This is a genomic window from Cupriavidus sp. 05L310 (genome assembly GCF_056398185.1).
In genome coordinates this window covers 1-56,709 of sequence record NZ_JBFTOX010000031.1, presented here as the reverse complement: position 1 = coordinate 56,709, position 56,709 = coordinate 1, and the positions used below count along the sequence as shown (strand labels likewise).

Below are 56,709 nucleotides of genomic sequence, written 5' to 3'. Positions count from 1 at the left end.
GCTCCGGAAGTACCGGGACCGGACCTACTAGCCAGCCGACTCATGATCCTCTTCGCCGAAAAAAGCGAGTTCAACCAGCACATCCTGTTCTGGTGGTTGCTCGCGCCCCTGGTCGCGCTGCTGATCCTGCCGGGCGTCATGGCGCCCGAGTCATTCCAGGTCGAACCAGCGGAGGTGCGCTTCCTGTCGAATTGGGGCGGCCAGCATCGGGAGGTGACAGCCAGGGCCGACGACAAGTTCGAGCGCTGGTTTGTCGCCCCGGGTTGGGTAAAGCGCAGCGTGTCCCTCACGCAACCGCAACGAATGGGCGGCCCGGGGCTTTCCGCCGGCGCGACCGGCTGGCTTCGGGACTGGGTGACTGGCTTCTGGATGCTGGTGTACCGCGTGCTCTGGCGCGTGCTTGCGCTCGGCCCGCTCTACCTCACGGCGGCCATTGGTTTTGCCTTGCCCGCATTTGTGGACGGCATTGGTTCACGGCTCAAGAAGCGCTATGACTTTGGCCAGCACAACCCCATCTTCTTCTACTCGAGCATGCATTTCGTCCTTCTCGCGATTGGGCTCGCCATGTTCGTGCCCATCACGCCGCTGACCCTGACGCCGATGGTGCTGGGCGGCTTCTTCCTGGCGACGGCCGCGGCTGTCTGGGTCATGGCTGCCAACCTGCAGACGGGCGCCTAACTCTCGAATCCGGCAAGTTTCTGTGCGCGTTTCGCCGGAAAATTCCGCTGCCGGCGCGGGATCATGGTTGCCATGATCCAAGCCAACATCATCGCCGACGCGATCGCCCGCAGCCTGAAGCCGCTCCTGCCACTACTGGCGGACGAGGCGGTCAGCGAAATCATGGTCAACCCGGGTGGGGCCGTCTTTGTCGAGCGTGCCGGCAAGGTTGTCGATACCGGCATCAGGCTGGCCGAGCACGAGATCCACATCGCCATTCAGGCCATCGCGAAACAGGTTCGCAAGGATGCGGTCGCTTCCTCGGCCGATGCCATCGTGGATGCGACGCTCGACGGCATGCGCTTTGCCGGCGCGATTGCACCGACGGCGCCCGACGGCTCGACCTTCTCCATTCGCAAGCACCTGCCCCCGGACAAGCGTCCGACGCTGGAGCAGCTGGTCGCCCGCGAGATGCTGACCAAGGCGCAGGCCGACAAGGTGATCGAGCTCTTCATTCGGCAAGGCAAGAACCTGCTGGTCGCTGGCGGCACCTCCTCGGGCAAGACCACGCTCGCCAATGCCTTCCTCGGCAAGGTGCCGCCGCACGAGCGCGTCATCACGATTGAAGACGCCCGCGAACTCAACATCACGGTCCCGAATCATGTGGCCTGGGTAGCCAATCACCAGGCCGGGCTGACAGCCCGCCTACTGGTCAAGCTGGCGATGCGCTTCCGGCCAGACCGCCTGATCCTGGGCGAGACGCGCGGCGACGACACCTATGACCTGATCCGCGCGATGAACAGTGGCCATGACGGCACGCTCACGACGGTGCACGCGAATGGCGCCGAGGAAGCCCTCGATGCCATCGAAATTCTATTTCAGCAGTCTTTGCCGCCGGGGGCGCAGTTCGACGCCAGGACGACGCGGCGCTACCTCGCAAAGACGATCCATCTGGTGGTGTACGCAAAGAAGCATGCCCGGATGCTAACCAACCACGAAGTCGGCATCGAGCGCCGCGTGGAACAAATCTGTCTTGTCAAAGGAGTGGATGAACATGGTCAATACGTACTTGAAGAAGTTTAGGCTCAAGCCGCACCAGATCGTCGTGCTGACGGTCCTGGCGGTCTTCTCCGCCTCCGCGGCTGCACAGTCCGCCTCCGGCGGCATGCAGGCCTTCTGCTTCCTGATCAACTATTTCAAGCAGATCGTAGGCGCGATCGCGGTGCTGGCGATTTTCCTGTGGGTGATCGGCTACTTCAACAAGCAGGCACACCTCTCGGAATTGGGCCAGTACATCTTCCTGGGCTGCGTGATCGCCGTCGCCGCCTACACGCTCGTAGCCGCCACCGGGCTGATCCCGCCGGCCTGCTCGATCTGATGCGCGAGTCCGTCACCTACCTCGCCTTGCAGAAGCCCATGCTCTCGGGCGGCATCGGCCTGAAGGCCATGGCCATGATCTGGCCGGGCGTGGGGCTGGCGTGCTTTCTCGCGACCACGCCGCTGCCGTTGGCAGCGGGGATCGTGATGCACGCCGTGCTGCGCTGGGCGTACCGGAAGGATCCGCAGGTGATCGACATCTATCTCAAGTATGCCGAGACGGCAGACCATTACCAGCCGCACGTACGGGACCGCTTCAAGGGGGCGCAGCGGCCGGTGGGCTATGGGCGAGGGGTGCGATGCTAGAGATTATGTACAAGAAGGACGAGGTCGAGCACCCTCAGCAGGAGATCCTGCCGTGGCTCGACTTTGTGACGCCGGAATTGCTGCTGTGCAAGGACGGCTCCCTGCTGGCGGCCTACGCCTATCAAGGGCCGGACCCGGACAACCTCGATGACGACCTCGTCGACCAGGCCGTCACGCAACTCCAGCGCGCTTTCGGCCAGTTCGACTCTAGATTGACTGGCTGGTGGATCGTCGACAAGCGCAAGGACTATACGTATCCGGAAGGCGACTTCGACAACACCACGGCAGCCCAGCTCGATCGGCTGATCGGCAACACCTTCCGGTCGGGCATTTCCTACCGCTTCCGGCATTGGTTCTTCCTGCTCTACACCGGCCACCAGGGCGTGGAGGGCTATCTGGATAGCGTCACGCGGCTGATGAACGAGGAGGGCAGGAGCCTTCCCGTCGCGCTGTTGCGTGGCGCGCTCGGGTCCGTCTCGGCCAGCACCGAAGTGCTGCGGGACCGGGACCGGCTGCAGCAGGCGGTAGGGGAGTTCGAGGGCTTGCTGGGCATGTTCGACACGACCATTCCCACGATGCGATTCGAGCGGCTGGAGCGCCGCGAGTTCTCCAACGCCCTGTTTCATCTCGCCAACCCGGCGACACGCCTGGCACCGCCCGCGAAGCCACAGGGTGTGCTGCTCGACGGCTGGATCGCAAACGGCTACATCACGACCGGCAAGCAGGTCATGGCCTTCCAGAGCGAAGGGGACGTGCGGTACTGCGGCGTCATCGGGGTGAAGGAATGGCCTTCCCCCACGTCGCCGTTGCTGCTCGAAGCGCTGATTGGGTCGGATGTCGAAATGACGATCTGCCACATCATCCGCTTTCTCGGCAAGGAACAGGCGAAGACCGAGCTGAAGGGGGCGGTGAACTACTACCGGATGACGCTGTTCTCGCCGTTCAACTATGTGGCACAGAAGATGGCGGACGCGACGCCCGAGCCGGATAGTGGCAAGCAGGACCTGCACGACGAATGCAAGGAGGCCATGCGCCGTCTGTCGTCCGAGGGGCTGGGTTTCGCGTACCACAATCTCTCCATCGCAGTCTATGCCGATTCGGAACATGACTTGACAATCGCTTGCCAGCTGGTCCACGGCCGTCTGGCGGATGTCGAGTTCGAATCCGTACGCGAGCGGCAGAACCTGGGACCGTCCTGGGAAGCGATGCTCCCGGGGCAGTGGGCGAGGCAATCCCGCTACCATCTGGTCAGCCTGGAGAACGTGGCCGACGCGTCGCCCATCTTCACGATGGATGAGGGCTATCGCGAGCACCCCTATTTCTCCGAAGTCCTGCGCAGGCCCGTCTCGGCGCTTGCGCAGTTCATCGACGGCTATGGCGGGCGATACCACTTTATCCCGCACGTCGGGCAGGTGGGCCATGCCGTATTGATCGCGCCCACCGGCGGCGGCAAAACCACCTTTGTGTCTCTCTGCCTCAGCCAGTTCCGGCGGTATTACGATCCGGAGATTGGGCAGTCCAACGTCTACATCTTCGACCGGGACAACTCCTGCCGCATCACCACCGAATTGCACGGTGGGCAGCACATCGACATGAAGCACGGCCAGATGCGGTTGAACCCGCTGGCGGTGTTGCGGGACGGCTCGCCCGATGGGCAGCTGTGGGCCCGGGAATGGGTCATCCAGCGGATCATGGAGGGCGGCTATCGTTGCACCGCCGAGGATCGCGATGCCATCGACAGCGCCATCCAGAAGCTGGCCATGTCGACACAGGACATTCGCCTGTCCACCCTCGCCATTCAGCTTCCGCGGCATCTGGGCACCGAGCTGGGCGAATGGCTGGAGGGGCGGCCGTATGGCATGTTCGACTCTTCCACCGACGACTACTCGCTGTCGAGCTGGACCTGCACCGAGATGAAGGATCTGCTGGCGGTGGATCGGCTGGCGCGCGCGTTCATCGATTATGCCTTCCGGAAGATCCATGAGTCGCTCGATGGCCGACCGACCTTCATCTATCTGGAAGAGGCGTCGTTCCTGGTCAATCACCCCGCGTTCGCCCCCCGCCTGGATGACTGGCTCAAGACCTTCCGCAAGAAGAATGCCTTCCTGTGGCTGACGATCCAGTCGCCGACCTCGATTACCTCCTCGGAGATCTCGGCCACGATGACGGACAACATCCTGACGAAGATCCTGCTCGCCAACAAGAGTGCGGAGGCGCATCGCGAGGCCTATATCAAGTACTTTGGCCTGACGAACGAGAACGTCGATATCGTCAAGACACTGATGCCGCAGCGCGAGTACCTGATTCTGAGCAACGGCTTTGCGCGTGTCATCCGTACCGCCCTGGATTCGAAATCGCTCGCATTCCTGCGATCCGAGGGGCACCTGCAACGCCGCTTTGATGAGCACAAGCGAAGCGGCAAGCCCAACTGGAAAGCCAACTACCTCGTGGAGACCGCCGCATCATGAATCTACTCCGTCCCGTTTACCTGACCCTGATCGCGTCCCTGATTGCCGGCACTGAAGCCCATGCCGGCGGCGGCGGGATCGTCTTCGATCCGACCAACTGGATCCAAACCTCCGTGACGGCGGCGTCCACTGTGAAGCAGGAGGCAATCGCGGTAGCCAACGCGGCGCGAACGGTGCAGATGGTGATCAACTCCGGCAAGATGATCCAGCTTCGCGAACTGGGGATCAGCGACCTGGCGCAGGCAGAACAGATGGTCGCGCAGATCGGACGCCTGAATGGTGCCGACGATGCCCTGCTGCAGGCCCTGGGCAAGAAGACCGATTTCATCGGCGATGTGACGGCCCTGTATGGGGCGTCGCAAACCAACAATTTCGGGAGTTTTGTGAATGGGATCACGCAGCGAGCGGCGTTGGGCAATGCGAACGCCGCGAACCTGATCAACAAGCATGAGGCGCTCAACCAGGGTATCCAGATTGCGCAGCAGAAGCGCCTAAAGATCGCCAACGAGATCGGCAACGTGCCCGGGGCCACCCAGGCGATCCAGGTGGCGACCGCCGCGCTGGACACGCTCATCGAGCAGAACCAGCTGCAGTCAGCCGCTGTCTCGGCGCAACTGGCGAGTGCTGCCAAGAAGGAGGCGGCGGATACAGCGCAATCGCAGACTGCCGACCGTAACGCAATCGACTACGCCACAGGTATCAGCCAACGGCTTCAGCAGCTTGGCATCAAATAGGGCACGGCTCTCACCAATGACTCCGCTCAGCGTCATCCTCCTGCGGCTGTTCGCCGCGCTCACCCTACTGTTGGCCGGTACGCTTCCTGCGTTCGGCCAGGCCAGCGCAGATATCGGCAGCGAGACCGGCCCTTACATTGGCTATCCGATAAAAGCAGGCAAGGCGAAGCCCGATGCATCCTCCGGAGTATGTGACTCCGCCCCAGACTACTTCGCCGGGATGGAAAAGATCGGCGAAAAGTTGCAGGTCCTTGAGGGCTTTGAGAGCAGTTTGTTGACGAAGGCGAAAGGCACCGCAGCCAAACTCATGGTGCCCGCCAAAGTAGTTGGCGGGACGCTTGCACTGATTTCCCTGCTATGGGGCCTGATCGTCGCGCTGGGTACCGAGAAAGGCACCCCCATTACAGTCGTGATCGATGTCGTGTTGCCCGCATCGGTCGTCGCGCTCTTCCTTGGCTACTACGATCAGTTTGTCGACGCCCTGGTGGGTGTCAGTAAGCTAATCTCGTCCGCAGCTTCGTCCCCCTGGGTGGCGGTGTTGAAGCTTGTGGGATCGATGCTGAATACACTCATGGGTGGCCTCACAAATGTGGTAGCGGCCTTCTATTGCGCCAAGTTTGGCTTCGCCACGCTTGGGGTAGTTTTTGGGAGTGTTGTGGCCATTGCTCTGTTGTTGATGGCGACCTACGTCATGATCAGGGCGATTGTAGACATCGTTGCGGTGATCTTCCTGGGGCCGTTCCTTGCTGCGGTGGGTGCGGCAGTCGGCCCCATCTTCATCGCCTTCGGTGCTTCCAGTTGGACGCGGCCTTGGATCAGCAGCTGGGTGGGTTTCCTGATTCAGGCGCTCCTTCTGAACTTCTTTGCCGCCCTTGTGCTTGAGTTGTTGGCGGCGCCATTTGACGGACTTAGCACGACGATGCACTTCGCGGCGGTCGCAGGGAACGGGGGCCTCACAGTGGCGCTGGACGCGCTCGCGATATTGGGTATGTCGCTGATCGCGTCACGGATCTTCGGGCAAATCCCGCAGATTGTCTCGACGCTGTTCCCAGGCAATCTCGGTGTGGTGACTGGGGATGGTCGCAAGAGCACGGCTAAGGCTGCCGGCGAGGCAGGAGGCGTCCTGAAGGATGTGGCGATGAAGATCCCAGGCGTAAAGACCGCAGCCGCGGGCGCTACGATGCTCACGAACAAGTTGCTCGGGCGCAGTGGCGGAGGATCGGGGTCCAGAGGACCCTCGGCAAAGGGAGGGCAAGGACAGGCCCGGCCATTCAAGACCGTGAACAGCACCAGTGGCCAGCGCGCTGCGAGCAGGATGGCTGCCCGAAGGGGCAAGTCCTAGCGCGCATACGCTGCGTGTCCAGGCACACCACGGCCCGCTTCGGCGGGCCTCTTCTTTGGTCGCGCGCCACATGCCCTATCGAATTCCGAATCAGAGCGAATTCGCATCAGCATTCGAAGCGGAAAAAGTTCCCACTGGTCCAAGAATGGGCCTCATGAACCTATTCCGCAAATCCGTGAACGCGGGGTCCGCGAGCAAGGCCCCGCCTGATTTCACACCCGGTCCCCCCGAAGAGGCCGCGCGCCGTGTCCACTATGAGATGGGCGCCGGCTCGCGCATTGAGCGCAACCGTTGGTTCCTGGTCGCGTGCATCGAGGCGGTGGCGCTAGTCGCAAACGGCGCAGCATCGATTCGCCTGTTTCCGCTCAAGACGGTGGAGCCCGTCGTGATCCACCAGTCTGACTCCGGGCGCCGGGTGATCGACACCAACCAATCGGGCGCCTGGGTGCCGGACCAGCCCGCGCTGTCATACGCGCTGAACCTATGGGTCGAACAGGTGTTTGCCATCAACGGGGCGACGGTCGAGGCGAACCTGGCGCGCGCCGCCTCGAAGACGATCGGCACGGCGAGCGACCAGCTGCGTGACCTGCGTCGCAAGGAGAACCCGCTCGTGCTGCTGCGGGACAACCCGCGGCTGGTGCGCGAGTACGAGAACCTCTCGATCAACTTCCTGGGCAGCGACGCTGCCTTGATCCGGTTTCGCACCACCACGCGCCGGGCGCCCGGCGCCGCGCCCGAATCGCGCAGCTATGCCATGACGATCAACTTCAACGTGGTCAAGCCGACTACGCGCGAAGAGATCCTCAAAGATCCCGCCGGCGTCTACATCACCGGCTTCAACCTCAATGATGAAGCGACGAAATGAAGCGACGACTCCTGACCATTTTTCTCGGCGCCGCCATCTGTGTCCCGGCGGCGCACGCCAAGCCCCAGCCTGCTGCGTCGGCCGACGAGAAGGTGTCGGCCGCCGCGCTGCCGATCGAGGTGCCGGACGAAAGTCGCATCGTCATGTTTACCTACAGTCCCGACGCAATCTTCCGGGTGCTGACGACGCCCGGAATGATCACGCACCTGGAACTGGAGGCAGGCGAGGGCGTGGTCGAGATGCCGGCCATCGGGGATTCGATTCAGTGGCGCGTGAGTGGCGGGCCCCGCAATCTGTACATCAAGCCGCTGCGACCGAATCTGGTGACGACGCTCACGGTGGTGACCGACAAGCGCACCTACCAGCTCGAGTTGCGCTCGGGCGAACCGGGCGCGAAGCGCTTCCAGAAGGTGACCTTCCACTACCCGGAGGTGGAGGCTGCTCTGACGCTCAAGGAGCGGGACAAGGTTGAGACCGTGGCAAATGATAAGGCGCGGCTCAAATCGCAGGAGCTGGGTGGCGTGCCAGATCCGACGGCCTATGAGTTCGGCTATGAGATGGAGGGCGACGCCCCTTTCAAGCCAACCACGGTGTTCAACGACGGCCGGCAAACCTTCCTCCGGCTGCCCAGCGTTCAGGACCAGCCTGGCGTCTTCCTCTATGAAGACGACAAGCCGTCGCTGGTGAATTACGTGGTGAAGGGCGACTACGTGGTGGTCGATCGCGTCGCCAACAAGCTGCTGCTGAAGCTCGGCAAGCGTGAAGTGCGGGTGATCCGCAAGACCGCGCGGTGGAGCTGGGGCAACTGATGGCGCCGGATCTCAAAGACCCTTTCGCCGAGGATGCGCGTAAGGCGGCGCCGCGGCCCGTCGCGAGTAGCGAGCCTTCGCCGTCGCTGACCAAGGGCAAGGCACGCCGCAATCTGCATATCCTCGGACTGATTCTCCTCGCAGCGGCTGTGGTGACGTGGATGTTCTGGCCACAGTCCCCGAGCAGCGTGGCGGCGCCAGCGCCCGTGTCGAAAGCCGATTTGCCGGAACCGGAACTGGCCGGCAAGCGCCTGTTGCGCGATCTGCAAGAAGACGCGAGCGCAAGCACGCCGGCAGCGGAGGGGAGGAGCACGCCCGCGCCGATGCCGACGCCGATGGGGAACGGAAGCGCGGCCTCGCGCGCGCTCGCTACGCCGGACCCAGCCGTCGGCGCTGGTGGCCCCAGCCGCGAGGAAGAGATCTGGGCCGCGCCCATCGCGACCGGGGCCACGGTGACCCTGAAGAAGACCAGTGCCACGGACTCATCTGCCGGGGGGCAATTGGTGCAGACAGCGGCGGCACCGGGGCCGGCCAGCGCGGAGGCCCTCGCCGAGCGCCAACTCGGGCTGCTGTCGCAACTTGGCCAACAGCAGCCGGCAGCGAGCGTTCGGTCTGGCGATAGCGCGTTCCTGAAGCAAGCCGCGAACGACGCGCCGAACCTGACCAATCGGCAGCAGCCGGCCTATGGGCAGGCCGCGGTCTATGAGGGGACCGTGGTTCGGAGCGTGCTGATCACGGGCGTGAATAGCGACATGCCCGGCAAGGTCACCGCTCGCGTGACGTCGACCGTCTACGACTCGGTCACGCAGCGCGTTCCGCTGATTCCTGCTGGCTCGACGCTGGTGGGTGTCTATCGGAACGAAGTCCAGGTCGGGCAGACCCGCGTGCTTCTGGCGATGCAACGGCTGATCCTGCCCAACGGCACGTGGATCCCACTGTCCGGCGCGTCCGCCACTGACATGCAAGGGATGTCCGGCCTGGATGCTGACGTCAACAACCACTTCCTCAAGATCTTCGGCAGCTCGCTGGTGGTTGGTGCGGCTTCGTTGCTGGCGTCCAAGTCCTCGCAGAACGTCACGGTGAATGTCGGCGCCGGCGGCACGCAACTGGGTGGCTCCGTCTTCGCGCAGTCGCTGTCCGAGACGGTGCGAACCATGCTCCAGCGCAACCTGAATATCCAGCCAACGCTCACCGGCGATGCCGGTTCCGAGTTCCTGTTTGTGGTGTCACGGGACACCCTCATGTCGCCATGGAGCGCAGAAAAGTGATCAAGACAGCCATTGCCTCCCTCTTCCTGGCCGGCGCGGCGACCTGCGCGCTGGCGCAAGGCGCCGAGTCGCCCGTGCGCATCGTCTTCAACGACGGGGTCAACACGTACATCCAGGCCCATCCGGGTGTTGCCCTGACCGTCCCTGACGCGGTGCGTCGGCAGGATGCGTTGCTGGTGCGCGGCATGCCGGTGGAGATCATCGCGTATGCAAACGGCCGCCGCTACGAGATCCGTCGCACGGGCAACTCGAGCCAGGCCTATGTCGTGGATCTGGTTACGCCGCGCGAGATTGCCGCGACACAAGCCCCGCTCCCAGCCGCGGTCCCAGCCGCGGTTCCCGTCGCGGCGCCCACGCCCGCTCCCACAGCCGCCCCAGCGCCAGTGCAGGCAAAGGCGGATCGCACCGCTCCTACCGCAGCGCCAGTGACAACCGCAGCGGCTGCGGATGACGCGCGGCTCGCCGTCCCCGGCTCCTCCGACGACGAGATCCGGGCGGTGATCGCGGAGGCGAAGGCCAAGGGTTGGACATCGATCAGTGCGGCAGGCGACCCCGAGTTCATCATGCGCGTGCATTCCCTTTGGAACGAGGTGTCGCCGGCGTCGCCGGTGGCATCGAAGTGAAGCAGCGTGGATGGGTGGCGTGCCACCCGGCCCGCGTCGAGCAGGTATCAATTTCTTCAACGGAGAGGTCGAGATGGCCATCAAACAAACGTGCGCGACCCTGCTGCTGGGCCTGATGGTCTCGAGTTCAGCCGGCGCAGCCAACTTCATCGTCCGCGAAAGCGGGCGCGTCCCCCAGGGCACAGCACAACCGGACCTGATCGCAGAGCGGATCGCTCAGCGCGAGGCATCCGTACCCGTTTCTGCGTCGGTGCCAGCACCGGCCCAATCGGGGTGGCAAGTGACTCCCGCTGATCAGAACGTGCGCATGCTGTTGACCCGCTGGGCCAGCGCGGCTGGCTGGTCGCTGGTCTGGAGCGCCGAGCGGGACATACCGCTGGTCGGCAGCGATCAGTTCCCGGGCGACTTCAAGTCCGCCGTCCGGGAGGTCCTGCGTGCCACAGACATGAGCGATGCCGCAGTGCAGCCGTGCTTCCACACCAACGCCGTGGTGCGCGTCATCCCGGCCACAGCCCTGTGTGATCGCGCCGAGTAAGCCGCGCCGCAAGGGACAGCCTGCCCACCAAGGATTGAAACCAATGAATATCACCTTCAAACTCGCCGCGTGCGCGGCTGCCGCCACCGCCCTGGCCGGCTGCGTTTCCCCGGAATTGACTCAGCGCGCGATGGGCGAGTATCAGAACGCCGCCAACAAGGCCGATACCAAGCGGGCCGAGATCAACCGCGCGATCGATGCCAATCGTGCTTACGTCGAGCAGGCACAAGAGGTCAACCGTCCTTACCTGGTCGGCAAATCGGTGCCGCTGGCCCGGGACGTCCGTCTGCCGCGCGCGTTGCAACGCGGCTTCAAGACGGCCGTGTTGTTCCCCACCGGCAGGGTGTCTCTCGCCGAGGCGGCGCAGCGCATCGGCCTGGTCACGGGTATCACCGTCAGCATCACGCCGGACGTCTACCTGGCGGCGCTGTCGCTCATGCCCAAGAGCGGCACGATGGATACGGGCGCGGCCAAGGTCGGTACGCTGGGCGCCCAGCCGATCCCGCCGGTGCCGTTGCCGTCGCCCACGGGCCTACCGCCGACGGCAGGCAGTGGCTTGCCGCCGGCACCGCTGCCGCTGCCCACACCGGGTGGCGGCGCAGGGATCGTTCAGCCCGACTCGCCTACCGACCTGGACTTCCCGCGGATGGAAGCGCCGTTGGCGCAGATCCTCGACAACATCGCGAGCCGGCTGCAGATCCAATGGAAGTACGACGATCAGGCCAATGCGATCAAGTTCTACCGCCTGGTCACCAAGAGCTGGAACCTGCCCGTTTCCCCGGCCACGAACTCCTATTCGACGGCGTTGTCGGGGCCGACCTACCAGAGCAACAACAGCAATGCGCTGACGACACAGCAGGCCGCCAACGCGGTGCGCAGCGAGGCGAGCGGCCTGAACGAGCTGACGTCCATCAAGGAAGCGGCCGACAGCGTGCTGACCCGGGTGGGCACGATCAATGCCAACCAGGCCACCGGCACCATCACGATCACCGATACGCAGGATGCGGTGGAGCGTGCTGACGCGATCATCAAGGAACAGATCAAGATTCTGTCCCGTATGGTCCTGTTGCGCGTCCAGACGGTGCAGATCACCACCACCGACACCGGGGAGAGCGGGGTGGACTGGAATGCCTTGCTGACCAAGGCCCTGGCGCACATCCCTGCCTTCAGCCTGTCGGCGGTCTCGCCGGCTTCGCTGGTGAGCAGCAATGCCGGCACGCTGGGGCTGAACATCATGTCGGGCGCGGGCAGCGGCACGCAGGCGATCATCCGCGCGCTGGCCGAGATCGGCCGGGTCCAGACCTCCACCGAGCTGCCGCTGTCGACGCGCAACCGCCACGCGATCAGCTACAACGTGCGCAACACGTTCTCCTACGTGAGCAACACCACGCCGGGGGTGGCCTCCATCTCTGGCGGAGGCTCCACCCCCGGTATCCAGACCGCGCAGGACTCCACCGGCCTGAAACTGGTGCTGTTCCCCAACGCCACCAACAAGGACAGCGTGATGCTGACCTTGTCGCTGGACCAGTCCGTGCTGCAGAGCCTGCAGACGTTCGTGTCTGGCAGCGGCAGCAGCGCCCAATCCGTGCAGTTGCCCAATGTGAACGGGGAGGGTTCGACGCAGGAGGTGCCGATCAAGAATGGGCAGACCCTCATCCTGACGGGCTTCGACCGCGTCAACTCGCAGTACGACCGCCGCACAATGGGCGACGGCGCGCCATTGGCCCTTGGCGGCTCGCTTACGCAGAGCCGCACCCGGACCACCACCATCGTGCTGGTGTCGGCGGTGATCCGCGACGCCGATATCTGAGCGCGGGGGCATCGTGATACTCACCATTGATGGGAAGTCGGTGGCCTTTGGCCTGCAGTGGCAAGTGCTGCTGCGGCAAGGCAGTGAAGAGGCGGTCGCGCGCAAGGCCGGCGCCACGATGCTGTGGGCGGACCGTGCCGGGCAATACGTTGGCCTGCTGCCCGCGAAGACCAAGCGCCCCGCGAAGCGGGCGACGGTCTACGCCGGCGCGCAGCTGATCCTGCGCGCGACGGGGGTGCAGAATCTGATGTACGTGTCGGAGATTCCCGGTCAGGACGGCTATGTTGCCGTGGGGATTCATCACCGGCGGCCACGCCAGGGCTTCGATCACGCCTTTCTGCGTGCCGCGGAGGTCAAGGCGCTGATCGATGAGTTCACCAAGATCTGTGGCAGCGAGCCATTCAGCCTGATCGGCGATGCACGCTTGGATGGCATCGAGACGCTGAGCCTGCTGGAACTGGCGCTGCTCGCGGATCCCAGCGCTGCCATGCGCCGGCCGAAACTGCGCGTCACGCCAATCCAGGGTGTCGCCTTGCTCGTCCTGCTCGGTGGCATCGGCGTCGGCTGGCAAACCTACAGCAAGTGGCGGGCAACGCAGCTCGCGGAAGAGGCGGTGCGGAAGACGCAGACCCCGGCGGAACAATATGCCCAAGCGCTCAGCGTGGTCAGCGCCTCGCCGCTGTTCCTCGCCACGGGTATCAATGACTACCTGGATTGGGTGAGGGGACTGCCGGTGTCGGTCGGCGGCTGGGGCGTGAAGTCGGTCGATTGCGAACCCAAGGACACCCCGCGCTTGGGCTGTGTGGTCCGGCTCGAACGCAACTTCTCCCAGGCGTCGAATGAGAGCTTCCTGGCAGCGGCCCCAGCCGAGTGGGCGAAGTCCGCAGCATTCGACCCAGACCAGCGCACGGTGCGGGTTTCGATCACGGCGCCCCTGGCTAGCACCAAGACGGTTGGGGACGTGCTCAAGCTCGCCCGATCGCGGGCCGAACTGACACAGGACTTTATCCCGACACTGCAAAAGATGGCCGTGCTGGGCACGGAACCGAAGATGGGCAACATCAAGCCCTTCCGGCTTCCTGATGGCGTTCCCGAAGATGCAGTGCCAGGTCTGTACCGGGAGGCGACGTGGACCGTGCAGTTGCCACTTCGCACTGCCGCGGTGCTGAAGACCTTCCCCGAGTATGCCTACCTCACCGCGCTGTCCCTCAACCTGGAGCGCAATGGCAAGGCTGGCACTGCCGAATCGTTCGCGACCGTCAAAGTGGCGGGCGCGGTTCTCACCAAGTAAGAAAAGGACCTGACCGTGAAGACGACCCAAATTATCACCGCGCTTGCCGCGGCCATGCTCTGCCAGGCGGCGACTGCCCAAACCGACGTCCCGACGGTGGGGGAAATTGAACGTCTGGAGAACAAGCTCACGATCAAGCGGCTCAACGACGAATTGCTCAAGCCAGGCGCGGGCGTGGCCGGCATCGCCACCCCGGGTGTGGCGGTGGCAGCGCCGGCAGGCGGCCCAGGTGTTCTCGCAGCGCCTGCGGTGGAAGCGAAGCCGTATGTGGCGGCTATCTACGGCGTGAGCAACGCGGACGGCACTATGGATTATCACGGACGCCTCAACTGGAACGGCCGCATCTATCCGATCCGCACCGGCGCGCGTGTTGCCGGTTACCAGGTACGGCGCCTGACGGCAGAAGGTGCGGTCCTCGCCCCAGTCGGGCAGCGCGGCAAGGGCGGACACACCGTCTGGGCTCCCACGATGTGATTCCAAAGGACCGACCGTGCTCAATCGATTGTTTGGGAGGAAGACGCCACAGGCGCCGCTCTCCGTTAGCCTGGCGCCGGCGACGCCGGCCGCTAGTCATGGCCGCCGCGCCAGCGCGGCGGCCGGCGGCTACCAGACGGCCCCGAAGCCGGTCGAACACATTGACGACCTGCCGCCGTTCACCAAGAAGCTGTACGAGGAGATCAACCTTCAGGCCTCATTCCGGCATTACATCTGCCCCGTTGAGACGGAGGCCAACCGCTTCGCGCTGATCCTGACCGAGAACATGATCAACTCGGACATCGCCAACGAGCTGATCAAGGCCCTTTCCTTCAAACGCGAGGCCGCAGAGCCGATCTACTACATCGCGTCGACCGTGGTGATGGTGGAGCTATGCCGCGATGGGGTGATGGAGAACAAGCCGAAGACGAAAGCGCTGGCCAGCGGACTGAATTCGCGCAACAGAAACTCCGCACTCTGGTCACAGTTTGAGAACATCGTCGGGTTCGCGGTCGAAACCAACGCCTCCGACTTGCACTTCGAGATTGAACGGCTGCAGGAGCGGTCCAAGGTGGGCTTCCGGGTCGACGGCAAGCTGATCCGCCCGCGGGAATTCGAGATCAAGACTGGCGACCTGCTGGATACGTCGGCGTATCTCTACAACATCCATAGCCGTTCTGGTTCGGAGAACGCCTTCAACGAGAACAAGCCGCAGGCCTGCCAGATCCGGGCGGATGTTGCCGACCACCGCCTGCTGTTTCGTTGGGCCTCCAACCAGTCCGCGAAGGGCACCAAGATCGTCATGCGGATGCTGACCCAGGACGAGGCCCAGTCGATTCGCACGCTCGAGGAGCTCGGCTACCTGCCCGACCAGATCGCGGCCTGGAAGCGTACCATCGGCCGCCTCGGCGGCGGTACGATCACCGCCGGTGTGGTCGGGTCGGGTAAGTCGACCACCGCCCAGACCATCATGACGATGTTGCCGTCGACCATGGCGAAGTACACCGTGGAGGATCCGGTCGAGTACATCATCCCGGACACCACCCAGTTCTCCGTGTCCCGGTCGATGAACGATACTGGCAACGACCCGTTTCTGGCGGTGAAGCGCCAGCTCAAGCGGATGGACCCGGATGCGGTCCTGATCGGTGAAATCCGGGACCATGAAAGCGCGGGACTCTTCCGAGATATCGCTGAATCCGGTCACCGCGCCTTCTCGACGGTGCACGCACCGAGCGCCATCGACACCATCACCATGCGCCTCACGTCCGATGAATTGGGCATCCCGCGCGACGTGATCGCGACACCTGGCTTCATGAACCTGCTGGTGTACCAGGCGCTGTTGCCGATCAACTGTCCCAAGTGCAAGGTTGACCATGTGCAGGCCAAGTGGATCAGCGAGGCGTATCTTGCCCGCATCGAGCGCGTGTTTGGTATCGACCGGAAGGTCCTGCGGTTCGCCAATCCAGAGGGCTGCCCGCATTGCCGCCGGGCCGGGCTGCCGGAATTGCATGGTGTCAAGGGCAGAACGGTCGTCGCCGAGATGATCGAGCTGGATCAGACCATGCTCAAGATGTTCCGGGAGCGGCAGAACCTGGAGCTGAAGGCCTACGTGCGCTCGCTCAACCGGTCCCGATTCTATGAGGAGGCCAGCACGGGCAAGACGGTGCTGGAAGTCTCGATGTTCAAGGTCTCCCGCGGCGAGATCGATCCGCGCGAGGTCGAATATAAGTTCGGCACCTTCGAGCAGTACGAAATGCAGCTCGCCTCCGAGACGGGCCTGCGCCGCGTGGCCTAGGCAGTTCCATCACGCACTAGAGACATCCAATGCCATTTTTTCGTAAGTCGTCATCGGACCCGGTTGCCAAGGTGCACTCGGTGGGCTTTACCACCAAGCACGAGTTCAGCAGCGAGCGCGGTGAATTCTACGTCGACCTCGCGCAGAGCATGCGCGCCATGCGTGGGGTGCCGATCACACAGTTCCTGGAGAACTATGCGAAGCGGTACCAGAAGCGTGCGATCGGCAAGATGGCCCAGTATTGGCTGATCCGTTTCGCGGAGACGGGCACCTTTACCGAATCGATTCGTGGCACTGTGCCCGACGAGGACCTGACGCTGCTGGCCGTGTCGGAGAATGCCGGCGACCTGGCTTCCGGCCTGCAGTCGTTGGGGGAAAACATCGTCGCGATGGCCAAGACCAAGCAGGAAATGATCATGACCATGGCCTCTGGCCTCGTCCTGATCGTGCTGCTGCACGTCTTCCTCGCCATTCAGGCATTCATGGTCATGCCGCAGCTCGAGAAGGCCATGACGGCGAATGCCGACCCGGCATCCATCGGCCTGCTGCCCAGCTTCCTGTTCGGCGCGGCGACGCTGATCCGCACCTGGTGGCCACTGGAGATCGCTGTCGTGTCCGCCGTCCTTGTCTGGATCTTCTGGTCGTTGCCGCGGTACACCGGGCCCGGCCGCGCGTGGCTGGACAATCATTTCTTGCCCTATGAGATGTACCGGGACTTCCAGGGCGCGGCCTTCTTTGTGGCGCTGGGCTCGGTCACCAAGCTGATCGGCTCGCAGATCATCCAGATCGCGGACGCGCTGCAGCGCATCCGGCAAAACTCGGTGAGTTGGCTGGCATGGCACATAGACCAGATCATGCGGAATATGGAGGAAGAGCCGACTTCCAAGGGCGCGCTGTTCAACACGGGCATTGTCAATGAGCGCAACTATTACCGCGTGGTGGATATCGCGGAATACGCGGAGCTGTCGACGATGCTCAACGAGGTCGGCGCGCTCATCATGACGACGGCCCCAGTCGAGATGCAGAAGAAGGCCGGCAAGTCCCGGTTCGCACTGATGCTCACGTGCGTGGTGCTGATGTTCGGACTCTATGGCTCGACGCTGTTCATGATCAACGACTTCAAGAACCAAGCGCAGATCAAGAGCCTGAAGCGCTAGGCAGACGCTTGGCTGGGAATCACGTCGGGGTGCCGCAAGGCACCCCGATTTGCTTTTGCGCGGGCACGCCGAATCAGGACGATTTTGCTAGCGCATTCGAGCCGAGATTGCGGGCACCGACAGGGAAACTGTGTCTCGAAGGCGGCGCATCGCGGCCTTACACCCAGGACCATTTCCGCTCAAGGAGCTACCTCGTATGCAAGCCTCAACGCTATCCCGCCGTCGCGCCGTTCATCGCGCAGAACTGCAGCGCCTTCGCGCCGCCGGTGCTTCCAAACTGACCCTGATGCGCGCGCAGGCCGGTTACAGCATGGTCGAAGTCGGCCTGGTACTGGTCATTGTCGCGCTCGCCCTGGTCGGTGTGATCCTGTATTTCTCCAGCAACAGCTCCGCCAGCCAAGCGACATCGCTGTCCGGCGACCTCACCAGTCTCATCGGCAAGGTCAAGCAAGGGTATCAGGGCAACTACGCCAACGTCACCAATGCGGCGCTCACATCAGGCGGCTTTTTCCGTGGCCTGGGTAGCATCAACGCGAGTGGTGCTACCCCAACGCTTGCGCTGGGTGGCGGCACGCTTACGGTGACCACGGGCACCGTCAATACGGCCGGCGACTCGGTGCAATATGCGCTGACGCAGATCCCCGATAGCGCCTGCCTGCCGCTGGTGTCCGCGCTGGCCAGCAGCGTCGCGTTCCTGTCGATCGCACCGAATGGCGGTACCGCTTCGGTCGTGAAGGCGGTCGGTGGCGTCGTCGACCCGTCGAAGATTGCCTGCTCGAACGACAAGAACACGCTGGTCATCAAGGCGCTGTAACCACCTGAGTCCGGCGCGCAATACTAGCGTCGGGCCGTCTGCAGTCTCCGGTGGCGCGGCCGTGAGCCGCGCCACAGTTCCACCAACGCGACATCCATCTTGCGATCATCCATGCCAAAGCTCCGAATCCATAGGGCCGCTCGCCGGCAGCGCCGCGATGGCGGCTTCCTGATGATCGAGATGGGGCTGTACCTCATTATCGCGGCCATGATCATTGCGACGGTGAAGCTGCCGGAGATGATCCGCGAGATCGAAGACAACCAAGCAATCGGTGCAGGCCAATATGCCACCACCATACGCACCGCCGTCAATCGCTACGTGGTGGGCAACAAGACTCAGGTCGTAGCCGGCGCGGTACCCGGGTTCGCGAATGCGCTCGCGCCAACAGTGCAGGAACTGATCGCCACGCAGTATTTGCCAACTGGCTTTGGCCTCCGGACGCCGCTCGGCCAGACCCTCAAGGTTCAGCTTGCCCTACAGGCATGCCCTGGAGCGAACTGCGAGGTGATGGGGCTTGCCTACTCGGCGCAGGCACTGAACGACGAGGCAGGGCGGCCGCGGATTCCGCTCCTGGCCGTGGCGAGCTCGACGATCGGCTCCGACGGCTATATCTCGTTCCCGGCGGCGCCGGCAGTGTTGACCGGGGCAGGGGGCAGCAGCACCGCGAATCCGGTCGCCGGCACACCAGCCGGGATCCTAGGCATTCGGGTCGGGTTCGGCAGCTACGGCTACGCGAATATCGCGTCAGACCTGATCGGGCCTTGCGTGAGCATCACGAGCTTTGACGGCCAGATTAAGGTTAAGTGCAACGGCAGTGTCACGGTCACGGACGGCACCAACACGTCGACGTTGAACGCGGCTGGGTTTTCCAATCCGACCGGGACCGTTCAATCGAAGGACGTGGCGACAACGGGGGAGAATTATCTTCGCGGCACGGCAACGGCCAACACCGCTTGCACCGTGCCAGGATCAACACGGACCAATGCCAACGGCACCGGCCTGGTGGTGTGCGGCAATGGCATCTGGCAGCCAGTCGGCACGGCCGTCGCCAATATCATCGCCGGCATGGCCTGCGGGACCAACGGGCAGATAGCAACCAGCGGCAGCAACGTTGGCTTCATCTGCCGAGGGGGGCAGTATCAGCTACTGACGACGGCATTCGGGGCGATGACGGTCACCCGCAAGATCGAGAACGTCACGGACGGCATGATCTTCGCCAAGGACAACTGCCCGGGTGGCACCCCGTGGGCGCTGTATACCGGGAAGCTACTACTCGTGAATGGGACGGGCCATGTTATGCCGACGATCGAGGGCAGCTACTATGCTGCGGTGGACAACGGGAACACGTGGTACGCGCAGGCTTCTGGAAGGTCCGCTAGCGGCTGGTATAGCGGCAATGACGTCGCTAACATGGGCGGACAACTGGTCGGTATCCTCACGACGGGGTGCGCCTATTGAGCGAGGGATGCTGATCGAGAAAAAGCCCCGCTGGCGGGGCTTTTTTTCAATCGGCTATGGGATGCTGTATCGAATAATCGAGATCTGCCCATCTGCAGCCTCAAAGACCTCGATAGCAGTGTTAACAAGGTCGTCGCAACCCCCCAGTTCCGTCAAGACGACACCAAACAAATCTCGCTGTCGGATCAGGTCCATCGGAAACTCAGAATTGAGGCAAACAAGTCCCGCGTGGATCTCCGCGCGCGCATGGATGCCGCTCGGTGGCCCGCCGGTAGGTCCTCGGAAATCCCGCGCATTGTGAGTCACCAATGTGTAGTCCTCGGCCAGAACGTGGCGCATCAGATCATGATCCTTGAGGCCCAGCCAGCCCCGGTTCCGCACGCAAGTGGTCTCAGGATGCCCAGCAGATAGCGCCATCGAAACCAGGTCCGGAGAGAGACATTCGTCTATGAGGAACTTAAAGCCCATTATCGTGAGCTTCCTGGACGTACGATCTTAGTGCTCTGAACTTTCCACGTTGGATTGGCATCTGCGAGTTTGCGAGGCCGGCCGCGCCTTGGATGGATTTGTTGATAGACCTCAGCGTCCTGAATCAAATCTGACGTTAGAAATGTGTAGGCCTCCCGAAGGCGGTCGTGGCTTAGTCCGGCAGCTTTGGAACTTGTCACAATGTCAATCGGCACTCGCGTGCCCGCAAATACAGGGACACCTCCCATGACAGCCGGGTCCTCCGTGATACTCCGGTTAGCCCGTTCGACGCTGGCGGCACGATCCAGACCTACGAGAATGAAGTCGGACAGCTCGATCGATCCAAATGAGAGTTTGACCTTCCAATCGAATGCGGAGAGCGGAAAATGCAACGCTAGAAAGATCTCAGAATCACCTCGGCTCAAAAGCCGATCCGTGAGAATCTCAAGCACTCTGCGGCGCAAGGACTTGCTGAGATCATCGCTAGTTTCGAAATAGAACTTTGCGAACGGTCCAACTATGCGGGCGAACTGACGCCCATCCTCGCGATCTACCAGATCGTGAGGCAACACGTCTTCGTCGACGGCCCGGTTGATCTCCTTGTCCGTAAGGCCCGCAATGAAGGCAACTTCAGACGAGGGGACCCAAGATGATGAGTGTCTCATGAGGTACCTATTAAATATTCCAGATATCCGGAATAATTATAGGGCATTTCGTCTGAGTGTCGGGCTCAGCGCGGGACATTTGCTCAGGTGCGCCCTTCGGGGCAGCGGGACGGCTGAGGCGGCTTGGTCTCTGGGACGGGCGCCGACGACGCCCGCGGGGCGGACTGCCTGCTCGGCGCCGGTCCTGGCAGGGGGACTATGCTGCTGTCGTGCAGACAGGCGTCGGCGGCCTCCGGCATCGCGGAAAGATCGAGCTGCGGCCTGGTGCCTGCGCAGGGATGCCTGACGGCCTCCCGCGGACGTCCTGGCGGACAAAGACGGTTGCCAGCTCGGGGGGGCAGTACCGGTGCCGCCGGTGGAGCAACCTTCGGGGCTGCGGGAAAGCGGGACGGTGCGGGACAGAGCGACATGGGGCTCGGCTGCTGGGACGGACGCTGGCGACGGCTGCCGGTGTAGGTCGGCAGCGGCATGTCGGCTGCTCTGCGCCCGCCATGAGGGCACGTGCTAGGCGGGCACATCCGGTACATGGTCGCAGCCGCGCAGAACCGGTGCTACCTCGTCCCAGCGATCCGCTCGCCTTGAGGCCAAAACAGCGGCCAGCGCTCGCGGGCCTGCCTAGCCGATTTCTCGCGCACGAGCTGACGTGCTAGTCGTGCTGCATTAGTTGCTCAAGTGCCTTCGCTTCCTGACGGCGCCGACGATCCTCTTGCTCAGCGATGACGCGCAAGGTCGCGTGTTTAAGCAGAGACCCATCAGTTAACACTGCGGCGAACGTTCTCAATTCCTCAAGGGAAATTCGGACCGGCTGGCATGTCGATTTTATGGCGGAAGGGCAACAAGGCACCATCGCACACGCAAGGAAAAAAGAGTCGCCGTCCTAGCTAGGATCGGCGACTTCACGGAGTGTGTCGACTAAGTCGGGGGGGCTTAACGACTGTTCCAGCATAGGGCTGTTCGAGAAGCTATCTAATCCCGCTTTGGGGGGATAAAACTGGCTTCGAAGCCTCCCTCAAAGCACGTCTCTCGCCTAGCGCCTTCTGGATCCATTGCTGCGGGCGTGGCCTCACTAGTGCGCAAAGCGCCGCACGTCCAACGCAATCCGTGCATATGAGGATACTAGAATGCGACGATCCAGCCCCGGTCCGTAAGCACAACAGGGAGAATCTCAGCGCGTTCGCCAGCAGCGCTCCCTTTGAGCTTGGGAAATGCGGCCTGAACGTCAGGCAAGTTGGACCATGGAGCGAGATCGACTTTCGCGGTGTAATGGACCAGCGCCCGCTGGGTACCAAGGACAGTCTCAGGGCCTTCCCATCTCGTGACATTTAGGAGACTTCTTTTGCCGTAACATAGATCACCATCGGCGGCGTCCGCCATTCCTTGGCCGCGCGAGCCGGTGCGGAAAAATGGCTTCGCTGCTGGAGTTGGTTTATAGCGACGCATCTTCTGGAGGTAAGGACTCCGGCCATCGGAACTGCGAAGGTCCACCGTCTCCTCTGAATAGGCCACAAGCCCGGCTGCGGCCAGAGCGTCCATCTTCGTTACCGGGCTACCAGGCCGGCGCCAGGCGCTGTCGGTGAAATCTTCTGTCTTGATGTCCAGCGGCCACTTGTTCAATCCGAGGCAGAGCTCTCCATTTTCCGCTAAATACGTGCTGATGGCTGTGCCGAAATTCTGGGAGTTCGCGGTGGACTTACCGCAAGCTGTTACTGTGATCGCCAGGATAAATCCGACAATAGCCGTGATAGTTTGCTTACTCATCCGTTGGCGCGGGAGACCTCGGCTGTAGGGCCAGGGAGGGGTAGCGCACGACGCGTGGCGTCGCCCCAGTGCCCGCTCTCCTTTGTAGATGGCGCTACGCTGGTTACGAGAAACGGCCCGCCGAAGCGGGCCATCCAGAACTTGCTTTAGGGATAGGTCTTAAAGGACCAACTCTTACTGATCGGCACGCCGTCGCGCGCGCCGCTGAACGTCGCGGTGTAGGTGACTGCAGAGCCAAGCGGGGTCAGGGGGATGAAAAACGCAACCCCAGGGTTCAGCCCGCTGTCGGTCACGGCTGACCCAACCGATGCCGACTTCGCGTTCGGAGCTATCAGAATTCGACCGGGGACCGAAGCCCCGTTCCCATCCACAAGCGTGAACGACCCGACACTCAGCACGTCCGAGATGAGATCTGCGCGAACCCGGACCATAATTGGATGGCCGGGATTGGCGATGTCCGGTGCAGGTTGCGGCGTTTCACCGCCCAGCGCACGATCAATGGTCTCTCCGTCCAGTGGCGAATAGGCAATGGCAGTTGCTGACATCTGTTGACCGCCTCCCACTGGAGTGCCGCTGTTCGTCGACACTCCAGTTTGTCCGGTGAATGTGCCAAGCTCAATCACGCAAGCGGTTTTGAAACCAAGTCCAACTGACTCAGCATTGCTAGTTAGTGATTGCAGGTGATAGACACTGTTCGTTAGACCGATGATGCATGAAGCTGCAGAACCACCGCCGCCGATATCCTCCGCTACCCAAGTGGATGCGGGGACGCCTGCCTTCGTTGCGCGGTCACGAGGATTCGCACCGGTGTAGCCGGGCTTTAGCGGATCTTCGGCATGTGCCAGCAAGATACCGTTCATATTGATATAGTCGGAGTGGGCTTGGGCCGCGATGTCGAGGAGCGGATCCTGCGCGAGCGCCCCGACACCCATCTGCACTCGGTAGTTATTGAGCAACGCGAACAGCTTGGAGCGTTCATCAGTGGCGGCATACGTCGGAGCAGGGACGCTCGTGGCCGGAGAAACTGACGTGGGCACTGCCGGCGTAACAGGGGTTGTAGGTGTTGTGGGCGTGGTAGGGGAACTGGTCGACGGCTGAGTATTGACGGCTTCACTACCACCACCACCGCACCCCGACAGCGCAGCAACGATGGACAAAATGAGGATTGTCTTTTGCATGATTGATTGACCTTTCCGATGGGTTGGTGCTTTGAAGCACAACCTCAATTTATCGCGAACATTTGTCCGTGCAACTCTAGCATGCACCGATTCGACGACCACACTTTGAGGCATAGCATCCCCCGTAAGTGGGGAAGAATGGTTGCACACTTCCGTAGCAATCGAATCCGCTATTCTTCTGTAGTTCTTTCACGCGCGATGCGTGGGCCGGATGTACCCATACTGCGATAGAGCCGTCTCCCACATTCTTGTGGGGAGAGATCCGGCGGGACAACCAGAGAACATTCGGTGAGGAATCTCCATGTCGCGACCCCTAATACTTGCCGCTGCCGCGGCGCTTGCCTGCCTCAGGCCCGCCTGGGCGGAACTCATTACTCTTCCAGAGGTGCCGATCACAGTTGCAGATTGCAAGCCCGGCTACGAATGGAGGACAGTCGGAGGAGTGGCTCGATGCACACCAAAGATTACTGACACCTGCCAAAACCACGGCTACTGGCCCACCGACCAAGGCGGCGGCTCCGCATACGTCCCTGGTGTTGGCACCTGCTATAACGATAAGCCGCCGCCGGTGTACGTGCCGCCACCACCGCCACCACCGGCGTGCTACTACTCGGGCACCCAGTTCATTAGTATCGTCGGGTGGGCTTCGGACTTCTCCTCGGAGCCGGCTTCGGTAACCGTGCGATACGCGTGGGGTGGCGACCAAATTGTCATTGCGACGATAGCCGGGCGAGCGGATTGGCCCAACTACCCGCAACTCTCCCCGGGCGGATCGATGTATAACGCAATGGTGTCGGTGATGGCTGCGCGAGGATTCCGTCCGGGCGGTGTCGCGACCCAATGGGGCGCATGGAACGATGGAGGACCCTACGCGTCGGCCTGGGGCGGCGTGACCTATCAGATTTGTCCAAACTGATGGGCGCCAGGCCAAGACGTCCCGCTCTCCTTTGGTTGAAGCTGGTCGCGTCGCTTCTCCTCGTTGCGGCCGGGCCGGCCCAAGCCTTTTGTTTCGACGAGGCCGCCGCGCGGTATGGCGTCAACCCATATGTTCTGCGCGGCATAGCCTTTGTCGAATCCGGCTTTCGCGCGGACAGCGTTAGCCGCAACTCGGATGGCTCAATAGACTACGGTGCGATGCAGATAAACAGCGTGCACCTGCCGGAGCTGCGGCGTTTCGGCATCGCGCCGCCGCAACTCATGGTGCCCTGCACGAACGTGATGGTCGCGGCCTATCTATATAGGAAGAAGATCGACCGCTACGGCAACTCTTGGCTGGCCGTCGGCGCCTACCATTCGGAGACGCCGGAGTACCGAGACGCCTACTGGCCGAAGGTTAAGGCCGCGGTCGACGGCTGGGTTGGGGCGGTGCGCTAAGTCCAGGCGCGCAAGCTTGGTACTCGCTTAGCCGCCAAAGGGCTGCCCGTCCGCCGCGCCCGTTTCCGTGAGTGCTCGTGCCTCGCATGCCGCCAGCAGCGCGGGATACTTCTCAGGGATCGCATCGAGGAAGCGGAGGCGCAACGCCTTCCGTGCTTCTCGAATCCCAACGTGCCAATGATAGAGATCGATTTCGTACTCGAATATGCGCATCCTGCGCATCAGCGCCTCCACGGCAGCCTCCTCGTCCGATAGCAGGTACGACCGGCCGATAAGCAGCTGCTCCATCTCGACGACGGGTACTTCGATGGCCGTCTGCTCGGACACCTCCATGATTTGCGCGCGCTTGCGCTCGAGCGCTGGAATGACATTGGCGGCGCGCTGGCGGGCTGCTTCCTTGGCCTGGGCGAATGCATCCGATGCCTCAACCTGCAGGACGCGGTAGCGCCCGTAGAGGAGGGAGGGGCGGCCCGAGCTGGTCTCGCTCAGGCGATATGCCTCGTCGGCGGCACCAAGGAGGCGCTGGATAAGCGACTTGTTCCAGCCGCGCTCAAGAAGCTGTGCAACCGTGTAGTAGTGATCGAGCGGAGGGATGGGAGGGAATGGAGATGGCATCCGGATAGTCTATGCGGAACCGCGCGCAGCACTGAGGCCGAAAGGTGTGGTAAACGCGGCTGCTCTCAGCCTGGCACCGGCGAGTTTGGAAGCAATTCCGGCAAATGGATGGCCAATTATTTGCCGGAATTCGCCAACGAGATAGAGCATTCGGGGCTAGCCGAGAGAGCATAATCGGCCAAAATGGTCCCGATTTTTCGCCACAAGTTGTTAATTTCTCTTTATAAATCAATGGCTTGATCGGCCACGAATTTGCCCGCGCGGGCAAATTCGAGCGGGCCGCGGAGCCAACCGCGCGATTCGGTGGAGTGCGGCTTCGAGGAGCACGCCAATGTGGTCGGCGCGATCACCATCCAATTCGGCCTGTCGCGTAGCGACACCTAGGCGGCGCCGTCCGACGATGTTGAATTCCGGTAAAGAGCTAGCTAAATATTTTCCAGAATTCCCATTTCTGCCAATAAAAACAACGACTTAGAGAGGCCAGAAGTGTTCACGGTGAACAGCGGAATGGGGCGGGGAAGCGATCCCGCCCCTGAGTGCGGGGGGCGGGCCGGACAAGCCGATAGAGTCTCGCCTAAGAGGAGACGCCCCAGCAGTAATAGCCGCGCGCATTCGCCATGATCGGGTTCGAGACCTTCCGGATGTCGGCGGCCGGAAAGCGCTTGCGAAGCGCTTCCTCGAACAGACCCAGACCGCCCCCGGTGAGAAGCACGTTGTCGAACGCAGACGACTTAACCCGGTTCATGAAGCGGTCAACCATCTCCTCGACGAGTTCCTTGGCTCGCGCATGGAATGGCTGCATATCGACATTGCCCAGACCCACCAAGGACAACTGCTGGCGTGACAGGCACAGCTCGGCGGTCCGATAATCAATGTAGGTTCCCAGCGCCTTGGTCATGTGATCGGCGAGCGAGTAGACGATCGATGTCACGCCACCTGAAATGGCGCCGGATTCATCGTAGACCGGTTTAGTCCCTCGCGACGCATACCAGTCGAATGTTCGTGCGCCTGGATCGATCGTAAGGTTGTTGCGGTCATCCTCAATCTCGCGTCTGCGGTCTTGTCCTTCGTCCACAGCCCAGGCGACCAGGCTGCCGACGGGTTGCGGCAGGATGCTCACTTCCTCGATCCGGACCGACACCTCCCGTCCATACGTACCCTGGAGCGGAGCGGGGACTGGAACGGAAAGTGCCTTGTGCTGATATTGCTCCTGCAGCTGGTCGCGATGGAGCTTGAAGGTAGAGATCGGCAGGCCGAGGATTAGAACCGGGATGGTTCGACGGAGGATACCGGTCTTCAAAAACATGTAGTGCAGGCCGCCGATTACCTGGGCTTTGTATTCAGGGCGGCTGCAATAGTCGTCGGCGATCATCGGCTCCAGGGCATGCAGGTGCGTGTCTGGGCCGACTAGGTAGTATTGGCCGTCGACAGTGACGCGCACCTCGTCCAGGCTGTGCTCTTTGCGGTGCAGACGATGGGCGTCGGCCGTTGAGCCAGTGCCTTCCGGTTTGGTGCGCGCTGGGTACACCAGCTCGCCATCGCCCCAACACTGCTTGAGGTTCCCGAAGCCAACATCCATTCCTACCGCGAATCGGGCGGCGTTGTGACTCGACATAAAGCTGCTCCTTAGAAATCGTGCTTCCCGATTTTGGACTCGCCTTGGCGCTGCGCAACTGGCGAATACGCCGTCGAAACGGTGCCGTATTGAGCTTTCTCCAGCATCTCGAAGGCCCGAATGAGAAGCGACTTCGCATATTGCGCGCGCTGGCGGCTCCCAGCATGGCTTGGATACTGTTTTAGCCTTTTATGCAAGGGGCCGTCGTCGGGATTTATGCAAATCTCTACGTAAATCGAATCGGTTTTTCTCATGCTTTCGCCTTGTTCGGGAAATGCTCGTAGCATGCTTAAAAAATAAGCAAAAATGGGGTGGCTTATTAAGTACAAAAAGCTATAAAATTAATCAATTCCGTAGCATGTTCGTAGCAATATTTTTTTCTATCGGAGCTTTGAAGTCAAAAGCAAATACTCATCGAAAAACAGCTGCTCTCTAGGTCCACAGAGGAGCTGAAATGCGAGACTATTGCGGTATGCCCTGGCGGTAGTGGGCTCAAGAATTCAACGGTGCCGTCCGTAACGGCAGGAACTCAATCTCCAAGCTCGCCGAGCGCTCCGATGGAGTCGCTGCAGCTTGCCCAATAGCCAGTCGCCTTTTGGTTGCCACGCTTGCGTGTCCGCTTCCTACGGTGACTGGCTTCTTTTCGTTCGCTGGTGCGCCTAGGGTTGCCAATACTGAGGACACCGGACACGCGATCCCGCTTGGCTTAGCGGTCTGTTTTAGCAAATGCGTCTGGATGAGACACAGTTTCTCCGGACACGGACACGCCTAACGGCACACCCAATACACACACATCCCGATCGCCTGGAGGGCGGGGACACTGGTCACGAAGCCCGATGCAATGCGGCTGGATGAGCAGGTCATACGGGGTGGCCGCATGGGAATCACCCAGCGGTTCAGCCGACAACACAGGCCCAAGGCAGCCTGCACAGAATGCCCATCAGAATCCACGGTCGGCGGTAGGGCGCGTGGGAGCGGTGACGGAGACGTTGCTGCGACGGTCGGGTTGCGTTGCTCCACGCGCTTGGCTCATCGGCGGAATCGCTAAAGGACGGAGCTGTTTGGGTTTAACGCAGCGCGAATGCGATCCGAATTACGGACGCATTTGGTTGTGGCGTCGCCAGAATTTCGTTGTATAAATACTGTATGGCGCACCTATTCGGGCGCGCTAGGCGGGCGTAGTGGAGATATGCGCTCCTAGAGGATCGGGAACGGAGGTTTGTATGGACGAAGGGGTTTTTGACGCTCCGAAATGAGGGGAGGCCAAGAAGGCCAGTGGACGTTGTTCAATTTCTCTATGGGGAGCAAACTGTCCGCTCGCTTATCGACAAGGATGGTCAAGCGTGGGTGTCTGCGTTGGACGTCTGCAAAGTCCTCGGCTACTCCAATCCACATGCTGCAGTGTCCGCGCACTGTGAAGACGCGGGGGGACTCGCGAAGCACGAGGTGCCCACTACCAGCGGAATCCAGGCTCTGAACTTTATCAACGAGAGCAATCTTTACATGCTGATTTTCGCCAGCAAGCTGCCAGCTGCCAAGGAATTCCGGCTTTGGGTGACGCGCGAAGTCCTACCTGCCCTTCGGACGCGCGGTGTGTATACGTTGAACGAAGGAAAAGCGCCCCCGCCGCTCCCCGCCGCTAGCCCAGATTTGGAAGAGGCGCTGTCCGATCTGAGCAAGCTGCCGATTCAGTTGTCATTCGCCCGCCAGGATGCAATTCGGTACCGGCTGCAATCGGAGGAGAAGGATCTGCGAATCGCCGAGCTGGAGCACGAGGTAAAAGTGCTCGAGCACCTCGCCAAGTGGCAGGAAAGCACGCGGAAGCTGCGGCATGCGCAGATGAAGCAGGCCGCTGAGCTTCGCGATAAGGGAAATACAGCGGGGCAAATCGGGCACCTGCTAGGCATCGAGGCGGCTAAGGTCGACATCCTGGTGAGCGGTTGGAAAGCCCTCGTGGCGCTCCAACTTGCCAACCAGCCGGCTTAGGAGCGCCTGGTTCAGATGGGACAGCTACCTGAAGAGCAAACATCCAACGCGTCAGAGGAAGCGTGGAGTGAGCCAGTAGGCCGTCTTCCGTTCGGGAGGCAGGGCGCGACGGTGCGCGGGTTCACCGACCCGCAGGGGCATCAGTGGTACTGCGCGATCGACGCCGCTAACGCCCTCAGTCTGACGAATTTTCGGGCGACGATCACACGCATTTGTCGCGAGCCTGGGGGCATCGGCCATCGGATTACTGAGAGCGGCGGCAAGCGTGAGCCTCTCATGTATCTCAGCGAAGGCAATTTGCGCAGGCTAATTGCGCGGTGCAAGAAGGTTGAGGCTGATGCATATCTGGACTGGGTGCTTGACGACCTAGTTCCGTCCCGGCGCGGACCAGAGGCGCAAGGCTTGGCGGTGCGGGAGAGCGAACTCGGGGGCGTCGAGCGTCCCCGAGTAGCCGCCGACGTATGCATGGCCATTGTGCGTCATGAGAACAATTCGCTAGCGACGGGGGAGGGGCAAATCAGTGCTGATCCTGGCGACGCTCAGTTTCTTTCTCTACCACTCGGCAGCGCTGGTGCCGTTGTACGGGGTTTCCGGGATACCGAAGGCCGTCGTTGGTATTGCGCGTCAGATGTTGGGAACTGTCTCGGAATGCAGAACAGCAGAGCGATGGTGGCCCATCATTGCCTTCCAGATGCGGGAATTGTTCGCAAGGAGATCCAGACCAATAGTGGCGGGCGAGCACTCGTCTTTCTCAGCGAGTACAACCTTCGCCGGCTGATTGTCAGGGCCTGCAAGCCAGAGGCGGAGGCTTTCTTCGACTGGGCGCTGGGTCAATTGGCGCCTGACGGGGAGGAGCCTCGGCGGCCAGAGCCTAGGCCCGCGCCTATTCCGGAGCCAGATCCAGCGCCGCCCTCCAAGGCCTGGGGCGTGGGCATGACGGCGTACGAGCGAGAAAGACACTGGGAAGGCGTCCAGCTTGCGCCAAGGCCGGGGCGGCAATCGCAAGAGCCGCGTCCGTCAAGTTCAATCCGGCACTGCGAGTTCTAAATGTCACGTACTCGATTCCGCTTTGGCAGGGATGCCGCCCCGCCCACGCCCTCGATTTCGGCACGAATCGCTGCCGTGCGGGCTGGCAGGCCGGCATCAAGCGTCTGGGCCAGGTGTCCTGGGGTGGCGAGGTCTCGTCGTGAAGCCTGACGCTCGGCGTGCGGCGGACGATGCGTCCTCGACCTACGCCGGTGCGGCCAGCCTGCCGGATTCCGCCAGCTCTAGCGAGGTCGAGCGCCATGCTGGGGTTTCTGCCGAGGCGGGCAGTTCGACGGCGCCGGCGCGAATGGAGACTGGGATGGGGATGAGCAGTAGGCCCGTGCTGACGCAGTTGCGAAGAAACAGAGGAGGATCGATGGCGGGGCGGTCGCTCCGGGAAGAGGGCTGAGCCGTGATCACCATCGACTACGCAGCGATCACAGAGCGATCAGGCTTGCCACCATCATTCATCGACGCTTTCAAGCTGCTCGCTGCGGGACATTTGAAGAAGATTCGCAGCCCAAATCGGTTGAGCGACAAGCCGGTGTCGTTCGAGACCCAGTATCGGCGTGTCATCAACCTGCTGGCCTCGTTCCGGGAGTTGCGGGAAGACGGCTACAAGTTGACCAGTCCGTGGAACCTGAAGCAGAAGCACATCGAGCACCTTGTGCGCAAATGGGTGCTGGAGCTGAAGCAGGCGCCCGGGACGGTGGAGAACAAGCTGACGTACTTGCGCACGATTGCCGCCTGGATGGGCAAGCACAACCTGGTCGGTAAGCTTGACGACTACATTGAGCGTCCTGACGACTACCGACGCACGTACTTTGCTGAGGTTGAGAAGACGTGGGACGCCAGTGGGGTAGATGTCGATGGGGTATTGCGGAAGATCGAGCAGTCCGACCGGCACGTCGCGACGCAATTGAGACTTCAGGCCGCCTTCGGCCTTCGCAAAAAGGAGTCCTTCCTGCTGAAGCCGCATCGAGTAACGGCAGATGGGCAGTTGCGGGTGGACGATGGAACGAAAGCAAAGCGGCCACGCAAGGTGCAGCTCGAGACCGAGGCGCAGTACAAGCTGCTCGAAGATGCATGTCGGATGGCCAATAGCATGAGCGGCACCACGATTCCTATCGAGTACAGCCTAGACCAGTGGCGCAATCACTATGACTACGTCTTGAGGGTCCACGGGGTGACAAAGCGCGAGCTGGAGATCACCTCGCACGGCTTACGGCACCAATATCTCAACGGCTTGTACCACCGGGTGACCGGGGAATTTTCCGCGATCCAAGGGGGAACGAAGCCTTTGGACGCCCTGCACCGTGAGGGGATGAAGCGGGTTGTTGAGGCCGCCGGCCACTCCAGGGAATCCAAGAGCAACGCTTACCTGGGCAAGCATGCGCCGGCGCGCCGGCAACCGCCGTCACGAGAGGAGGTCAGGGCTGCGCTGGATAGCTGCTGCCAAGAGAAGAAAGCGGCGGCGGCGAAGCTTGGGATCTCGCGGCAAGCGTTGTACCGCATCTTGGCGAAGGCCCCGAACGATCGATAACTCGCCGGCGACGGACCGTCGCTGGCCAACTTGGAGAAGGAAATGCACGAGGACCGCGAATACTCGGCCGCAGAGATTGCCGGAATCCTGGCAAGAGGTATCGGCGTCGAGGCGCTGGAGCATTGGCCATTGACGCCGTTGCCGGACTATGTCATTGGCGTTGCGAGGGCCGAGGTAGCCCTCGAAGGCGGCGACGACTTTGGGCAACTGGAAGACGCGCTTCGCCCGCGGCGCGCGCTGCGGACCGAATGGGGCGTGCTGGTCGTGGATCATTTCCGCGACTGAGACGAGTACACCGTGGCGATTCTCGGCTATCTAAAAGCCGACCCCTATCTGGAGTTGCCTCATCTGAGGAAGGAGGGAGAAACGGTCGGGATCTATCTGAGTGACCTGATTCTCGACGAGCTGCTGAAGTCTGCCAGTCAGGACCTATTAGCCGATGGGATCGACTGGGCGGACAACGACGATACAGGACAGGTCTTTTGTCTGATTGGCGTCGACGAACCGGGCTATCCACTTGCGTTCGGCCGTTGGCTCCAGGCCGCGGGGATCGAGAGACTGGCGGACGCCTGCCAGAAACCGGACTACCTGCGCAAGGTCGATTGGTCTTCGGGCTTGCCAATTTCGCAGATGCAAGTCAATTGAGCTCTTCCAGGCGGCCGCACTACCAACGCTGGTCGCCGCTTCTGTCGCACGCGCGCTTGTGGGAGATACACCGTGCAAGTTTGGCAATCTATCGTAGCCGCGGCCGCCATAGCGGCGGTGTGTGTCGTCGCCGGCGCCGGCCAGGCAGACGAAGACATACGCGGGCTGGACGCGGACGCCAATGGGATCCGCGACGACGTCGACGCTTGGATTGCCGGGCAGCGCTTTTCGGCGCCACAGCGTCTTGCTGCACAGCAGCTCGCGCGTGCTCTGCAGGCAACGCTCCTGCTTGATCCGCGGAATGCTCGCGCGGTGCTGGATGCTGCCGAAGCCGCCAATCACGGCGTTAGAGTAAGTGCGTGATAGCGCGGGGAACGACTTCCGAGGCCGGCTCCCGAACGGTGCTCGATATCGAGGCGATCACAGCGAACAGCGCGCCCCGAAAGCGAGCCTATCGCGCATACAACGCCAAGCTAAACGGGACGGTTTCCAGATCCCCCGAAGGCGACGGCTGCGAAGTGTAGCGTCTCAGCTGGCCTGTTGGCAGTCGCTATCTGACTCCGAAGCGGGCGGAGGTGTGAAGACCTGCCTCATGTGCGATATCAACTGCATGCGAGTCCGCGCGCCACGCCGTTCCAGGATCGCCGAAACGTGTTCCTTGACGGTGTTCTCCGTCAATCCCAGGCGCTGTGCGATCGCCTTGTTGGATAGCCCGTCGAGCAAATGGCGCAATACGGTACCCTGGCGGCTCGTGAGGCCGAGCTCCTCCGGCTTGATTGGGGTGCTGCTGAGTGCGGCGCCGGCGGGTTGATCATGTGCCGCCGCGTTGGCGGCATTGCCGGCATGCACCTCATGCGCGCGGAATGGCTTCATCCCCGATAGCAGCTGAGTTCGTGAGCGTGCGCCAAGGCGCTGCAAGATGGCAGAGACATGTTCCTTGACGGTGTTTACCGTCAGGCCTAAGCGGCGCGCGATGAGCTTATTTGGCAGCCCTTCAAGCAAGTGGGTGAGCACGTCCTGTTGACGCTCAGTGAGGCCTTGCCTAGCGGGTGTGACTGGAGTGGTGGGCGTGCTTTGTGTCTCGACGTCAGGCCACACCGTTGTGGGGGGTGCACCGGACTGGTCGATGTGGAGGGGGATGCGCTGCAGAACGACGGTGTCGAAGAAGCAGGCCTTCTCCGCGAGAGGAACACGCTCAACGGGTATTCCCATGTTCGCGCTCAAGAATGTGTTGCTAGCGCGGCCAAGTTCCTGTTGCCACACTCCCCGATATCCGTGGAACGCTAGCTTATAGCTGCGGCTGTCGCTGTAACTGCTTGCCGTCAGAATGTCGTGAAACTGACCCGTCATGCTTTCCCTGCCTAGTTATGCCGGTCTATCAACTCCCGCCGGCATCATTTCCAAAAGTGAAATCCGCTGCACCAACGCCGCATTGCGATCGCGCCGCAGACTGCGTTGGCTTGAGCGTCGCGATGACTTTACACCCCGGCTTCTCGATGAAGAAGAAACGATAGAAGAGTAGGGAGAGGTTCGAATGTCCACGTCCCGCAGGTTTGTGACAGACGGGGCACAAAGCGAAAACCAGATAGCCCTGTTGCTCGGAATGGCTAATGCGGCGCTTGCACCGCAGACGAGTGCGTAGAGGGCCTCCTGCACGCGTGTTTTTGAGCCTCTGGCGGCATGTGACGGGAGTTCCTGAGATCGCGCGAGATGGGCATTGGACGGCCCGAACTCCGGTCAATCAAGATGCCACCAAGATGTATGGCTATTACAACAAAATCTCCCGATTCGCGATCTCTGAGAAAAGGTCTGGCGTGTACATGCGGGCCGAACCAACAGCACCGCCTTCGCGTTGCCCGCGGCGAGCCAGCAGATCTGCATACCTCGCATTGACGGCATCCGGCGTCACATGCCGCGCGTCGATGCCGACCAGGCTGGACACGCGCCGGCGCACCCGGGCGATCAGGCTTGCCTCGGCGTGAGTCGGTACCGACGTCGGCCATCCTGCCGTATACTTGAGGTGGCCGGGCAGCATGGCTTCCATCGCTTGGCGCTCCGTAGCCGCCACCTTCGCCAGCTCAATGCGCTCGCGAATCTCTGCCGGCAGCAGGCTGGGAGCCACGATCGGCCGAGATCGGCATGAACCAGCACGCGGGGGCCGGCGTGGCCAATTTGGTCCAGATAGCGTGCGGTGGCAATGGCGCAGGCACGCCGCTGACACCTATAGCGACGACGCAGTCGTTGGCGAGGAGGGCGCGAACCTCCGGCGTTGCGGCGACCGGCGAATCGACCGCGCTGGACCTCGATTGCATCGCCGGCGCGACGAGCGAGCGGCCTTGCATAAACTGGATAGGGCGCCACGGGTCCATTCTCTTTTTCGCTCCTGCGCTATGGCCACGGCGCAATGCCGAGGCTCTTTGGCTAGGATACGGACCGTTTAGCCGATGCAACCCGGCATATTGCCCGGGGCTCAGGCAGGGGCGCCAACTCCGGGCAAGGAATGCTCAGCGAATTCCCGCGACCGTGCGGCCGATTGCTAGCAATCGAGCCTCTGGGGTGAGCTGGGTATTGCGCAAGGCGAGCAATACGAAGCCGATGGCCTCGGAGTAGTCTCGGACCAATGCCTTTAGCATGTCCAGGTCCTCGTTCGGTGCCATCAGCTTCGGACCGATATCGAGAAAGATCCGCCCGGCGTCCCAATCGATCCCCGGATGGATGTCCAGGACGGGCTTAAAGGGCGTGCCACCTATCGTGGCAAAGCCAGGGTCGTAAGTGACCGCAAGGATGCTGTCGCGCCGGTCGTTCGCGTGGAGATGCTCGAGCTTGCGGATTGCCTCCGCAAGTGGAAGTGGTTGGCGGTCTGTCCGTGCAGTCATGGCAGTTCTCCTGTTGGATTCTTCGATTCTTCGGGTCGGCGTGGCCAACCTACGATACCGACCAGTTGGCGGATGCAAGTGCCGGTTGCAAGCCGAAGCCAGAGCAGCCTCGAAAGAGCTCGGCCGCGCCGCGCAGATACTCCAGCATCCATTCGGTCACCAGCCACCGACGCCCCAGCCTCTCCGCCGCCAGCCCCGTTCGGACCGTGCCGCCAAACGGATCCACTACCAGGTCGCCCGGCTCCGTGAGGAAGCGCACGAAGAAATCCGGGATGTCCGTCGGTTGCATCGCGCCATGGATTGGAAGGTCGAGTTCTTTCGCACGCTTCCTATATAGCTGGGTATCCGCGCAGGCGTGGCCACGCTCGATGACGTTGCGCGGCAATTTCCCCGCTGTATCGCCGGCAAAGGCGCCTGGCCGCAGCCGATAGGCGCCATCGCCATAGATGGCGGTTCGCGCCTCGCCGCCAGCGGCGATCAGCTTCCTATGCCGTTCGGTATGTGCCTGTAGCACGCGGCGGTTGTCTGAGCGTACCCGGGCGGGATCATTCGTGAGCCAATAGACCAACTCGTGCGCGCTGCTTAGCTGGACGCGGTTGACGCAAGCCCACCAGGTTGGGCCAGGCGGCTTGCTGTAGTTGACCCACGGAATGCGGTCCATGAGAGAGAGGCCGAGCCGATCATGCAGCGCCAGCAGCAACCGCTCGGCATAGAGGGATCGCGCTGGACTTCTTGCCAGGTGGACGTCGTTCCCGATGTTGATCACGATGCTGCCGCCCGGTACTAGCTCGCGGACGATAGGCTCCAGCGCCTCGCAGAGAAAGTCGACATACTGCGCTTCGTTCGGGTTGCCGTAGGCTCGCGCCTGGCGGAGCGGGTAGGGCGGCGACGTAACGCAGAGCGAGATCGGCTCTCCCAGGCGCGGAAAAACGTCCCGTGAGCGGGCCCAGACCGCTACACCGAGATCCGTGCTGAAGGCGACTAGCCGAACACCGGCGCTGGCCTTGTGCAGCTTCTGCCGTGCATTCTCGCTCAGTCGCCAAAGGCCGCGTTCGCCTTCAACCCGCTCGATGATGCCCAACTGCCTCATGGTGATCTGGTGCCAGCGGATTTTGCGCGTAGCGGGACTGTGCATCGCGGCGGCGGCGCCTATCGGGACCCGGCGCTCAATGTCCAATCGGAGTTCCGGGCGCTGTGCGAGCTGGCGATAGAGGCTGCGGTTCTCGAGAGAGCCATCAGCGGAATCCGCATAGGCCTCGGCGATCGCACCGAAGAGATCGAGTTGGCGTGGAGGTGGTGCCATAGCGGGCATCCTTGTGTGAATGGATGCCTATTCTCGAATCCCGAATGACCAGCGCAACCATGCGCCGGTCCAATGTGCGAGGGCTGTGCAATCGCGAGCGACAAAAAAAGAGGGTGTAGGCAATGAAAACCTACACCCATCGGGAACGGCGAGGGGTCAACTCGCAATGCCGATTATGGGCGACGACACGGACTAAATGTTCCCTTCTTGCGGAGGGTTCGAAGGAGGGAAGCCATCGTGCTGCACGCCGTCGAGCAGGCGGCCTGCAGCCTTCTTGCCTGCGCGATGGACCATCGCCCAGCCGTCTGCCGCTGTGGCGCCGTTCGGATAGGCTACGGCGTCGTAGCCGCCTGGCACAACTCGACCGTCGAGAGCTACCGCAGCGGTTTCGAATCTGCCGGCACCAAAGTCTCCGGAGCCGTCTGCCCATTCACCGTTTTGCTTGTACAGGAACGGCACGTCCGCCGCCGCGCACTGGTCGCGCAGGCTCCGCGCCCAGGCCGGATGCCTCGGCCGTGCATGAGGGCCGCTCTCGCCACCGGCAATTACCCAGTCGATACCGCGATCACGCGCATCGCAGTAGAAGGGAATTGGCGACGGTGCATCATGCGGCAGCCTGATCGGCCCCAACAGCGGCTCAACGGATAGGAAGCGCACCCGGGCCGGCACGGCAAGCAGCTTCGGGACGTCGCGGTCGGCTTCGTCCTGGTTGCAGATGGTGGCGCCGAGCCAGACGCTGTCCGGCATACTCGGCGTCTCGAGCCTGTCCATCCAGAAAAGGTGCTGCGCGACCTCGAGCATCATGGCAGGCACGTTGCCGATGCGCTTCGTCAGCAGCAGCCAGTCCAGGTTGGGCGTTCTTTCGATCAGGTCGAACAGGTCCGCGCGCCAGGCCGGATCAACCTGGTTGTCGAACACGTCGGCCAGGCTGGCGCAGAAGACACGGCGGCGTGCGGGAGTCAGTACCTCGGTCGTGTGGCAGGCTGAGTTTGGGCAATGGCGGTGCGGATAGTCGTGGCCGAACTCGCACGCCTTGGAGTCCTTTTCCTCGCCGCGCCAGCCGCAGGCCGCGCACTCGAAGAATTTCTCTCTGTTCCAGCGTTCCGCCAGCTTCCAGTTGGCGGCCGACGTGCGGTGCCGATTTTCCTTGGCGCCCCACGTCACGCCCAGCACGCGCGCCGGCGTGGACACCTCGGCATAGCAGTGGTCGCACGCCGGGGACACCTTGGTGCAGCCGATCCACGGGTTGAACGTGGCGTCGGTCCATTCGATCTTGCTGTTCTCGCTCATGCAGCATCTCCCGTTGGCAGGAAGGTGCGCAGTGCCGCCGCCTTAGCGAGCATCTCGTCGTGGGCGGCCTTCGGTTCGTGGTCATCTCCCCAGTTGCCATCCGTGGCATTCCCTCTCGCGACGTTGGCAGCCTCCGCCTCGATCAGCTCAGCAGCCTCACGAATAGCCTTGTTCTTGGCCTCTTCGGAAAGGGCCGGGGCGATGGCGGCCAATTGTTGGCGAAGACGTTCTGCCTCTTTTTCGGCTTCTTCCCGCCTTCGTGCCTGCTCTGGGGTGAGGTACGGTGTGATGTCGTGAACCCTCCGCACAGCATCGAGCACTTTTCCGGCATCGACAGGCGAGATTCGGTAGCCGGCGTCGAATAGTGCGCCACCGATGGCTAGTACATAGGGGTTGGCCTCCGGAGCCTGAGAATCCGGCAAGGGCGGCCGCTCCGGGTACACCGAAGCCGCTCCAGGGCCGAAGGCTTGCCCCATAGTCCCTTCCAGTACTTCGGGCCGCGAGCAAGCCGGCTTACGCTCCAAGGCAGAACCCAGGCGCGCAACCATCGTGCGTAGCAGGGCACGGAAGGGGCCCGGCTGCTTCGCGTTTTCAGTCATGTTGGTCATGGCAAGTCTCTGTTCTCGATCGACCGAGCGAGGTGGTCCGCGCCGCCAGGCTCAGCAACACGTTTCGCCAACACCTCATCCAGGGTGCGTCCGCAGAACTCGCACGTGCCCTTGCCCCAGGCGCCGCCGGTCCAACAGTGACGGGAAGCTACGCGCAGGCCGGTCTTTGGGCTGCGTCCACTCAGGGCGCCGCACGACCTCAGATGCGGGCGGCTCAATTTCTCTTTCCTTTGGCGATCACGGCATCGACCCAGGCGGCTGGCGTTTCGTGCTTGCCGACGACCATATCCATGTCCGGCTGGATCCCTATCAAAGAGACCACCACGCTCGGCACGCTGTCGCCCTGGTCGCAGTCCTCCGTCACAACGTGCAGGCGCGGCTCAATCGAGCGCCACCGCTCCGCATCGCGATTCTCGTTGCTGTGCTGCCCTGGACTCGCTGCTAAGCACTCCAGCGTATCGTCCAGGGAGAGCTTGTCATGCAGGGCCTTCCACAAGGTCTCCAGCAGTGCTCGGTTCGTCCGGCCGTGCTTGTCCTGGTACTCGTCGAGCAAACGCGCCGCCTGCCGCGTGCGCACATCCTTGCGGTCGAACTCGGTGGTGATGTTGAGGAGCCAGCGCAAGGAGTTGAGGCCGCCGAACACGCTCTTTGCTAGGAGAACCTGTCCATCGATCACCGCTGCCGTGCTGGGCTGCTCTGAGGCTAGAAGGGCGCGTGCCTGGGTAAGGGACTCTGCGGAGACTTCCTCCTCTAGCAACTCTCGCCAGGCCGTTGGGAGTGCGCCCAATGAGTCGGCCCGGTTGAACAGCATCATGGCGAAATTGCCGACGTCCACGGGATCCCCTTTGGGAATGTGGCCAATCAGCGCCGCCGCTAGAAACGACGCCGGGCATCGTTCAGGATCATCCCAGCCTCGACGCCCCTTCACGCGGCTGGCAGCCATCTTCGCCTTCATGGCGGCGGCGAAGCGGTTCACTGCGGCATCGTCCGGATGCCCTTCAATGCAGGGCTGTTCTGCGGTCACGAGCTCCCGGGAATCGGGGTCGAAGTTCGATGGCGGCAGGCCGTAGCCGACAAACGCCAGCAGATGCCGGGCCGCGCCGACGATCAGGTTCTCGTCGGCGCCCTCCTCGCCGGACAAGTGCTGATCGCTGATGGTCAAGATCGTGCGACCGTCCTGCTCGACGCGCACGGACCAGTTCTCGCCCATGGCACGCGAGTCATTGGCCACCGCCTCGGCGCTCGAGTGCGGGCCGGCGAAGCGGCGTTTCATGTCGAACAGAGCGGCAGAAGGGTTTTGATTGTAGTACTCAACAGCGGCCCGTTCGTCATGGACGGTCCCGACGTGCTGAGGCAAGGGCGAGGACATCGGCTTCGCGGCCCGCTTGGCACGGATCTGCTCGACCTTCGTCCAGATGCGCGCGAGTTCTGTCTCGCCGGCCTCGTGCATGTCCAGACCCTGCGCCAGGCAAAGCGCGGCCAGCGTCACCATAACGCCGCCGACTTCCTGGGCTCTTTCGCCAACTGGGCGCCCATAGACGTAGTCCACAAGCTGATGCGCCTCGCTCTGCGTGGCCCCGCACGCTTGCACGAGTTCCAAGGCCTCTTCGAGGAAGCGGTAGTTGCGTTCCTGGCTATTCGCAGCGATCTCGGCGCCAAAGCACGCCAGCATCCAGGGTTGAACGCGCGCCTGGAATGCTGACTGCTCCGGCGGCTGGGGGGCGTGGGGCTGGGCTCGAATGGCGCGGGTGAGATCTGCGCGCACGTACTCGACGTCGGCGTCGTGTTGCCGGCCAGCGCACCAAGTGACCTCATGCAGATCACCGAATGAGGTGTTATCGGCGATGTCGCCCACAACCAACACGATGTGCTCCGGGGCGTTCACCACCACCGCCTGCGCGCCCTCGCGGTGTGTTACTGGCTGCGGCATGACACGCAGAGCTCTGCGCATGCGCTCCACGGCGTTCTCAGGTGTCACCGCACCGTACTGGAGTTCGGTTTGGATACCCAGGATTGCGCCGAGCAACTCCTTTGCATCTTGCCCTTCAGCGAATTGGACTCCTGCCTGGAAATTCTCGGTAGGCTTGCAGTCTTCGATCATCTTAGATGGCTCCTTTGACGATTACGGCGGAAAAGATAGCTGCGTACGTCGCTGCATTCGGTCTTGCCATGGTGGCGACGACGTCATTCCCATTTGTCAGGATGAAGTGGGTCTTTCGCTCGGCTAGCTTCCATCCTGGCGGGAGCGCTCCTTCGTGCTTGTCCTCGCTGGGCTGCTCTGCCGCCGAAGGAAGGCTAGTGCGGTGCGCAAGCTGCCAGCCGATCGGCAGCTCGGGCAGGCCGGCGTGGCGCTCGGTTGCGGGGCGGCCTCCCGAGCGGCGTTGAGCGTGTCGCACACCCATTGCACTATCTCGGTTTTCACTGTATGCAGTCAATAAACGACGTCACTCACAGTTGCCTCAGGCATAGCCCAAGGTAACAGCGCGGCATAGTCATCGGCCGTGGTGGCCAGAGGCAACTTGGTGAACAGCCAGACGAGGTAGCGATACGGGTCAATGCCGTTGGCTTTGCATGTCTCAACGAGGGAATAAAGATTGGCACTGGCATGCGCGCCTGCGACGGTGGAGGCGAATAGCCAGCCGCGGCGCCCGACGACAAATGGGCGAATCGCGTTCTCGCAAGGGTTGTTACATATCGGCCAAGAGCCGTTTTTTATGTAACGGATCAGCTTCGGCCACTGCCCGTTGAGGTAGTGCAAAGCCTTGCCAAGCAAGCCACCTGGCACGACGGTATCACGATGCTCGGTGAGCAGCTTTTCGATGAGATCGAGAACCCGAGCGCTGTAGCGCGCGCGTAAGCGCAAGCGTCGTTCAGCCGTCCATTGCGCGCTGCGCGCCTCGGCGGCATAGAGCTTGGCAATCAGCCTGACGAAGCGCGTAGGTAGCTGATCTGGCGAGCGTGCCGCTTTGGGAATGGCGTCCTCGGCCTTGATGAAGTATCGCCTGGCATGAGCCTTATGCCGAGCTCGGCATAATGCAGAGGATTTTTTGTTTAGCGGTCGCGGCCTCAGATGCATGAGTCGAGCCGGCGAGATCGGTCCGCGAGCGGTAAATAAAAAATCGTTTGTGCTAAACCGCTCCGCAGGCGCTGGCGTCTATGGGCATTGAATGAACGGCGCGGTGATTTGCGGTACCCGGCGCGTGGCCATCGCACGCCGGAAGCGGGCGGTCTGACAGAGCCGGTCGCGCGAAGACAGTGAGAATGCGAGGGTCAGCGGGCAGATAGTGCGGAGTTTCGCGACATTGTGATGGTGCGAAGACGGCAAAGCACGAGTTGGTTCGCGTTGGCCGCATGGGGAAGACCAACGTGCTGGGGGCTGGTGCTGATGCCGGTCAATGTCCATGACTGGGATCAGGTGGAGCCCGCGGCAGGATGCCAGGCACACCGCCTTCGATGCGGACCATGTGGCCCTTGCCGCAGACGGGGCAATCGCGCAGTGACCTGCCGGTGAGCCGCTGGTAACGGTCACGGTAGTCTTCCCCGATGGCGGGTGACGCAGCAGCGGGCGGCTCGACACCGAGCAGCCGTCGGCAGGTGGCGAGGCGCGCCGCCCGGTGGCAGTTGGCGAGCCACCCGTAGCTGCGGATGCGCTTGAAGCCGACGGGCAGCACGTGCAACAGGAAGCGGCGGATGAACTCGTCGGCCGTGAGCGTCATGGTCCTGTGGCGGGCTTCGTGACGGTAGTCCTTCCACCGGAAGAGCACCGAATCGCCATCAAAGCGCAGCAACCGGTTATTCGAGATGGCGACGCGATGCGTGTAGCGGCCCAGGTAATCGAGCACCTGTGCGGCGCCGCCAAACGGTGGCTTCGCGTAGACGACCCACTCCGCGTGAGCGGCGGGCGCGAGCCAGGCGGCGAACGCTCGCGGATCGCGCAACGGCTCGAGCTGGCCATGAAAACGCAGCGCGCCGGCGTCGAACGCGCGACGCAGTTGGTCGAGAAAGAGCCGCCGGAAGAGCCGCGAGAGGACTCGCACGGGCAGGAAGAAGCCGGGTCGGCAGGCGATCCAGCGCTCGCCGTCCGGGGCGATGCCGCCGCCGGGTATCACGCAGTGCACGTGCGGATGGTGCAGCAGATTCTGCCCCCACGTGTGCAGGACCGAGAGGAAGCCGATCTCCGCGCCCAGGTGCTTCGGGTCGGCGGCGATCGTGCGCAGCGTTTCGGCGCTGGTGCGAAACAGGATGTCATAGAGCACCCTCTTGTTCTGGTAGGCGAGCGCCGCGACGGGCTCGGGCAGCGTGAAGACGACATGAAAATACTCGACCTCGGGGAGCAGTTCGGCGCGCCGGCGTTCGAGCCATTGCGCGCGGGCGAGCGACTGGCACTTCGGACAGCAGCGATGGCGGCACGAGTCGTAGGCAATGCGCTGATGACCACATGTATCGCACTGCTCAACATGTCCGCCGAGCGCGGCGGTGCGACACAGCTCGATGGCGCTCATCGTGCGCCGCTGGGCACGACTGAGGGCGTCGGCATGGGTCTGCCGGTACTTTGGGCCGCAGCGGCGGAAGATGTCCGCCACCTCGAGCGCCGGTCGCATCGCCGGCTTCAGAAGTATGCGGGCGGTGTGGGCTCAGGCGGGATGGGTGCGGGATGCGGCAGCAGGTCAAAGGGACTCGGGGTCGCGCACACGGTGCTGGTAGCCACTTTCAAGTAGCGCGCCGTCGTCGAAAGGCTGCGATGGCCCATCAGCAGCTGGATCCGGCGCACGTCGGTGCCGGCCTCCAGTAAATGCGTGGCGAAGGCGTGCCGCAGTGAATGCGGTGTGATGGGTTTCTTGATGCCGCTGCGCTTACGTGCAAGCTGGCATGCCTGGCCCACGGCATCGCGGCTGATCGGTTGCCCGGAAACAGCCACTCCCGCGGGTGAGCGTCCTGCCAGTACAGTCTCAGGATCTCGAGCAGCCGCGGCGACAGCATGACGTAGCGATCTTTCCTGTTTTTGCCCTGGTTCACACGGATGACCATGCGCTTGCTGTCGATATCGGTGACCTTCAGATGCACGACTTCTGACACCCGCAGTCCGGCGGCGTACGCGGTCATCAGGATGGTGCGCTGCTTGAGACTGGCGATCGACTCGAAGAAGGTCGTGATCTCCTCCAGGCTGAGGATGACTGGCAGTCGGACCGGCTTCCTCGGCAAGGGAAAGTCCTCGTCGCTCCAGTCGCGTTTGAGCGTCACGCGGTAGAGAAAGCGCAGTGCGCCGATCGTTGCGCCGAGACTGGCGGGTGCCAGCTTGCGCTCTTCACGGAGATAGACGAGCCAGGCTCGGATCTCCTCTGGACCCAGCAGTTCGGGCGAACGGCGAAAGTGCCGGGCGAAACTGGATACCTGAATCAGATAGGACTTCTGGGTATTCTCTGCAAGGTTGCGGATCTGCATGTCATGCAGCATGCGTTGGCGCAGTGGCGTCATGGCGAGCCTCCTGGAAGCAGTGGGTGGAATGCCCAACCGGGCATTCACATACTGCTCCTGGCGACACCGCTCACCACCTCGCTGGGGTTCAGCGCCAGACAACCCTCTTCATGAAACGTCAGCCATAGACCTGTGCCCACCTCCCACTACCGCGTCAGCGGTTTAGTGTACGCCCGTGATGGCGTGCCATTTGCAGGGTGAAAGTCCCTGTCGGAGTTGGCCACAGCTCCGTAGCTGAAGGTAACTGCGTCGTCGTGAGACGGGGTGGGGAGTAACCGGAAGCGAACTGTCGGTCCGTAGGTTAACGAACCTGTTTCGGCGGGGTATGGCGGCGAGCCTGCACTAAAGTGGCGAAGCCTGGAAGTAACACAGCACGCTGTCGTGGCGGACAAAGCGGTGCGGTGGCGTACCACGTGTTTGAGGACGGGACGATGGGATGGTGGCACGAAGCAAGCGGGGAGACCTGCCGGCGAGGTGAACGCTGGCAGGAGTCAGAGTCCCGATAGTACTGCACACGGAAGAGTCAAGCCGTGGAGACCTGCGTCAGAGCAAAAGGCGCACTAGGGAAGCGGGGCAGGAAAGTTGATAGCAAAAGACCGGAAGGAAGCAGAGATGAAGATCGAAGCATCGCCAGTGTCGGAAACGACTAGACGAGATGCAAACGCGCTGGGAAGCTGCGTGCAGCGGAAATTCGCGTCAGCTTCAATCTGGACGGACGCTATGTTGGCTGCTCTACAAAACGGAGTTAAGGGAGGTAAATGGCACAGTCTGATTGACAAGGTGTTTCGCCTGGACACGCTCGCGCTGGGATGGGCTCAGGTCGAGAAGAACGCCGGGGCGGCGGGAGTGGACCGCATGAGCGTGAAGCGATTCGCGCAAGCGCGGGACCGCTATCTTGCTGAACTGGCGCATGCATTGCAGGATGGTAGCTATCGCCCGCAGCCGGTGCGGCGCGTCTACATACCGAAAGGTAAAGGACGTCGCCCGCTCGGTATACCCGCTGTGAAGGACCGCGTGGTTCAAGCGGCCCTGAAGCTGGTAATCGAGCCGATCTTCGAGCACGAGTTCGAGCCAAGAAGCTACGGCTTCCGCCCGGGCTTGGGATGCAAGGATGCGCTCCGAGAAGTTGACCAGCATCTGAAAGCGGGCTACTGCTGGGTGGTCGATGCTGACCTGCAAGGCTATTTTGACTCGATCCCACACCTGCCCCTTCTCGCGAGAGTGGCCGGGCGAATCGCGGACGGCCGAGTTCTGGAGCTCATCCAGTCCTTTCTCAAGCAAGACATCATGGAAGACATGACGCGTTGGACGCCGACTTCTGGCAGTCCGCAAGGGGCGGTTGTCAGCCCCCTGTTGGCAAATCTGTACCTGCACGAACTTGACGTAGAAATGCGCCAGGCAGGGCTGGTCATGGTGCGCTACGCGGATGACGCCGTGGTGTTATGCCGCACACGTGAGGAAGCGGAAGCAGCGCTCACTCGCATGCGGGCTTGGGTGGATGCGAACGGCTTGACACTGCATCCCGACAAAACCCACGTTGGGGATTGCCGGCTGGAGGGTCATGGCTTCGAGTTTCTCGGTTACCGGTTCGAGGCGGGCCAACGGTGGGTGCGCAAGAAGAGTCTCATGGGGTTGCGGGATAAAATCCGGGCCCTGACCAAGCGTAACAGGGGCGATTCGATCGAGAGCATCATTGCGTCGATCAACCCGATCCTGCGTGGCTGGTTCGGCTATTTCCAGCACGCCCACCGCTACACCTTCTCGTCGGTCGACGGCTTTGTTCGTCGCCGTCTGCGATCGATCTTGCGCCGACAGCTTCATCGTCCGGGGCAGGGTCATTGCCTTCGCGATCACACCCGATGGCCAAATGCCTTCTTCGCTAATCTTGGGCTGTTCACGATGTCCGAGGCCCTTCGATTGGCGCGCCAATCCCGATGTGGAAACAACTGACTGGAGAGCCCGTCGCGGGAAAACCGCACACCGGGTTCGGAGGGAGGGGACGGCGAAAGCCGTTTCCTACCCCTATACTAGGCGCATTATCCCGAGTGCGGTTTTATCTTGAATGAAGTCGCTTAGCGGGCGTTCATGCGGTCGATCGATGATCCGAGCTTCAGATAAATTTGGATTGCTCACAGGGACTTCAAGAACGCCAGCATATCGCCCTTTGGCTTCCATGTCTTCGCGTTCGCCGGTTCAATGCCAGACTTCGTCCAGAATGCGAGCATCGCCTCGCGCTTCATCTGCAGGTTGGTCGTGATGTAGCGGCCGGTCGTGGCGACGCTGGCGTGGCCGAGATAGTCACGGATTACCGTCACGTCGGTTCCTGATTGCAGAAGCGCAACGGCGCAACTGTGACGCATGACGTGTGGCGTGATGTGCTTGCGTCGCAGCACTGGGTTGTCGCGAGCCGCCGCCGCTACGTGTTTGCTGAGAACGTAGGCGACACCATCGCGGGTCATAGGTTGGCTGTTTCGATTGAGGAATACGCACTGCTCATCGGTAGCGCCTGACATACCGCGCAGTCGGTGCAGCGCGTTGGCCGTCTCCGTCCAAAGCGGCAACAGGCGCTCCTTCTTACCCTTGCCGTGCAAACGAACCTGTCGTGGTGAGGTCAATTGCAGATCGTCCCATCGAAGTTCGGCAGCCTCGCTGACCCGAGCACCAGTGTTGTAAAGAAAGAGCAGAAGCGTGTAGTCACGCCAACCGTCGACGGTGCGCCGGTTGGGCATGCTGATGATCAGGCGGACATCCTCGGCCTCAAGGTAGGTCGCTGGCCGCTGACGAGCCTTCTTTGCCGGGATCGCTAGTACTCGCACGTACTGCTGCGAGTGCGCCAAGTCGTTGCGCAGGAGATGCTTGAAGAACCCACGGATCGCTGCTCGCCGGCAATTGCGTGTTGCTGCAGAATTCGATCGCTGCGTCTCGATATGATTCAGGAAGCGCGTCACGGCATCAGCGTCGATGTCGCCGAGCTGCAAGGAAGCAACCGCTCGGCGGCGCTGGTCAGCAACGAATTTGAAAAACAGCGTCAGTGCATCACGGTAGGCTCGAATGGTGTGGACGCTGGCACCTCGCTGCGTTGGCAGGTACTCTGTGAAGTACGACTGCACATGTGCGAACAGCCCATCCTGTGACCGGCTCATGGCAATCTGCGCTTGCGGCGCGAGAGCTGTTCGAAGCGCTGGCTCGCGAGTTGCAACAGCTCAGGCGTGGCCTTGAGATACACCTCCGTGCCGAGGACGTTCTGGTGGCCAAGGTAGGCCGACAACCACGGCAGCTTCGCGTGCACGTCAACACCCTCAACGGCCCAAGCGGTCAGCCGATGTACGGCGAAGGCATGTCTCAACTCGTAAGGCCTGGCACCCGATCGCCCGCGTGGCGGCTTCAAACCGAGCGCACGCAGCAGATATCGCAACGCATCCGAGGCCGCACGCACAGTGAGCGCTGATCCGTCGCGACGGATGAAGAGTGTCAATGGATCGTCGGCCCGGCTTGCCGACAGGACTTCCTTGCGCTGGCGCAGGTAGAAGCGTAGTTCGGCGACTAAATCGTCGCGGATTGCCAGGATGCGCGAGCGCCCCTTGCACTGTCAGAACGGCCATGCGTAGATCGACGTCGGCCAGATGCAGCCTGGTAGCTTCGCCCAGCCGCATCCCGGTGCAGTACAGTACGAGCGTGAGCGCGCGCAACATCGCACCCCACATGTTGCGACCTTCGTGCCGCGTGGCAGCGTCCAGCAAGGCAAGCACCTCTTCGCGACTGAAGATGTAAGGCACGAACACCGATTCCTTGACCGGCGCCACCGCGTGATCGGGGGCGAAGCCATATGGATCGCTGCGGCGGCGGAACAGGCACAACTGGCGCACGACACCGAATTCGTTACCCACCGTGATGGCCTTGCGGCCTTCGATCCGCGTCACCCACTGTGTCACCACTTGGTCTAATGCCACCGGGCGGTCGCCGTGCCGGTCACGGACGAAGCGCACGAAGCCGTTGAGCACGAACTCGGCACGGCGGTAGCCCATGCCCATGGCCCGCTTGAACGCCAGGAACTGCATTGCGTCGCGAGCCAGGGCGGTGGCGGTAGTCTTCGTGCTCATCGCGGCACCGGAAGAGAGACCTCACGCAGCGACTGTGTGGCGATACGCACATAGGCAGACTCACGAATTTGACGCCGGTCTTCGGTCGCGACATCTGCAGCGTGCTGGCATCCCAGTCAATGTCCTGCAGTTGCAAGCCGATCACTTCGCCAGCGCCCAAACCATAGGTACTCATCATCAACAGCAGCGCATGGTCGCGCAGTCCGCGTGCCGTGCTTGTGTCCACAGCGCGCAGCAGTCGCCGAACGTCCTCCCACGGTAACGCGCGTTGGGGGCGTTCGAACCTGGGCTGTACCGGCGAGATTACCCCATCGGCCAAGTTGGTGCGAATGCGCCCGCTGGCCAGCAGGAACCGGGAAAAGGATCTAATCGTGCTGGCGATGCCGGCTGTCGTCGAACGTGCATAGCGACTGGCGCATTCGATTAGGAATGCGTCGATGTCGGGCAAGCTCAGACGACGCCAGGATTTGCCAGATCGACGCAGGTGCTCCAAGAGCTTGCCGACATCGTCGAGCTTCTTGCGAATCGTGATCTCAGGGTTGCCACGATGTTGCCCAAGGTAGTCAGCGTAGCCACGCAGAACCGCCGTAGCAGGTCGTCGACGGCGTTCGATGGATTGCCACGGCGACACCGGCAAGCCCATGACTTCGTAAACGCGCCGCAGCGAACGCAGAGACGAACTCGCGAGACCGAGATGCACGGGGTTGATCTTGCGAAAGCGCGTGTACCAAGCCCGGAAGCGTTTCACGCCGGCGCGCGATAGCTCGGCGCCTTCCTCCAGCCCACGGGCACGGCAATAGCGTCGAAACCGACCGATCCACTGCAGGTACTGCTGCGCGGTACTTGCACGGATACATCGATCGCCATGCCATACGCGCAGAATGTCCTGCACGCTAGGTGTGCTCTCGGAGGGCTGGGGCTTGGGTGACTGCGTGTCCATGCAAGCATATACGCAAGCTCGTCCTAATCGGATTCAAAAGCTCATTGAACGCGCTGGATTTATGTGGGGCTGCGCCACCCTGGCTCCTCGTGTGGACAGAATCTAATGCGTCGCGCACCAGATAAAGCCGCACTCGGGATAATGCGCCCAGCAACCGACTTCGATGATGCGGCCGGTGCGATAGAGGGCATCGTGGCCACTGTAGGCGTCGGCCTGCAGGTACCCCCGATAGTCGCGCAGGAAGGTGAGCGGATGGGTGGCGGCACGGGATTCGGCGAACTCGAACATGACCGCCGGCGGGTGATCGACCCACAGCCCATTCTCCTGCCGCTGACCGGCTCCGAGGTAGCCCCACAGGTGCGCCTGCTTGGTGGTGGCGCGCCCGCGTTCGAGCAACGGCAGCGTGGTGTCGTCCAGGTGCAGGCGCGGTGCCTGCAGGATGTGGGTGCGCAAGGATGGCAGGAGCGTCTCCAGCAGCTCGGCCGACCCCAACTTCCATTCGCACAGTGTGGCACGCGGCAGATGAATGCCCAGGCGGGCGTAGCCCATCTCCTGCCGGTGGATCGGCAAGTGGTCCACAAAGGTATTGACCTGGATGTTGGCGAGCAGGCCCGCGCTGGCGTTGCTCTTCGGTAACGGCGAGGGCTGCGCGGTGGCGGTCACGATGGTGGACTCATCGTTCTTCATGGCCGCATACTTGAAGCGGATGTGCTCGATGACGGTAAGCTTGGCTGGCTCGTAATGCAGCGTCTCGCTGCGCTCCTCGCCGATGCGCTGCAGTGAATCGAAGGCGGCCTTCTCCGCCGCGGACAGATCGTATTCGATCCGCGTGCGCGGTAGGTCCTTGGGCAGTGCCGGGCGCCCCTTGCGGGTGTGGCCCGCCACTTTGACCTCTGAGGCGGTTGCCGGTGACGGCAGATCGAGCGGCGCGGCAAAGAGTTCGGCCTGACCCGGCAGACGTTCGGAGCTGGCGCCGAAGTGCGCGCGGTTAAGCTGCGCGATCTGGTGCTTCAATATCTCCAGTTGCTCCCACAGCGCGCGGGCGACCCGGTTCTGCTCCAGCGCGAGGGTACGTACCGCCTCGAGATCGGCTGGCAGGTCGGAGGGTGTCAGTACCGGAAGCATGGCGCCATGATGCGCCAGCGCCGGCAGGTTTACAAGTCACAAGATGCGCGTGGCAGCGACGGTGCAGTGGGGCCGAACCGCAGGGATCTCGATGCCTTCGAGCCAAGCGTTCAATTCGGCCAGCGTGAAGCCACGCTGGGCTAGCGTCGCCGGCGAAGGAAACCGGCCGCGCGAAAGCCGCTTGTACCACAACGCGAAGCCGGTGCGGTCCCAATACAGAATCTTGACCTTCGATCGATCGCGGCCGACGAAGACAAACAGGTGGCCCGACAGGGGATTCTTGGCCAGCAACGGCTCCACCAGATACGACAGGCCGTCGATGGACTTGCGCATGTCGACCGCGTCACGGCAGATGAAAGCCTGCACATCGCCGCTGATCAGCACCGGCCGCCTCCCAACTGTCCCAGCACGAAGCGCACGATGCGTTCGGCATGCACCCCGGCCATCTCGATACGTGCGCCGCCCAGCGTGACGACCACTTGGTCGCATGACTTCAATGGTGCCGGGTCGCTCGCCGGCAGGACATTCGGTAGCGCTGTCGTTGCCGCGGCGATGAATGCCGTATCCGCAGTCACTGCCATAGGCGAAGTCACCGGTGGCTCGTGGTTCAATCGCTTGCGCCACAGACCGAAGGTGCTAACGGCCAATCCGTGCTGTCGGCAGAAGGCTCGAATGCTCCCGCCGCTGTGACCCCATTGTGCGAGCATCTCTCGCCAGAAGGCTTCGTCGTGCCGGTTATACCTTGCCCCTGCTCGTCCGCTCATACCCTCGCGCTGATCGGCCATCACTCCACTCCCGCCTACCGTGAAGCCGTAACCTTCTCATCAGCGCCCACGACTCGCCAGCCGGGTTCCGCTGACGGTTACGGATCTTCAGTGCGATACGCACATATGAAGCTAGCCTAGATCTTGACTTCCGGGAACAAATGAAGGGAAGTCAAGATATGAGGGTTACATTACAGCTGCCGAATGGTTACTTGACCGCCGGAAAGTCCAGAATCGTGTCGTTGACGCGATTGAAGATGTTGGTCGTCAGAATCGCGGTGACTGCGAGAATCGATTCAGTGATTTGCGAATCGGTATAGCCAGCCCGGCGTACGTTATCCAGGCTGCTCTGCGGAACGGTACCGGTTGTGCGAACCAGGGTTAGCACGAATTTTACGAGCGCGTCAAGTTTTGCATCTGAGCTCAATCCGCCAGCGCGCAGTTCAACCATCTGTTCAGCAGTAAAACCCGCCATTTTGCCGGTCAAAGTATGTGCTGCGAGGCAATAGTCGCAACCGCTGTTTTCGCTAATAGCAAGGTTGATTGCTTCCAGCTCTTTCGCAGAAAGTTCGCCGCTGGATTTCAAGGCTGCGTTTGTCGCCAGCAACGACTGGAGCACGACGGGAGATTGCGAACCAATGCTCGCGTACGCGTTCGGAACCTTCCCGAGGCCGCGTTTGATGTTAGCGAACAGTTCGGCAGTTAAGCCGGTGGCGGACGTGACATCGATCGTGGACATACGAGTCATTTGGATTCCTTTAGTAAGGTTAAGCTACGGGGATGGGGTTCTCGGCCAGGGACTGGTTGAATTGGTCGACCAGCGTGTGTTCCTGGGAACCAGGGTTGTTGCGCAGCGGCATTGCGATATCCACCACCACCTCGGTGGTGGCGGTCTCGAGCTTCCGCACCGTTTCAGCGATAAATGCAGGCAGCGGCATGGCGCGTGAATCGCCGCTCCTGTAAATCAGGTCGGTATCTACCCACGGAGGTGCAATCTCCAGCACCCGCTCACTGGTGCCACGCAGCATGAAGCGCTGCGATAGCGCATACGAGTGGATTGCTGCCTTAGTGGCCGAGTACAGCGCCGTGCTCGCCAGTGACACAAAGGCCAGAACCGAACTGTCGTTGATGATCGTGGAATCGGGCTGCGACTTCAGGTGCTCAACAAACGCTGCCCTAGAACCGAGGCAAAAACAGGGACGAAGGGTTCGCGACGGCCATCATTTATGCTAGGAAGCGGTCTACCTGCATCACGAAATCTTCAACCTCCTGGAACAGAAACGCGTGGCCAGCATCGGGATAAAGGATTAGCTTTGCATCGGGTGCCTGCTGTGACAATACGAAAGAGCGATAGGCCGGTAGCATGACATCACACGCGCCGTTGGCAACGAGCATCGGCAGACGTAGTTCGCTGGCCCGGTGCAGCACGCCCTGCCACGACGAAATGGCCTTGATTTGGGCCATGAATGCCTCGGCCGTGACGGCGGGGCCGCGGTCCAGTTGCCCGGCGATTCTATTCAGCGAGGCGCGGCCCGCGTCGACTGCGCATTCGCTTTGCGGGAAGAACAGAAACAGAAAATCTTCGATGTCATTGACGGGACGCGCCATGACCTGCGGAACTCTCGGATGAGGTTGCGGCCCACCGGTGATTCCACCGGGACTGGATCCAGCGACGATCAGGCGTCGCACCAGATGCGGGGCCTCGAGCGCCAGTTGCTGCGCCACCACCCCGCCTAGCGACCAACCCAACACGTCCACCTGCTTGTGACCCAGTGCTGCGATGACCGCGCATGCTACCGCCGCCATGCCTGCAATCGTGTCCGGCACGATGCCGCCCGACCGCCCGATACCCGTACTGTCGAACCAGATGATGCGCCGGTCCGCCGACAGTTCCTTGATAAACGCCGGGTCCCAATCGTCCATCGTGCCGCGGAACCGCTGCAGCAGCAGTAGCGGGATGCCTCCCTCGGGGCCGGCTTCGCGCGCACAAATTCGGCCATACGGGGTATCGATGTCGAAAGAACGTGTCATGGTGGGTAGTTGTATTGTGGATCGTTCTCGATGAGTTACCTGCCAAGCGTATTGCCGAATGCGCCCCGATGCAGGACATAAACACGGCGTTTTCTGTCATGCCTTCGGTTCGCGCCCAAGCAGCGCTGAATGTGGGAACACGTGTGTACGGCAATGTTGTCCGAAAATGCGGTGTATATGTCAGTCCATGGCGCGTCACTATCCCTATGCTTGCGCGTATCTGCATGCCACACCGCGCGCATTAAGCAGCTCCCTCTTACCCAAAAGGATACACATGCCATCACAACTCGGAACCGCTCTCGTCACCGGATCGTCCTCCGGCATCGGCGCCGTCTACGCTGATCGCCTCGCGGCACGCGGCTATGACCTCATACTCGTTGCACGCAATGAAGAACGGTTGCGCGCGCATGCGGCCAGGCTTTCGAGCACGCATGGTGTCCAGGTGGACGTCCTAGTGGCGGATCTCACCGACGCTGCCGGCCTGCGACGTGTCGAGGCCACGCTCGCTGGCAACGATCGCATCACCATGCTGGTCAACAACGCTGGTTTCGGCGGCGCTGGTACCCTCGCGCAATCGCCGGTGGACGACATGGAACGCATGATCAGCGTCAACGTCACCGCCGTCATGCGACTGTCCTATGCGGCCGCGCCCGCATTTGCCGCGCGCGGCGCCGGGACGATCATCAACATCGCATCGATCGTCGCGATCGCCCCCGAGATCCTCAATGGCGTCTACGGCGGCGCAAAGGCATTCGTACTGGCATTCAGCCGTTCGCTGAAGAAAGAGTTGAGCGAAAGCGGCGTGACCGTTCAGGTCGTACTGCCGGGTGCTACGGGCACGGACTTCTGGGAAGTCGCGGGTCTCCCTACGTCGAACCTCCCGGAAAGCTGGGTCATGACACCCGAAACGCTGGTGGATGCCGCACTGAGCGACCTCGACGCCGGCGTGTTTGCCTCGATTCCGTCGTTGCAGGACGACTCGCAGTGGCAGGCTTGGGAAGCCGCGCGCGAAGCCATGGCGTCCAATCTGTCCTCCCGCGTCGCCGCGCCGCGCTACGCAGCGCGTGCCGGACAGCAAGACTGAAACCTTGACCCCCGTCTCCACATGAAAATAGCAATCGCCCCACTGGCCGTGCTTGCCATGGCCACCCTCTTCGCTCATCAGCCGGCCCGCGCCAGTGAAGCCCTCGCCCAAAAGTACGCGTGCGCGGGCTGCCATCAGGCCAATGCCCGCCTGGTGGGTCCGTCGTGGAAGGAAATTGCGGCCAAATACAAGGGCGGCAGCAAGGCCACGGAGCAACTCGCCGTCAGCATCAAGGCCGGTGGTGGCGGCAAATGGGGCGCTGTACCGATGCCGCCGCAGCCGCAGGTATCCGATGCCGATCTCACCGCGCTGGCGCAGTGGGTTCTCTCGCAGAAGTAGAGGAGTCTCCGATGACCACGCTGAACATCAATGGCAAGACGCTCGACGTCGACGCCGATCCGTCCACCCCGCTGCTCTGGGCCCTGCGCGACAACCTCGGTATGACCGGCACAAAGTTTGGTTGCGGCATGGCCGCATGCGGCGCGTGTACGGTCCATATCAACGGCACCGCGACGCGAAGCTGCGTCATGCCCCTCTCGGCTGTGGCTGGAGTAAACGTCAACACGATCGAGAGCATAAGCGACGACAAGATCGGCCGCGCGGTACTGGATGCCTGGATCCGGCACGATGTGGCGCAATGCGGTTACTGCCAAAACGGTCAGGTGATGAGCGCCGTGAGCCTGCTGCGCACTAAGCCGCGGCCACGCGATGCCGATATCGATCAGGCGATGGCGGGCAACATTTGCCGCTGTGGCACCTATCAACGTATTCGCGCGGCCATCAAGGATGCCGCGCGCGCAATCGCCTGAGGAGCACCATCATGCGTATTCGTGGATTGGAAGCGCTTGCGGGCGGTGGTGGCATGATCGAGTCCAAGGAGAGCGTCGCGCCACTCTCGCGCCGCAGCTTTCTCAAGCTGACTGGCATGGCCGGGGGTGGACTCGCGCTCGGCTTGGTCGGCGGTGTCGACCTCGCCCAAGCGGCGGAAGAAGGCGGGAAGCAAAAGGCGCCGTCGCCACCGCAAGCATTCGTGATTATCGCCCCTGACAATACGGTGACGATCGCCGTCAATCGGCTCGAGTTCGGCCAGGGCGTGCATACCGCGCTGCCAATGGTACTGGCCGACGAGCTCGACGTAGACTGGAAGAACGTGCGATCGATGCTGGCACCGGCGGGGGACGAGTATCGCGACCCGGGCTTCGGCATTCAGATGACTGGCGGTTCCACCGCGCTGATGCATTCGTTTACCCAGTATCGCGAACTCGGCGCGCGCGCCCGCGCGATGCTCGTGACGGCGGCGGCCAAGCAGTGGAATGTGGATCCCGCCAGCTGCTCCGCCGCGCAGGGTGTGGTCACCTCGGGCACGTATCGTGCCACATATGGCGAGCTCGCCGACGCGGCCATGAGTCTGAAGGTGCCGGCTACCGTGGTGTTGAAGGACCCGTCCCAGTTCCGCCTCATCGGCAAGCCCATGCCGAGACTGGACGCCGCATCGAAGCTACGCGGCGACCCGGTGTTCGGCATCGATACCCGACTCAAGGAGATGGTCGTGGCCGTGGTCGCGCACCCGCCGCGCTTCGGCGGCAAGGTGAAGTCGTTCAATGCAGACAAGACGCGAGCGATCAAGGGCGTCGTCGACGTCATGCAGGTGCCCGCGGATCGCGGCGGCTCCGGCGTGGCGGTAGTGGCCACCGGATACTGGGCAGCAAAGCAGGGACGCGACGCGCTGCAGATCGAGTGGGAAGATGCGGGCTCGACAGTCAGCACGCAGGCGCTCTACGAGGAGTACAGCAAGCTTGCGACGCAGCCCGGCAAGGTGGCGCGCCCGCTAGAGAGCGGCGATATGCAGGCGGCCCTCTCAGGCGCAGCACGCGTGATCGACGCCGAGTATCGGCTGCCGTACCTCGCGCATGCGCCAATGGAGCCGCTCAACTGCACCATGCAGGCGGAAATCAGCGGCAATAAGGCGACCAGCGTCAAGGTCTGGGTCGGCTCGCAGTTCCAGACCGTCGATCAGGCGGCGATCGCCCAGACGCTGTCGCTACCCGTCGAAAAGGTGACACTCAACACGATGATGGCCGGCGGCGGCTTTGGCCGGCGTGCCGTGCCGACGTCGGACTATCTGGTCGAATCGGCAGGCGTGCTTCGCGAGTGGATCGCCAGAGGTCATGCCGAACCGCTCAAGGTCATGTGGAGTCGCGAAGACGATATCAAGGGCGGCTACTATCGCCCGCTACATGTCCACCGCGCGCGCATCGGCTTCGACGCAAAGGGTCAGGTCGTAGGCTGGCAGCATGCGATCGTCGGTCAGTCGATCGTCATGGGAACCCCATTCGAGCCGGTTCTCGTGAAGAACGGCGTGGACTCGACCATGACCGAAGGCATCGTCGAGAACGAATACGCTCTGCCGATGCAGGTGACGGCTCATCACCCGAAGGTCGATGTCGCGGTGCTCTG

At 62.2% G+C, this 56,709-nt stretch carries 56 protein-coding genes and 3 pseudogenes (1 of these 59 only partly in view); 32 read left to right on the top strand and 27 right to left on the bottom strand.

The window, feature by feature from the left end; all coding sequences use genetic code 11:
• The 20 genes from AC1DS6_RS22445 to AC1DS6_RS22350 all read left to right on the top strand — a co-directional run.
• On the top strand, positions 1–31 hold the 3' portion of the coding sequence (locus AC1DS6_RS22445; protein WP_477103143.1) for a hypothetical protein. It extends 446 nt beyond the left edge of the window; 31 of the gene's 477 nt are visible here — the last part of the coding sequence; its start codon lies beyond the left edge, outside the window; the stop codon is at positions 29–31.
• An 11-nt stretch (positions 32–42) separates the two neighbouring features.
• The gene (locus AC1DS6_RS22440; RefSeq protein WP_477103142.1) at positions 43–678 is read left to right on the top strand and encodes an IncC plasmid conjugative DNA transfer DtrJ family protein; all 636 of its coding nucleotides are present in this window, start codon (positions 43–45) and stop codon (positions 676–678) included.
• A 63-nt stretch (positions 679–741) separates the two neighbouring features.
• Positions 742–1,740, top strand: a complete 999-nt coding sequence (locus tag AC1DS6_RS22435) for a CpaF family protein (protein ID WP_477103141.1) — start codon at positions 742–744, stop codon at positions 1,738–1,740.
• Positions 1,712–2,035 carry a hypothetical protein gene (locus AC1DS6_RS22430; protein WP_253932277.1) on the top strand — a complete coding sequence of 108 codons (324 nt, stop codon included), beginning with the start codon at positions 1,712–1,714 and terminating at the stop codon, positions 2,033–2,035. The genes AC1DS6_RS22435 and AC1DS6_RS22430 overlap by 29 nt, the downstream gene beginning before the upstream one ends.
• Positions 2,035–2,340 carry a VirB3 family type IV secretion system protein gene (locus tag AC1DS6_RS22425; protein ID WP_253932276.1) on the top strand — a complete coding sequence of 102 codons (306 nt, stop codon included), beginning with the start codon at positions 2,035–2,037 and terminating at the stop codon, positions 2,338–2,340. The genes AC1DS6_RS22430 and AC1DS6_RS22425 overlap by 1 nt, the downstream gene beginning before the upstream one ends.
• Positions 2,334–4,808 carry a VirB4 family type IV secretion system protein gene (locus AC1DS6_RS22420; protein ID WP_477103140.1) on the top strand — a complete coding sequence of 825 codons (2,475 nt, stop codon included), beginning with the start codon at positions 2,334–2,336 and terminating at the stop codon, positions 4,806–4,808. The genes AC1DS6_RS22425 and AC1DS6_RS22420 overlap by 7 nt, the downstream gene beginning before the upstream one ends.
• Complete coding sequence (locus AC1DS6_RS22415) at positions 4,805–5,542, top strand: hypothetical protein (RefSeq protein WP_477103139.1); 738 nt, start codon at positions 4,805–4,807, stop codon at positions 5,540–5,542. Before AC1DS6_RS22420 ends, AC1DS6_RS22415 begins: the two co-directional genes overlap by 4 nt.
• 16 nt (positions 5,543–5,558) lie before the next feature.
• Positions 5,559–6,884: a type IV secretion system protein gene (locus AC1DS6_RS22410; RefSeq protein WP_477103138.1), complete on the top strand. Its 1,326-nt coding sequence runs from the start codon at positions 5,559–5,561 to the stop codon at positions 6,882–6,884.
• A gap of 145 nt (positions 6,885–7,029) precedes the next feature.
• Positions 7,030–7,749 (top strand): VirB8 family type IV secretion system protein, encoded by a 720-nt coding sequence (locus AC1DS6_RS22405; protein ID WP_477103137.1) that lies wholly within the window; start codon positions 7,030–7,032, stop codon positions 7,747–7,749.
• Positions 7,746–8,558, top strand: coding sequence for a TrbG/VirB9 family P-type conjugative transfer protein (locus tag AC1DS6_RS22400; protein ID WP_477103136.1), 813 nt, complete (start codon positions 7,746–7,748; stop codon positions 8,556–8,558). Before AC1DS6_RS22405 ends, AC1DS6_RS22400 begins: the two co-directional genes overlap by 4 nt.
• Positions 8,558–9,826 (top strand): TraB/TrbI/VirB10 family type IV secretion system protein, encoded by a 1,269-nt coding sequence (locus AC1DS6_RS22395; protein ID WP_477103135.1) that lies wholly within the window; start codon positions 8,558–8,560, stop codon positions 9,824–9,826. The genes AC1DS6_RS22400 and AC1DS6_RS22395 overlap by 1 nt, the downstream gene beginning before the upstream one ends.
• A complete protein-coding gene (locus AC1DS6_RS22390) occupies positions 9,823–10,449 on the top strand; it encodes a hypothetical protein (protein ID WP_477103134.1) in 627 nt (208 codons plus the stop codon). The genes AC1DS6_RS22395 and AC1DS6_RS22390 overlap by 4 nt, the downstream gene beginning before the upstream one ends.
• A gap of 73 nt (positions 10,450–10,522) precedes the next feature.
• Positions 10,523–10,984 carry a toxin co-regulated pilus biosynthesis Q family protein gene (locus AC1DS6_RS22385; RefSeq protein WP_477103133.1) on the top strand — a complete coding sequence of 154 codons (462 nt, stop codon included), beginning with the start codon at positions 10,523–10,525 and terminating at the stop codon, positions 10,982–10,984.
• A 43-nt stretch (positions 10,985–11,027) separates the two neighbouring features.
• Positions 11,028–12,794, top strand: a complete 1,767-nt coding sequence (locus AC1DS6_RS22380) for a type II secretion system protein GspD (protein WP_477103132.1) — start codon at positions 11,028–11,030, stop codon at positions 12,792–12,794.
• A 13-nt stretch (positions 12,795–12,807) separates the two neighbouring features.
• The gene (locus tag AC1DS6_RS22375) at positions 12,808–14,085 is read left to right on the top strand and encodes a hypothetical protein (RefSeq protein WP_477103131.1); all 1,278 of its coding nucleotides are present in this window, start codon (positions 12,808–12,810) and stop codon (positions 14,083–14,085) included.
• Between the two features lie 15 nt (positions 14,086–14,100).
• Positions 14,101–14,559, top strand: a complete 459-nt coding sequence (locus AC1DS6_RS22370) for a hypothetical protein (protein ID WP_477103130.1) — start codon at positions 14,101–14,103, stop codon at positions 14,557–14,559.
• A gap of 16 nt (positions 14,560–14,575) precedes the next feature.
• Entirely contained in the window at positions 14,576–16,354 is a 1,779-nt protein-coding gene (locus tag AC1DS6_RS22365) for a GspE/PulE family protein (RefSeq protein WP_477103129.1), read from the top strand.
• A 29-nt stretch (positions 16,355–16,383) separates the two neighbouring features.
• The gene (locus AC1DS6_RS22360; protein ID WP_477103128.1) at positions 16,384–17,511 is read left to right on the top strand and encodes a type II secretion system F family protein; all 1,128 of its coding nucleotides are present in this window, start codon (positions 16,384–16,386) and stop codon (positions 17,509–17,511) included.
• Between the two features lie 196 nt (positions 17,512–17,707).
• Positions 17,708–18,325, top strand: a complete 618-nt coding sequence (locus AC1DS6_RS22355; protein ID WP_477103127.1) for a type II secretion system protein — start codon at positions 17,708–17,710, stop codon at positions 18,323–18,325.
• A 111-nt stretch (positions 18,326–18,436) separates the two neighbouring features.
• Positions 18,437–19,783: a shufflon system plasmid conjugative transfer pilus tip adhesin PilV gene (locus AC1DS6_RS22350; protein ID WP_477103126.1), complete on the top strand. Its 1,347-nt coding sequence runs from the start codon at positions 18,437–18,439 to the stop codon at positions 19,781–19,783.
• A 54-nt stretch (positions 19,784–19,837) separates the two neighbouring features.
• On the opposite strand, the gene AC1DS6_RS22345 is transcribed toward AC1DS6_RS22350, so the two are convergent.
• The 4 genes from AC1DS6_RS22345 to AC1DS6_RS22330 form a co-directional block, all read right to left on the bottom strand.
• Entirely contained in the window at positions 19,838–20,251 is a 414-nt protein-coding gene (locus AC1DS6_RS22345; protein ID WP_477103125.1) for a DUF5615 family PIN-like protein, read from the bottom strand.
• Positions 20,251–20,916, bottom strand: a complete 666-nt coding sequence (locus tag AC1DS6_RS22340; RefSeq protein ID WP_477103124.1) for a DUF433 domain-containing protein — start codon at positions 20,914–20,916, stop codon at positions 20,251–20,253. The genes AC1DS6_RS22345 and AC1DS6_RS22340 overlap by 1 nt, the downstream gene beginning before the upstream one ends.
• Positions 20,917–22,032: 1,116 nt before the next feature.
• Complete coding sequence (locus AC1DS6_RS22335; RefSeq protein ID WP_477103123.1) at positions 22,033–22,674, bottom strand: hypothetical protein; 642 nt, start codon at positions 22,672–22,674, stop codon at positions 22,033–22,035.
• A gap of 146 nt (positions 22,675–22,820) precedes the next feature.
• Positions 22,821–23,852 (bottom strand): CAP domain-containing protein, encoded by a 1,032-nt coding sequence (locus AC1DS6_RS22330; protein ID WP_477103122.1) that lies wholly within the window; start codon positions 23,850–23,852, stop codon positions 22,821–22,823.
• 951 nt (positions 23,853–24,803) lie between these two features.
• Between AC1DS6_RS22330 and AC1DS6_RS22325 the strand changes: the two genes are divergently transcribed.
• On the top strand, positions 24,804–25,226 hold the full coding sequence (locus tag AC1DS6_RS22325; protein ID WP_477103121.1) for a lytic transglycosylase domain-containing protein: 423 nt from the start codon (positions 24,804–24,806) through the stop codon (positions 25,224–25,226).
• A gap of 27 nt (positions 25,227–25,253) precedes the next feature.
• On the opposite strand, the gene AC1DS6_RS22320 is transcribed toward AC1DS6_RS22325, so the two are convergent.
• From AC1DS6_RS22320 to AC1DS6_RS22310, 3 genes are all read right to left on the bottom strand, one after another.
• The gene (locus AC1DS6_RS22320; RefSeq protein ID WP_477103120.1) at positions 25,254–25,841 is read right to left on the bottom strand and encodes a hypothetical protein; all 588 of its coding nucleotides are present in this window, start codon (positions 25,839–25,841) and stop codon (positions 25,254–25,256) included.
• Positions 25,842–26,415: 574 nt separating this feature from the next.
• On the bottom strand, positions 26,416–27,456 hold the full coding sequence (locus AC1DS6_RS22315) for a ParM/StbA family protein (RefSeq protein WP_477103119.1): 1,041 nt from the start codon (positions 27,454–27,456) through the stop codon (positions 26,416–26,418).
• Between the two features lie 11 nt (positions 27,457–27,467).
• Positions 27,468–27,710, bottom strand: a complete 243-nt coding sequence (locus tag AC1DS6_RS22310; RefSeq protein WP_477103118.1) for a hypothetical protein — start codon at positions 27,708–27,710, stop codon at positions 27,468–27,470.
• A 1,021-nt stretch (positions 27,711–28,731) separates the two neighbouring features.
• Here AC1DS6_RS22310 and AC1DS6_RS22305 point away from each other — a divergent pair.
• From AC1DS6_RS22305 to AC1DS6_RS22280, 6 genes are all read left to right on the top strand, one after another.
• Positions 28,732–29,442, top strand: a complete 711-nt coding sequence (locus AC1DS6_RS22305; RefSeq protein ID WP_477103117.1) for a BRO-N domain-containing protein — start codon at positions 28,732–28,734, stop codon at positions 29,440–29,442.
• 15 nt (positions 29,443–29,457) lie between these two features.
• On the top strand, positions 29,458–30,489 hold the full coding sequence (locus tag AC1DS6_RS22300; protein WP_477103116.1) for a BRO-N domain-containing protein: 1,032 nt from the start codon (positions 29,458–29,460) through the stop codon (positions 30,487–30,489).
• A gap of 391 nt (positions 30,490–30,880) precedes the next feature.
• Positions 30,881–32,011, top strand: a complete 1,131-nt coding sequence (locus AC1DS6_RS22295) for an integrase domain-containing protein (RefSeq protein ID WP_477103115.1) — start codon at positions 30,881–30,883, stop codon at positions 32,009–32,011.
• A 42-nt stretch (positions 32,012–32,053) separates the two neighbouring features.
• A complete protein-coding gene (locus AC1DS6_RS22290; RefSeq protein WP_477103114.1) occupies positions 32,054–32,296 on the top strand; it encodes a hypothetical protein in 243 nt (80 codons plus the stop codon).
• A gap of 12 nt (positions 32,297–32,308) precedes the next feature.
• Positions 32,309–32,656, top strand: a complete 348-nt coding sequence (locus tag AC1DS6_RS22285) for a hypothetical protein (RefSeq protein WP_477103113.1) — start codon at positions 32,309–32,311, stop codon at positions 32,654–32,656.
• 72 nt (positions 32,657–32,728) lie between these two features.
• Positions 32,729–33,019, top strand: coding sequence for a hypothetical protein (locus AC1DS6_RS22280; RefSeq protein ID WP_477103112.1), 291 nt, complete (start codon positions 32,729–32,731; stop codon positions 33,017–33,019).
• Between the two features lie 165 nt (positions 33,020–33,184).
• On the opposite strand, the gene AC1DS6_RS22275 is transcribed toward AC1DS6_RS22280, so the two are convergent.
• The 10 genes and pseudogenes from AC1DS6_RS22275 to AC1DS6_RS22230 all read right to left on the bottom strand — a co-directional run bounded on the left by AC1DS6_RS22275 (position 33,185) and on the right by AC1DS6_RS22230 (position 44,175).
• Entirely contained in the window at positions 33,185–34,006 is an 822-nt protein-coding gene (locus tag AC1DS6_RS22275) for a response regulator transcription factor (protein WP_477103111.1), read from the bottom strand.
• A 418-nt stretch (positions 34,007–34,424) separates the two neighbouring features.
• A complete protein-coding gene (locus tag AC1DS6_RS22270) occupies positions 34,425–34,700 on the bottom strand; it encodes a hypothetical protein (protein ID WP_477103110.1) in 276 nt (91 codons plus the stop codon).
• A gap of 460 nt (positions 34,701–35,160) precedes the next feature.
• Complete coding sequence (locus AC1DS6_RS22265) at positions 35,161–35,532, bottom strand: hypothetical protein (protein ID WP_477103109.1); 372 nt, start codon at positions 35,530–35,532, stop codon at positions 35,161–35,163.
• Positions 35,533–35,581: 49 nt separating this feature from the next.
• A complete protein-coding gene (locus tag AC1DS6_RS22260) occupies positions 35,582–36,835 on the bottom strand; it encodes a DNA-methyltransferase (RefSeq protein WP_477103108.1) in 1,254 nt (417 codons plus the stop codon).
• Between the two features lie 192 nt (positions 36,836–37,027).
• Positions 37,028–38,125, bottom strand: coding sequence for a phage Gp37/Gp68 family protein (locus tag AC1DS6_RS22255; RefSeq protein WP_477103107.1), 1,098 nt, complete (start codon positions 38,123–38,125; stop codon positions 37,028–37,030).
• Positions 38,122–38,733, bottom strand: a complete 612-nt coding sequence (locus tag AC1DS6_RS22250) for a hypothetical protein (protein ID WP_477103106.1) — start codon at positions 38,731–38,733, stop codon at positions 38,122–38,124. Before AC1DS6_RS22250 ends, AC1DS6_RS22255 begins: the two co-directional genes overlap by 4 nt.
• Before the next feature lie 214 nt (positions 38,734–38,947).
• Positions 38,948–40,834 carry a hypothetical protein gene (locus AC1DS6_RS22245; protein WP_477103105.1) on the bottom strand — a complete coding sequence of 629 codons (1,887 nt, stop codon included), beginning with the start codon at positions 40,832–40,834 and terminating at the stop codon, positions 38,948–38,950.
• Between the two features lie 330 nt (positions 40,835–41,164).
• Positions 41,165–41,809 carry an IS66 family transposase gene (locus AC1DS6_RS22240; protein WP_477103104.1) on the bottom strand — a complete coding sequence of 215 codons (645 nt, stop codon included), beginning with the start codon at positions 41,807–41,809 and terminating at the stop codon, positions 41,165–41,167.
• A gap of 316 nt (positions 41,810–42,125) precedes the next feature.
• A complete protein-coding gene (locus AC1DS6_RS22235) occupies positions 42,126–43,334 on the bottom strand; it encodes an IS91 family transposase (RefSeq protein WP_477103103.1) in 1,209 nt (402 codons plus the stop codon).
• A gap of 8 nt (positions 43,335–43,342) precedes the next feature.
• Positions 43,343–44,175: pseudogene (locus AC1DS6_RS22230) on the bottom strand (tyrosine-type recombinase/integrase).
• 645 nt (positions 44,176–44,820) lie between these two features.
• Between AC1DS6_RS22230 and ltrA the strand changes: the two are divergent.
• Complete coding sequence (ltrA, locus tag AC1DS6_RS22225) at positions 44,821–46,158, top strand: group II intron reverse transcriptase/maturase (RefSeq protein WP_477103102.1); 1,338 nt, start codon at positions 44,821–44,823, stop codon at positions 46,156–46,158.
• A 179-nt stretch (positions 46,159–46,337) separates the two neighbouring features.
• On the opposite strand, the gene AC1DS6_RS22220 is transcribed toward ltrA, so the two are convergent.
• The 10 genes and pseudogenes from AC1DS6_RS22220 to AC1DS6_RS22175 all read right to left on the bottom strand — a co-directional run bounded on the left by AC1DS6_RS22220 (position 46,338) and on the right by AC1DS6_RS22175 (position 53,168).
• Positions 46,338–47,351: a site-specific integrase gene (locus AC1DS6_RS22220; protein WP_477103101.1), complete on the bottom strand. Its 1,014-nt coding sequence runs from the start codon at positions 47,349–47,351 to the stop codon at positions 46,338–46,340.
• Entirely contained in the window at positions 47,348–47,731 is a 384-nt protein-coding gene (locus AC1DS6_RS22215) for a site-specific integrase (protein WP_477103189.1), read from the bottom strand. Before AC1DS6_RS22215 ends, AC1DS6_RS22220 begins: the two co-directional genes overlap by 4 nt.
• A gap of 121 nt (positions 47,732–47,852) precedes the next feature.
• Positions 47,853–47,912 (bottom strand): annotated as a pseudogene (locus AC1DS6_RS22210) (hypothetical protein); the annotation flags it as partial.
• 265 nt (positions 47,913–48,177) lie between these two features.
• A complete protein-coding gene (locus AC1DS6_RS22205; RefSeq protein ID WP_477103100.1) occupies positions 48,178–49,200 on the bottom strand; it encodes a tyrosine-type recombinase/integrase in 1,023 nt (340 codons plus the stop codon).
• 150 nt (positions 49,201–49,350) lie between these two features.
• Entirely contained in the window at positions 49,351–50,373 is a 1,023-nt protein-coding gene (gene tnpC / locus AC1DS6_RS22200; protein WP_477103099.1) for an IS66 family transposase, read from the bottom strand.
• Positions 50,374–50,409: 36 nt separating this feature from the next.
• Positions 50,410–50,757: an IS66 family insertion sequence element accessory protein TnpB gene (tnpB, locus tag AC1DS6_RS22195; protein ID WP_267601637.1), complete on the bottom strand. Its 348-nt coding sequence runs from the start codon at positions 50,755–50,757 to the stop codon at positions 50,410–50,412.
• Positions 50,751–51,080 carry an IS66 family insertion sequence element accessory protein TnpA gene (gene tnpA / locus AC1DS6_RS22190; RefSeq protein ID WP_477103188.1) on the bottom strand — a complete coding sequence of 110 codons (330 nt, stop codon included), beginning with the start codon at positions 51,078–51,080 and terminating at the stop codon, positions 50,751–50,753. Before tnpA ends, tnpB begins: the two co-directional genes overlap by 7 nt.
• Before the next feature lie 265 nt (positions 51,081–51,345).
• Positions 51,346–51,885, bottom strand: a complete 540-nt coding sequence (locus tag AC1DS6_RS22185) for a carboxymuconolactone decarboxylase family protein (protein WP_477103098.1) — start codon at positions 51,883–51,885, stop codon at positions 51,346–51,348.
• 19 nt (positions 51,886–51,904) lie between these two features.
• A pseudogene (locus AC1DS6_RS22180) lies at positions 51,905–52,312 on the bottom strand (SDR family NAD(P)-dependent oxidoreductase); the annotation flags it as partial.
• 49 nt (positions 52,313–52,361) lie between these two features.
• Entirely contained in the window at positions 52,362–53,168 is an 807-nt protein-coding gene (locus tag AC1DS6_RS22175) for an alpha/beta fold hydrolase (RefSeq protein WP_477103097.1), read from the bottom strand.
• 274 nt (positions 53,169–53,442) lie between these two features.
• Between AC1DS6_RS22175 and AC1DS6_RS22170 the strand changes: the two genes are divergently transcribed.
• The 4 genes from AC1DS6_RS22170 to AC1DS6_RS22155 all read left to right on the top strand — a co-directional run.
• Positions 53,443–54,252: an SDR family NAD(P)-dependent oxidoreductase gene (locus AC1DS6_RS22170; RefSeq protein ID WP_459569114.1), complete on the top strand. Its 810-nt coding sequence runs from the start codon at positions 53,443–53,445 to the stop codon at positions 54,250–54,252.
• A gap of 21 nt (positions 54,253–54,273) precedes the next feature.
• Positions 54,274–54,591 carry a c-type cytochrome gene (locus tag AC1DS6_RS22165; protein ID WP_459569110.1) on the top strand — a complete coding sequence of 106 codons (318 nt, stop codon included), beginning with the start codon at positions 54,274–54,276 and terminating at the stop codon, positions 54,589–54,591.
• An 11-nt stretch (positions 54,592–54,602) separates the two neighbouring features.
• Positions 54,603–55,061, top strand: coding sequence for a (2Fe-2S)-binding protein (locus tag AC1DS6_RS22160; protein ID WP_477103096.1), 459 nt, complete (start codon positions 54,603–54,605; stop codon positions 55,059–55,061).
• Between the two features lie 11 nt (positions 55,062–55,072).
• A partial coding sequence (locus AC1DS6_RS22155; RefSeq protein WP_477103095.1) for a xanthine dehydrogenase family protein molybdopterin-binding subunit occupies positions 55,073–56,709 on the top strand: 1,637 nt, incomplete at its 3' end.

Excerpts from the sequence above, each read along its gene's own strand:
- AC1DS6_RS22385 (WP_477103133.1), top strand. The coding sequence starts at position 10,523 with ATGGCCATCAAACAAACGTGCGCGACCCTGCTGCTGGGCCTGATGGTC.
- AC1DS6_RS22275 (WP_477103111.1), bottom strand. The coding sequence starts at position 34,006 with ATGACGGGTCAGTTTCACGACATTCTGACGGCAAGCAGTTACAGCGAC.
- tnpA (WP_477103188.1), bottom strand. The coding sequence starts at position 51,080 with ATGCTCGCACAATGGGGTCACAGCGGCGGGAGCATTCGAGCCTTCTGC.
- AC1DS6_RS22310 (WP_477103118.1), bottom strand. The coding sequence starts at position 27,710 with ATGAGAAAAACCGATTCGATTTACGTAGAGATTTGCATAAATCCCGAC.
- AC1DS6_RS22440 (WP_477103142.1), top strand. The coding sequence starts at position 43 with ATGATCCTCTTCGCCGAAAAAAGCGAGTTCAACCAGCACATCCTGTTC.
- AC1DS6_RS22395 (WP_477103135.1), top strand. The coding sequence starts at position 8,558 with ATGGCGCCGGATCTCAAAGACCCTTTCGCCGAGGATGCGCGTAAGGCG.
- AC1DS6_RS22335 (WP_477103123.1), bottom strand. The coding sequence starts at position 22,674 with ATGAGTAAGCAAACTATCACGGCTATTGTCGGATTTATCCTGGCGATC.
- AC1DS6_RS22320 (WP_477103120.1), bottom strand. The coding sequence starts at position 25,841 with ATGCCATCTCCATTCCCTCCCATCCCTCCGCTCGATCACTACTACACG.
- AC1DS6_RS22185 (WP_477103098.1), bottom strand. The coding sequence starts at position 51,885 with ATGACTCGTATGTCCACGATCGATGTCACGTCCGCCACCGGCTTAACT.
- AC1DS6_RS22255 (WP_477103107.1), bottom strand. The coding sequence starts at position 38,125 with ATGAGCGAGAACAGCAAGATCGAATGGACCGACGCCACGTTCAACCCG.
- AC1DS6_RS22235 (WP_477103103.1), bottom strand. The coding sequence starts at position 43,334 with ATGCGACCGGCGCTCGAGGTGGCGGACATCTTCCGCCGCTGCGGCCCA.
- AC1DS6_RS22260 (WP_477103108.1), bottom strand. The coding sequence starts at position 36,835 with ATGGCACCACCTCCACGCCAACTCGATCTCTTCGGTGCGATCGCCGAG.
- AC1DS6_RS22170 (WP_459569114.1), top strand. The coding sequence starts at position 53,443 with ATGCCATCACAACTCGGAACCGCTCTCGTCACCGGATCGTCCTCCGGC.
- AC1DS6_RS22400 (WP_477103136.1), top strand. The coding sequence starts at position 7,746 with ATGAAGCGACGACTCCTGACCATTTTTCTCGGCGCCGCCATCTGTGTC.
- AC1DS6_RS22315 (WP_477103119.1), bottom strand. The coding sequence starts at position 27,456 with ATGTCGAGTCACAACGCCGCCCGATTCGCGGTAGGAATGGATGTTGGC.
- AC1DS6_RS22265 (WP_477103109.1), bottom strand. The coding sequence starts at position 35,532 with ATGACTGCACGGACAGACCGCCAACCACTTCCACTTGCGGAGGCAATC.
- AC1DS6_RS22175 (WP_477103097.1), bottom strand. The coding sequence starts at position 53,168 with ATGACACGTTCTTTCGACATCGATACCCCGTATGGCCGAATTTGTGCG.
- AC1DS6_RS22360 (WP_477103128.1), top strand. The coding sequence starts at position 16,384 with ATGCCATTTTTTCGTAAGTCGTCATCGGACCCGGTTGCCAAGGTGCAC.
- tnpC (WP_477103099.1), bottom strand. The coding sequence starts at position 50,373 with ATGCTTCCGGTACTGACACCCTCCGACCTGCCAGCCGATCTCGAGGCG.
- AC1DS6_RS22165 (WP_459569110.1), top strand. The coding sequence starts at position 54,274 with ATGAAAATAGCAATCGCCCCACTGGCCGTGCTTGCCATGGCCACCCTC.
- AC1DS6_RS22270 (WP_477103110.1), bottom strand. The coding sequence starts at position 34,700 with ATGGAAGCCATGCTGCCCGGCCACCTCAAGTATACGGCAGGATGGCCG.
- AC1DS6_RS22350 (WP_477103126.1), top strand. The coding sequence starts at position 18,437 with ATGCCAAAGCTCCGAATCCATAGGGCCGCTCGCCGGCAGCGCCGCGAT.
- AC1DS6_RS22355 (WP_477103127.1), top strand. The coding sequence starts at position 17,708 with ATGCAAGCCTCAACGCTATCCCGCCGTCGCGCCGTTCATCGCGCAGAA.
- AC1DS6_RS22420 (WP_477103140.1), top strand. The coding sequence starts at position 2,334 with ATGCTAGAGATTATGTACAAGAAGGACGAGGTCGAGCACCCTCAGCAG.
- AC1DS6_RS22250 (WP_477103106.1), bottom strand. The coding sequence starts at position 38,733 with ATGACCAACATGACTGAAAACGCGAAGCAGCCGGGCCCCTTCCGTGCC.
- AC1DS6_RS22330 (WP_477103122.1), bottom strand. The coding sequence starts at position 23,852 with ATGCAAAAGACAATCCTCATTTTGTCCATCGTTGCTGCGCTGTCGGGG.
- AC1DS6_RS22405 (WP_477103137.1), top strand. The coding sequence starts at position 7,030 with ATGGGCCTCATGAACCTATTCCGCAAATCCGTGAACGCGGGGTCCGCG.
- AC1DS6_RS22430 (WP_253932277.1), top strand. The coding sequence starts at position 1,712 with ATGGTCAATACGTACTTGAAGAAGTTTAGGCTCAAGCCGCACCAGATC.
- AC1DS6_RS22425 (WP_253932276.1), top strand. The coding sequence starts at position 2,035 with ATGCGCGAGTCCGTCACCTACCTCGCCTTGCAGAAGCCCATGCTCTCG.
- AC1DS6_RS22220 (WP_477103101.1), bottom strand. The coding sequence starts at position 47,351 with ATGAGCCGGTCACAGGATGGGCTGTTCGCACATGTGCAGTCGTACTTC.
- ltrA (WP_477103102.1), top strand. The coding sequence starts at position 44,821 with ATGAAGATCGAAGCATCGCCAGTGTCGGAAACGACTAGACGAGATGCA.
- AC1DS6_RS22300 (WP_477103116.1), top strand. The coding sequence starts at position 29,458 with ATGGGACAGCTACCTGAAGAGCAAACATCCAACGCGTCAGAGGAAGCG.
- AC1DS6_RS22435 (WP_477103141.1), top strand. The coding sequence starts at position 742 with ATGGTTGCCATGATCCAAGCCAACATCATCGCCGACGCGATCGCCCGC.
- AC1DS6_RS22240 (WP_477103104.1), bottom strand. The coding sequence starts at position 41,809 with ATGCATCTGAGGCCGCGACCGCTAAACAAAAAATCCTCTGCATTATGC.
- AC1DS6_RS22340 (WP_477103124.1), bottom strand. The coding sequence starts at position 20,916 with ATGAGACACTCATCATCTTGGGTCCCCTCGTCTGAAGTTGCCTTCATT.
- AC1DS6_RS22345 (WP_477103125.1), bottom strand. The coding sequence starts at position 20,251 with ATGGGCTTTAAGTTCCTCATAGACGAATGTCTCTCTCCGGACCTGGTT.
- AC1DS6_RS22415 (WP_477103139.1), top strand. The coding sequence starts at position 4,805 with ATGAATCTACTCCGTCCCGTTTACCTGACCCTGATCGCGTCCCTGATT.
- AC1DS6_RS22160 (WP_477103096.1), top strand. The coding sequence starts at position 54,603 with ATGACCACGCTGAACATCAATGGCAAGACGCTCGACGTCGACGCCGAT.
- AC1DS6_RS22290 (WP_477103114.1), top strand. The coding sequence starts at position 32,054 with ATGCACGAGGACCGCGAATACTCGGCCGCAGAGATTGCCGGAATCCTG.
- AC1DS6_RS22380 (WP_477103132.1), top strand. The coding sequence starts at position 11,028 with ATGAATATCACCTTCAAACTCGCCGCGTGCGCGGCTGCCGCCACCGCC.
- AC1DS6_RS22410 (WP_477103138.1), top strand. The coding sequence starts at position 5,559 with ATGACTCCGCTCAGCGTCATCCTCCTGCGGCTGTTCGCCGCGCTCACC.
- AC1DS6_RS22245 (WP_477103105.1), bottom strand. The coding sequence starts at position 40,834 with ATGATCGAAGACTGCAAGCCTACCGAGAATTTCCAGGCAGGAGTCCAA.